We start from the raw sequence: 57,542 nt of genomic DNA on the forward strand, positions 1-57,542 counted from the left end.
GAACTTGTAGGCCACCGAGGCGTCGGCGATCATGTAGGAGTTGGTCTGATAGGCCACCGTGTTGGCGTCGTCGGAATAATAGCCGTCCACGAAGCGCAGCTTGCCGGCCACGCTGAGCCGCTCGATGGGCTCCCAGACGGCGCCGAAGTCCACCGTATAGCCCGGCGACTTCTGGAATTCGTTGCCCACATAGGCGGGGTTCGAGCCCATGGAGGTGATCTCGGACTGGGTCACGCCCCAGCCGGCGGTCACGAGCAGGTTGCTGAGCACCTTGTAGGAGGCGCTCAGCTCGAAGCCGAAGGCATTGGCCGCGTCCGCATTCACCGTATAGGTCTGCGTGAGGCCGCTGGAGAGCAGCACGTTCACGTAGCGCTGGGCATCCTGATAATCCATGTAGAAGAGGTTGCCGGTGATGAACAGGCGACCATCCAGGAAGTTCATGCGGGTGAACAGCTCGTAGTCCCACACGGATTCCGCCTCGAAGGGAATCCACTGCCCGGTGCTGACATTGAGCGACACGCCGCCGGGATTGTAGCCCTTGCTGATGAGGCCGCCGACGGTGATCTCCTCGGTCAGCGCGTAGGCGAGCGTGATCTTGGGCAGCCAGGCGTCGAACGTCTCGTCATAATTGATCGGCACGCGGGCAAGCGAGGAGGTGCCGGTGCGCTGCACGTGATCCTGCTGGTAGCGCAGGCTGCCGGTCACGGTCCAGCGATCGGTCAGCCGGTAGGACAGCTCGCCGAAGATGCCGAGATTGTCCTTGGTGTCGTCGAAGGAGGAGATGCCGCGATAATAAAGCACCTCGTCCGAGGTGGTGTTGGCATAATAGAGGCCGGCAAGGCCGCTGATCTTGTTGCTGGCTTCGCCGAACAGCAGGCGGGTCTCGTTCGAGATGTTCGTCTGGTTGATGGAGGCGCCGGCGTCCGTCATGGGATCGTTGATGCGGGCGATGTCGGAATCCGAATACTGGGCCTGATTGACCAGCTTGATGCCGTTGCCGAAATCATAGCTCACATCGAGGATGCCGGTGTTGGTGGTCTGGTCCCAGCTCGGCATGGTCAGTGAGCGGCTGTTCAGGTCCGCATAGGACGGGAAGGCGGCCTCGTCCGTGGGGCGGTTGGTGTCGAGATAGGAATAGGTGAGCTTGGCCTCGAGACCGGGAATGGTGGTGGGCCGCCACAGCAGCTTGCCGCGCACCATCAGCGAGGCATAGTCCTGATCGGACTCGCCGGGATGGAAGGCGGGATTGATATAGTTGATGAAGGTGTCGCGGCCGTAATAATCCACCGCGATGCGGCCGGCCAGCTGGTCATTGAACGGGCCACTGAGCGCGATGGAGGCGCGGTTGGTATTATAGCTGCCGTATTCCGCCTGATAGAGCATTTCCGGCGTGAAGGTGGGATCCTTCGTATTGACGATGATCGTGCCGGCGATGGCGTTGGCGCCCTGGCTGGTGGTCTGCGGGCCGCGGAACACCTCGATGCTCTTCACATCCCAGGAGGGGACGCCGCCGAAGACATATTCGTACCAGTTCTGGTAGTGGCCATCCACATTGATGGTGGCGCGCGGCACGGTGCCGGACAGGAAGGCGATGGAGCCGGTGTTCGGGCCGATGGTGTCCTGGCCACGGATGATGGGCGCGCTGACCGGGCCGGGGAAGACCACGTTGGGCGTGCCCTCGATCACGTCACGCACGGTGGGGTCGCCGAAGCTGTTGGCGATGTCGTTGGCGGTGAAGACCGACACGGACGAGGCGGTCTGCGTGAGCGTGCGCTCGACTTTTTCGCCGGTCACGATGACATCGGACAGTTCGATGACTTCTTGTGCCAGGCCGGGTGTTGCCAGCATGCTCGCCACGGCAACAACGCTCACTCCACGCATCAAGTCTTTGGCCAACCCCAGCGTCATGGCTTATCCTCATCCCCTGAAAACGCCGCGCCCGCCGGCAAAAGGCGGCGCGCCACGACAGTTCATCCCCCCGAAATAGCCTGATCGATCTCAAATTTAGATCGAATATAAAATGTATATTCCTCTCAGGCAGATTGCGTAGAAGGTGCGATCAACCGATGTTGCGTCGCATATAGAAGCTAATCAATAGAGTCTTGAAAACAGTTCGTATCCCGGCCGTCAAGGCGATATTGGCAGATATCGGGCCATTCTGTGTTGTTTTGAATGATTAAAGCCTGAGTCCGTCAGCGTTCAAAAGTGTTGGGAATGAAAGGCTGAGGGTCAACACATACGCCTTATAGGGTGCTCTGATGCGGCAATATGGAACGCAGCGAATGTAGGGCGCTCAATGCATGGCATGGTGTTGATCTGGATGGGACCGTCCGGATATTCCATGGCAGGCTAATGCATCGCTAGCTGTGTTTCATCTGATGTTATGAAGCTTGAATTTGCGCGCTCAGTCAGATGTTTGTGGAATTTTCGGTGGTAATATCTGGCTTCCCGTGGCGGGGTAGAAAGTAATAACACTTAAAAACTACACGGGCGCATCTTGCGCTCTGCGGCTTGAATCCCTCACCTTCGCGCCCTGATCAGGATGCGCCGCCGCCGGGAGCGGCGTGCCGAGCTGCGTGCCGGATGTCCCGCCGCATGCCCCGTTCAGACAGATGATCCGATGCGCATCAGCTGAGTCGGTGATGGTCCGGCGCAGGTGTGTCGGGCAGGGAGAGGAAGCCGGATGACCGACGATCTGAAGCACCCGACGACACCGCGCGCGCTGGACCAGATGGACAATGCGGCGCGGCCGGGGCGGGGCGTGGAGCCGTCGGCGCGGGAGGAACGCACCTGGCTGCGCCAGCAGCAGGATCCTGATGCCGTCCTCCGGCACGTGATGGCCTTTCGCCTGACCGGCGGGGCCGATGCGGGACGTCTGGCGGTGGCCGCCGCGCAGGCCATCGAAGGGCTCGATCTGCGATATCGCTTCGACGATGCCGAAGGGTTGCTGGTGGAAGCCGCCGGCCGTGCCGCCGATGCCGTCCGCATCGTCCGCGTGGAGGATCGCGCCGCGGCGCTCGCCGCCGTGCTGGCGGCACAGGCGGAACCGGCCGATTTGGAGCATGCGCCCGCGCTGCGCGCCCTGCTGCTGCTGGCGCCGGATGAGGTCATCCTCGCCATCGTTGCCCATCGCATCCTTGATGGCATCGTGGTCTGGCCGGCGGTGTTCGAGCGACTGTCGCGCATCCATAACGGCCATCCGCTGCCGGCCGGCGTGGCCGGCGCCCCGACCCTGCGGCGTGGGCCGGAGGGGCCGGACGATGGGGTAGAGCGGGAGGCGAGGGGGCCGCTGCTGTTCCCCTGGCTGAGGCGCGCGGTCCGCGCGGAGGCGGGGACGATCACCGATTTCGGACGGGCGCCGCTGTCAGATACGGACGCGCCGCTTGCGGCCCGGCACGGGCTGCGGCTGGTGGCGGGGGCGTTTGCCGGGCTGGGCCCGGTGCCGCCGACGCAAGACGAAAAATTCGCGCTGCTGGCGGCCCGTCTCAGTGCCTTCCTTGCGGGATATGCGGGTGCCGATGGTGTCCGTCTGGCGCTGGCGCCGCCCTCGGCGCCGGATCTCGGCTGGCGTCAGGTGCGCCTTGCGCGGGATGCGGCCGATGCCGCCGGCACGATCCTCGCCGCCCTCTCCGCGCCACCCGCGCGGGATGGACGTAGCCTGCCCGATGCCTATGTGAGCTGGATCGCCGATCCGGCCGAGCATCTGCGCCTCGATGGCGTGACTGTCGCGCGTCTGCCTCTGCCGAGCCGCGAGGCGTGCCCCGATCTGGCATTCGCGGCCGGCTGGGCCGAGGACGGCACCATCACGCTGGAGCTTGTAACCGGCCAGCGGCTCTCCCCGGCTGCCGGTGCGCTGCTGCTGGAAGCCTTCGTGGATGCGCTGGGCGGGGTGGCGATTGCCGGGCCGGCGATGGTGCCGGTCGAGGCGGGCAAGCCGGAAGCGCCGACACCGGCTGCCGGCGCCGGCGAGGTGGCGCGGATCATTCTGGAGGAGTTCCGCACCGCGCTCGCCGCGCCGGAGCTGGGCGAGGACGATGATTTCTTCGACCATGGCGGCCATTCGCTGATCGCGACGCGCATCATCGGCCGCCTGCTCGGTGTGCACGGCATCGAAGTGCGCTTCAACGATCTGTTCAGCCACCCCACCGCGCGCGGCCTGTCCGAATTCGCGGTCCGCACGGGTGCGGGGGCGACCTCGGCTTCCGCCGATGCGGCGGCGGATGCGGCGCCGGTCGCGCCGCTGTCGCTGGCGCAGGCCTCGCTGTGGAAGGCCTATGAGGCGTTCGGCTGCGGTGAGGTGTTCAACCTGCCCTTCGCCTTGCGCTTCCTCGATCCCGTGGACGAGACGGTGTTCGCGCAGGCCTTCCTCGACATTCTCGAGCGCCATCCCGGCCTGCGCTGCCTGTTCCGCAAGGAGGGCGATGAGGTGCGCCAGCACGTGGTGCCGGTCAGCGAACTGGCGCGCTACAAATGGTTCTGGACCTCGCAGGAGAGCGAGGGCGTGGAGCGGCACAGCGAGGCCGTGCACCATTTCGATCTCGCGGCCGAGCTGCCCTTGCGCCTGCGCTTCCTGAGCGAACCGGAAACGGGGCGGCAGGTGCTTTCCTTCCTGTTCCATCACGTGGTGCTGGACGAGTGGTCCGTGAACCTGATGATGGATGAACTGGCCTTCGCTTATGGCCAGCGCGCGGCGGGCGTGGCGCCGGTCTGGGAGATGGAGCCGGCGCCCTTCCACGCCTTCGCCATCGGCCAGCACACCGCCGGCTTCAACGACGCCCATCTGGCCTTCTGGACCGACGCCCTGCGCGGCGCGCCCAAGGGGCGGCCGGTGTTCGCGGGCTCAACGCCCGCCGCCGGGGCGGCGCCGGAAGGTGAGGCTCCGGATGGCGAGGAGGGGCATGGCTCGGCTGCCGGCGGCTGGGTGGAATTCCGGCTGGAGCCGCAGGTGGCGGACGGGCTCTATGCGCTGGCGCGGGAGAAGGGCGCCTCGCTGTTCAATGTGGTCTATGCCGCCATTGCATCGTCGGTGCATGTGCTGGGGGGCATCGAGGATCTGGTCATCGGCACCTCTGCCTCGGGGCGCAACGACACCCGCTTCTTCGATACGGTGGGCTATTTCACCACCGTGGTCGCCCATCGCGTGCGCTTCTCCGGCGGCATGGCGCTGGGCGATCTGGTGACGCAGGTGCGCAACAACATCAACGACTCTCTGCCCTATGCCGACATCCCCATCGATCTCGTGGAGGGTGCGCTGGGCACGGGCGGGGAGCGCGATCATCTGTTCGAGATCTTCATCCAGCTCCACGCCAAGAACAAGCTGAACGGCGCCCTGCCGGTGCCCGGCGGCGGCGAGGTGCAGTTCCGGCAGGTGGACCCCGAGCGGCACGAATCCCTGCTCGGCCTGCATTTCGAGGTGATGGAGGATGGCGACGCCAGTGAGCGGCTGATCCGCGTGCTGATGAGCTATCGCTCGGATCACTACAGCCCTGAACAGGTGGAACGCCTTCGCGTCACCACGCAGGCCATGTTCAACCTGTTCGCGCAAGGAGGCAGTGCGCAGGCGGGGGTAGAGGCGCTTTGCGCGCAGGCAGTGGCGGGCTGAGCCGGTGGTGGGCTGATCGGTCAAGGCTGAGCGGTAGGTCCACTCAATAAAGGGACGTCATGCCCGGACTTGATCCGGGCATCCACGTCGGGCCGATAGTGGCCCGCCTCCATGTAAGCGAACGGTGGCCGCTCGACAGTGCCTCTCCCCTCCACCCAGCGGTGGGACGTGGATGCCCGGAAGTCGGCTTTTGCCGACTTCCGCACCTTGCAACCGAAGTCGGAAATATCCGACTTCGGGGTCAAGCCCGGGCATGACGATGCTTTGCTAGATCGGTGTCGTGTTCAGATGACGATTGAGCCCGCCCTCACATCTCCACCTGCGTGAAATCCACGTACCAGCTCTGCGGCTGCACCATCTTCTTCACCTTCGGGCCGAGGCCGCGCGGGGCCACGTCGTGGCCGATCCACACCACGAGGCTGTCGTCCACCACCTTGCTGTGCAACTCGCCCAGCAGCTTGTCCTGCGCGGCGGGCTCGAAGGTGGTGAGCATTTTCGCGATCAGCGCATCATAGGCCGGATCCTTGAACCCGCCCCAGTTGAAGCCGTTCGGCGCCGCATAGCGGCTGTCGAAGAAGCGGATGAAGGCGTTGAAGGGATCGAACGTGCCGCTGCTCATATAGAGCGCGGAGAGGCCCTTGTTGGCCGGCCCCTGCGCGCCCGCCCGCCAGCGGCCGAGCAGAGCGCCCCATTCCATCACGTCGAACTCCAGCTTCACGCCCACCTCGGCGAGGTTCTGCTGGATGAACTCGTTCATGGGCAGCGGCTGCATCTGGCCGGAGCCGCTGGTGGAGATGCCCACCTTGAGAGCGAGCGGCTTGTCCGGCCCGTAGCCCACCTCCTTGAGCAGGCGCTTGGCCTCCGCGGGGTCGTAGCGGATCTTGAAGCCGGGATTGCCGAACCACGGATGGCCCGGCGGCACGCTGCCCACGGCGGGGATCATCATGCCGCCCAGCAGTTCCTTCATGCCCTCGCGATCGATGGCGAGGTTGACGGCCTTGCGCACCTTCACGTCGGCGAAGGGCGAGTCCGGCTGGAAGCTCAGCATGTAGGAGATGTAGTGCGGATAGATGTTGCTGGCGATGGTGTTGCCGGCCGCCTTCAGCGCCGGGATCTGATCCGGCGCCGGGGCCTCGATCCAGTCCACCTGTCCGGAGAGCAAGGCGGCGGTGCGGGCGGAGGGCTCGGGGATGGGCAGCAGCACGAGGCTGTCGATCTTCGGCTTGCGGGTCTTGTCCCAATAGTCCGTATTGGCCACCAGCTCGGCCCGCTCGCGCGGCACGAAGGATGTGAGCCTGAACGGGCCGGTGCCGGAGGGGGCGGCGGCGAACTTGTCCCAGTTGCTGCCGAGCTTTTCGAACTGGGCGGGGCTGGAGATCAGCAGGAAGGTGAGCTGATAGGGGAAGAAGGAATCCACCTCCTTGGTGGTGATCTCCACGGTGAGATCGTCCACCTTGCGCCATGAGGCGGCGGAGGACAGGCGGCTTCTCACCTGCGCCGCCTGCTTGGCGTCATACTGCGGCGCCTTGTCATTGAGCAGCTTCTCAAGATTCCAGATCACCGCGTCGGCGGTGAAGGCGGAGCCGTCGTGGAACTTCACGCCGGGCCGCAGCTTCAGCACCCATTTCTTCGGATCCTTGGGGTCCACGCTCCAGCTCTCGGCGAGGCCGGGCACCAGCTTGGCGGGGGCCTTCTCCTGCGTCAGATCCCAGGCCACCAGCGGGTCATAAATGGTGTAGCCGGTGGCGCGGAAACCCTCGAAGCCGTTGTCCGGGCCGCCGGTGGTGAGTGGAATGTCAGCAGCCGTCATGGCCACCCGCAGCACCTTCTTCTCGTCCGCCGCGAAGGCCGGCCCCGAGAGGCCGGAAGACAATGCGAGCATGCCGGCGCCTACCATGACCTGCCGCCGTGTAATCCCCGTCATGCGCCTGCTCCGTCCGTCTGAATGGTGGTGAAGAGGTGGTGTGTTTTAGAGTTCTGTATCCAGTGTTCAGTCAAAGCATGCATCGTGCCAACTGCGTCGGTAGCCGCGTCCGGCGTCAAAAACTCAAACGTTCTGAACGGGTTCGCGCCAGAAGACGATGGCAATGAGGCCGGCGGCCACCTGAATGGTGATGGCGAGGAGCGCGCAGGCGGTCCAGCCGCCCGCCGCATAGGCATAGCCGGTCAGAAAAGCGCCAGCGCCGCCGCCGGCATAATAACAGGCGAGATAGAGGCCCGCGGCGGTGGAGCGGTTGCTGCCGGCCTTGAGCCCCACATAGCTGGTGGAGGTGGACTGGCAGAGGAACATGGCGAGGCACAGCAGGGTGAGGCCCACGCCCATCACCCAGAGCTGCGGCATCAGGGTGAGCGCGATGCCCAGCGCCGCCACTACGGTGGCTCCCGCCAGCGTGCGGCGCTGGCCGAAGCGGTCGATGGCCCGGCCCGAGAAGGGGGTGGCCGCAGCGCCGATCACATAGGAGATGAACAGCCCGCCCAGCGCTGCCGGCGTGAGCAGATAGGGGGGAGCTGCGAGCCGGAACGGCAGATAGGTGAAGACCGCCACTTGCGAGAACAGGATGCCGAAGCCGATGACGAAGCAGGAGACGAGGCGCGGGTTTTTCAGATGCGCCGCCATGCCCCGCACGGACTGCGACAGCCGCGTCGCCGCCACGAATTTTTGCGAGGGCGGCATGAGGAAGAACACGCCCATGGCCGCGAGCAGATTGACCGCGCCCAGCGCCAGAAAGGCCGAGTGCCAGTCGCCATATTCGGCGGTCAGCGAGCCGATCATGCGCCCGCAGAAGCCGCCGGTGACATTGGCGGTGACATAGAGCGCCGTCACCCGCCCGCGCTCGGAGGGGGCGGTTTCCTCGGCGATATAGGCGAGCGTGGCGGCGAACACCGCCGGCATGAACAGGCCCTGCAGGAAGCGCAGCAGCAGCAGCGCATCGAGGCTGCGCGCCAGCGTGGAGAGCAAAGTGGGAAGCGCGATGCCCAGCATGGATCCGAGGATGGCGCCGCGCCGGCCGAAGCGATCGGACACCGCGCCCGCGAACGGCGCCGCCAGCCCCACCGCCACGGCGGTGACGGTGAGCAGCAATGCCGCGCGGGTGGGCGAGATGTTCAGCTCGGTGCTGATCAGCGGCAGGATGGCCTGCGGGGCATAGAGGTTCAGCATGGAGCCGAACCCCGCGATCATGATGGCGAGATTGCGCTGCCCGCGCAGGGCATCCGCGCCCTCAGAGCGCGACAAGGTTGAGTTCACCGATGGCCCCGCGCGTCAGCCGCCAGCCGGGCGGCAGGAAGGTGGTGGAGGACATCTCCTCGATGATGGCCGGGCCGGTGATCTTGGTCTCCGCGCGCAGGTCGTCGCGGTTCCACACCGGGCAGGCGATCTCCGACCCGCCGTGCACCACTGTGCGGGTGCCTGCCGCCGTGCCGCTGCCGTCAGCTGAGGAGGCCCAGGCGGGCGTCTCGATGGGGATGCGGCCGACGAGGCGGATGTTCACCAGCTGGGTGGCCCGGTCGCGGTCGCGCCGGCCGTATTCACGCTCGAAGGCGGTTTCGAACAGCTCGATCACCTCCGCCGCCGATGCGCCCTCCGGCACGATGATCGTCAGCTCATGAGCCTGCCCCTGATAGCGCAGGTCGAACTGGCGCTCGAAGGCAAGCCGCTCCACCGCCGCGCCCTCGGCGGAAAATTCCGTGCGGATGGCGGCGGCGAGGCGCTGGAAGCGCGCCTCCACGCCTGCCAGCAGGTCCGCATCGAGCAGGCCGAGCACGGTCTCGCCCTTGTCCTTGGCGAGCGTGGAGCAGAGCGCGCCGAAGGCCGAGAAGGCGCCCGGCGCGGGCGGCACGATCACATGGGCGATGCCTGCCGCCGCCGCCACTTCGCAGGCATGCAGCGGGCCGGCGCCGCCATAGCAGAGCAGCGCGAAGTCGCGCGGATCGAAGCCGCGCGCCACCGAGATTTCATGCACGGCGGAGGCCATCCGGGCGATGCCCAGCGCCAGCACCGCTTCCGCCATGGCGGGGGCGGCGAGCGCGGCGGGCACCGCGATGGTGTTCATGGCCTCAACGGCCAGTTCTTTGTCGATGCGCAGCGAGCGGCCGAGTTCCTGCCCCGAGCCGAGGCGGCCCAGCACCACATTGGCGTCGGTGACGGTGGGGCGCGTGCCGCCGCGCCCATAAGCGGCGGGGCCGGGAACCGCGCCCGCGCTCTCGGGGCCGAGCTGGAGGCTGCCGCCGGCATCGAGCGCGGCGATGCTGCCGCCGCCAGCACCGACGGTGTGGATCTCCAACTGCGGCAGGCGCACCACGAGGCCGTCCAGCAGCGTCTCGCGTTTCAGCGGGAACTGGGCGTCGGCGATCAGCGCCACGTCGGTGCTGGTGCCGCCCATGTCATAGGTGATGAGGTTGGGCTGGCTGACCGCCTGCGCCAGATGCACGGCGGCGGCGACGCCCGCCGCAGGGCCGGAGAGCACGGTGCGCACGGGCTCGCTCATCACCGCCGTGGTGGAGAGCAGGCCGCCGTGGGAGGCCACCGTGTAGAAGCCGGTATCGGGATTGCGGGCTTTCACCGCCTGCGTCAGGCGCTCCACATAAGCGGCCATCACCGGCTGCACATAGCCATTGATGGCGGCAGCGGAGAAGCGCTCGAACTCGCGGATCTCGTTCAGCACCTGCGTGGAGGTGGTGACATGGGCAAAATGGCGGCGGAAGACGCGGGCCGCGGCCTCCTCGTTCGCCGGATTGCGGAAAGCGTTGATGAAGCCGATGGACACCGCCTCGATGTCGCCGCGCACGGCCAACGCCTGCGCCAGCTGTTCGATGGCGGCTTCGTCCAGCGGCAGGCTCACACTGCCGTCGGCCTCGGTGCGCTCCGGCACGGTGAGGCGATGTCGCCGCTCCACCAGCGGAGCGGAGCGCTTGAAATAGGGGTCGTAGAGCGTGCGCGGCACGAGGCGCGTGGTGCGTCCCAGCTCCAGCACATCGCGAAACCCCTCGGTGGTGATGAAGGCGATCTTCGATCCCCGCCGCTCCAGCAGGGCATTGGTGGCGACCGTGGTGCCGTGCACCAGCACGGCCACCTGTTCGGGCGCCAGTTCCGCCTTGTCGAGGGCGCCGATGACGGCCACGTCCGGCGCCGCCCGGTTGGACGGCACCTTCACCGCGAAGGTGGCGCCGTTCTCGGCATCATAGACCGCAAGGTCGGTGAAGGTGCCGCCGACATCGATGCCGACGAGAAAGCGGGAGGGCTTCACGGATGACTGCCCGCTCAGTTCTTGAAGGTGCGGCAGGCGCGGTCCGCCGCCGCGAAGGTCTGCTCCAGCTCCGCATCGGTGTGCGTGATGGAGATGAAGCGCCGGTTGTTGGGCAGCAGGAAGATGCCGTTGCGGAACATCTCGCACTCGAAGGCGGCGAGCTTCTTCAGATCGGTGGCGGCGGTGTCGCGATAGTTCTGCGGCACCTTGTCGGAGAAGAGGGCGTGCCACATGGGGCCTTCGCCGAAGACGGTGATGCCCATGTCATGGCGGTCGAACACCTCCTGCAGGCCGGCGCGCAGCTTGTCGGCCATGGCGAAGACGTTGGTGTAGACGCCCGGCTGCTCCAGCACGTCCAGCGTGGCAAGGCCGGCGGCGCTGCCCAGCATGTGCCCCTGCAGGGTGCCGTTCTGATAGACGTAGGCTGGCGTGCCCTTCTTGCCGGGATCGGCCTGATCCATGATGTCGGCCCGGCCCGCGACCGCGCCCACGGGCAGGCCGCCGCCAATGATCTTGCCATAGGTGGCAAGGTCCGGCGTGATGCCGAAATATTCCTGCGCGCCGCCCAGCGCATAGCGGAAGCCGGTCACCACCTCGTCGAGGATCATCACCACGCCGTGCTTGGCGGTGAGCTCGCGCACGGCTTCGAGGAAGCCGGGCACCGGCGAGATGATGCGCTGGATCGGCTCCACGATCACCGCCGCCAGTTCGTGCGCATGCTCGGCGATGAGAGAGGCGAAGGTGTCGATGTCGTTATAGGGCGCCACCAGCATGAGGTCCTGCACCTCGCGCGGGATGCCGGCGGTGTCGGGCACGGGGGAGGGGAAGTTGGCCAGCGTCTTGGGGGAGGTGGAGAGCTGGGCATAATCATGGGTGCCGTGATAGGCGCCCTCGAACTTCAGGATCTTGGACTTGCCGGTGAAGCCGCGGGCAAGGCGGATGGCGTGGAAGGTGGATTCCGAGCCCGAAGTGGTGAAGCGGATGCGCTCGGCGCAGGGCAGCAGCGGCTGCAGGCGCCGCGCCAGCACCACCGCCGGCTCATTGAGATAGGCGAAGAAATGCAGGCCGCGCGCGGCCTGATCCGCCACCGCCTTGGCGATCGCCTGCGGCGCATGGCCGAGGAACAGCGTGCCAGAGCCGAGCACGTAATCAATATATTCGTTGCCCGAGGCATCCCAGAAGCGCGGGCCGGCGCCATGGCTGTAGACGAAGCGCAGATCCTCGGGCAGCGCATTGCCGCCGAGCACGCCGCCGGGCAGCAGGGCCTTGGCATCGGCGATCTCGTCGCGCTCGACGGGCGCCATGTTGCCGCCGCGCCCGAGCGCCGTGGCCGAAGTTGCAGCGAGGGAAGCGGTGGACGCGGTCATGACGGGCTCCGTGCGGAGGGTTCGGCCATAGGGGCGAAGGTGGAGAGGCGGCGGATGCGCAGGGCGCCCTCCGCCGCGAAGCGTGCGGGCACGGCGATGGTGCCGGCGGGCAGATCGGCGGAAACCGCGCGCACCCAGAGGCGGATGGCGGGGCCGAGATCGGCGGCAAGCTCGATCAGGTTTCCGGGCGCGGCGTCGAGCGCCGTCGCGAGGTCCGGTGCGAGCCGGCAGGCGGCGTCATCTAGCGCCGGATCAACGCTGAGGCGGGCGCGGGGCGGCGCGCTGCGATAGGGGGCGGCGCCGGCCTCGCTCACATAGCCGTCGGCGAGATCGGCGGCGAGGGGGCCTTTTGCGCGCGCCAGCGGATCGCCGCAGCCGCCGCCGCCGGAACTCTCCATCACCACCACGTCGCCGGGGAGAAGCGGGAAGTTGGCGATCTTGCCGGGGAAGGCGCTGGGCAGGAAGGTCTCGCCCGCGCGGCGCACGGTGTAGCGGTTGGGCGCGCCGGAGGCGCCGCCATTCACGCCCGCCGGCGGCACGATGTTGCGGTCGGAAAGCACGGAGAGGCGAGCATCGTCGGCCAGCACCTCCACCTCGCGCACGAGGCCGCAGCCGCCGCGATGGCGGCCGGGGCCGCCGCTGTCGGGGCGGATCTCGTTCTTCAGGATGCGCAGCGGATAGACCGTCTCCAGCACTTCGGTGGATTGGATGGAGACGTTCTCGCCCTCGTTGAAGGCGCGCACGGCGGCATTGCCGTCGCTGTCGCCCCAGGCGCCGGTGCCGCCGGAGGGATACTCATAGAAGATGAAGTCGCGGCTGCCGATATAGGTGTGGTTGGAGGTGCCGCGCACGTCGCCGGTCATGCGCTCCGGCACCACCTTGCCCAGTGCGCCCATGACGGCGGCATCGCAGGCAAAGCGCACCTCATTGAGCCCGCCGCAGGGGGCAGGCGCACGGGCATTGACGATGGAGCCGTCCGGCAGCTTCACGGTGATGGCGCGCAGCGTGCCGGAGGTGATAGGGCCGGACGGATCGAGGAAGGATTTCACCACGGTCAGCACCGAGGTGGGGGCGATGGCGGGGCCGGCGTTCAGCGGCGCGGAGACCATGGCGGAGGAGCCGGAAAAGTCCGCCTCCAGATGGCCGTCGCGCACGGTGAGCGCCACATCGACACGCAGCGGATGGGGCGTTGAGCCGTTGCCGTCCAGATAGCCCACATGGCGATAGGTGCCCTCGGGCAAGGCCGCGATGGCGGCGGACATGCGGCGGTGGGCGGCATCCAGAATGTCCTCGCCCGCATCCTCCACGGTTTCCAGGCCGTATTTGGCGGCAAGGTCGCGCAGGCGGCGTTCCGCCACCCGGCAGATGCCGAGCACGGAGTGGAAATCGGAGATGGCCTCGCGGGTTGCGCGCACATTGTCGAAGATCATGCGCATGACTTCGCAGTCACCCGAGCGCGCGACCTTCAGATAATTGAGCCGCAGCCCTTCCTGCAGGATGTCGGTGGCCGCGCCGTTGAGCGAGCCCGGCGACATGCCGCCCACATCGCCCCAGTGCGAGCGCACCACCACATAGAAAACAGGCCGGCCCTGCGCATGGACCGGCCAGATGACCGCGATGTCGTTGAGATGGGTGCCGCCCGTATAGGGATCGTTGTGCAGCAGCAGGTCTTCGGGGTCGATGCTGCCATGGACCTTGAGCGCCCGCTCGATGGCGCCGGCCACCGGGATGATGTGGAAGGGATGATCCTCGCCGGATTCGGCAATCAGCCGTCCCTTGCCGTCGATGAGGACACACGAAAAATCGTATCCCTCATAGATGATGGAGCTGTAGGACGAGCGCACCATGGAGCGGCGCATCTCGCTGACGATGGAGGACAACGCCTCGCGGATCACCGCTGCGGTTGCCAGCGAAACCCGCCGCTGGGGCGCTGCGCGCTCAAGCATCGATCAGGTTCCGGATGGTCTTCCAGGAGCGCTCGATCAGCTTCTCCGTCACCTTTTTCGCGCCGGTCTGGTTACGGTCCGAGATCATATCCACGATCTCGCGCGAGCCTTCCACGGAGGCGGTCACGAGGTCCGGCGCGGTGGAATAGGCGAAATAGCGATAGCGCAGCGCGCGCTTGCCGATGCCTTCCAGCAGGCTCGCCAGCGTGCTGTTCGCGGCGGCATTGTGCACGAGGTCGGTGAAGGCCACGTTGGCGATGAAATAGCCCTTGATGTCGCCGCTCTTGAAGCAGCGCTCAAGATCATTCAGGCAGACGTTGAGGCGCGGGATCACGTCCGGATTGTGCATGGCGGCTGCCTGCGCAGCGGCGAGGCCCTCCAGCGGGATGCGGCACATATAGATCTCGTCGAGGTCGCGCGCCGAGATGGGGGCGACCCGCACGCCGCGCCGCTCGTCGCGCACCAGCATGCCGTCGCGCTCCAGCCGGCGCAGCGCCTCGCGCACCGGCGAGCGGCTGACGCGGTAGCGCTCCGCCACCTCCTCTTCCACCACATGGGTTCCGGCCGGAAGCTCGCCGAAGACGATGGCGGATTCGAGCGCCTGCACGAGCTGGTCGGGCATGGCCCGGACCTGAATGTCGATGAGGGAGTCACGTAGCATGTTTTTTGGGTACTGGATCCAAAAACCGAAGTCAACGGACTCTTTGCCGCCATGTAGGGCGTGGCGCGAAATTAGGCATATGCATGCATGAGGGCTTGCGCGCGCAGGGCTTTCGCGACGCGGCCCGGCGGACAGCCGGGCGGGACAGGGCGGGAGAGGGGTGTGTGCGCCCCTACACTGTCAGCAGGAGCGTGATCAGTTCGGAGGTGTGCGCGACGTTGTATTTGCGCAGCAGGCGGGTGCGGTAGATGTCCACGGTGCGGGGGCTGATGCCGAGCGCCTTGGCCACTTCCTTGCCGGTCTTGCCCTCGATGAGCAGGGTTGCAATATCGCGCTCGCGGCCGGTGAGGGAGGAGCGCAGGGACTGCCCCTCGACACCGGGCTTCGACAGTTCGCTGAAGGCCCACAGCGTGTGGGCGTGCGCATCCTGCGGCGTGTAGGTGAAGCCGCTCACCTTCACCCAGAACAGATCGCCATTCATGCGGCGCATCACGCGGTCATCGCTGTAGCTCAGCGTCTCCGACAGCCGGCTGCCGACCCGGCGCCCGGTCTTCTCGTAGTCGGTCTGGGTCGGATAAAGCTGCACGAAGGTCTGTCCCACCATCTCGGCGATGGTGGAGCGGAAGATGGTGGCGAACATGCGGTTGCAGGCGATGATCACCCGATCACGACCGATGGCCTGACCCACGGGTGAATTCTCGAACGCCTGCTGGTAGTCCACCTCCATGGTCCCCTCCATGTTGCACTGCAATTGTGCAACTGCCGCAAAATGGCGCCGACACTTAAGTGTTCAACACCTATAGCCTTAAGTGTTTAGGTGTCATAGCGTCAATGCCATGACCTCCCGGACCCGCGCTCCATGGTGCGGTCCGCTCCGATAAGAAGCCGGCAAATAGCTGGCCTTTCAGGGGAAAGACGTATTTGACGGCCATGGCAGAAGCTCAGCTGGCGATATCCGATCTCGCCATTCACTTCGGCGGCGTGCGGGCGCTGGATGGCGCCTCGTTCGACATCCGGCCCGGCATCACCACGGGCCTGATCGGCCCGAACGGCGCCGGCAAGACGACGCTCTTCAACTGCATCTCGGGCCTCATTCCGGGTGCGAGCGGGCAGGTTCGGTTTGAAGGCCGCGACATTTCCCGCGCCCGTCCCGAGGCCATTTCGCGGGCCGGCCTCGTGCGCTCCTTCCAGCTGGCAAGGGGCTGCGAGAATCTCACCGTGTTCGAGCATCTGATGCTCTATGGGCCGCGCCAGCAGGGCGAGAACCTGCTGAAAGCCTTCATCGGTGGTCGTGCCGTGCGCGAACAGGAAGAGAAGCTGCGGGACGAGGCGCTGGACATGGCCGGGCGCCTGCGCCTCACCCATGTGCTGGATAACCTCGTCACCCGGCTTTCCGGCGGCCAGAAGAAGTTGCTGGAGATCGGCCGCGTGCTGCTCGCCAAGCCGAAGATGATCCTGCTCGACGAGCCCATGGCGGGCGTCAACCCGACGCTGGTGCAGGAAATCGCCGACCATCTGGAGGTGATCCGCAGGAGCGGCATCGCCATCGTCCTGATCGAGCACGAAATGGAGCTGATCGACCGGCTGTGCGACGAGGTGATCGTCATGGCGGCAGGCAAGTTCCTGGCGCGGGGGAGCTTCTCCGACATCCAGTCGAACCGCGACGTGCAGGAAAGCTATCTGGGGCTGAGGCGCCAATGACCGATCTCGCCATCAAGGGAATTCGCGGCGGATATCCCAACGCCGAGGAGATCGTGAAGGGCATCGATCTCGATGTGCGCGCCAGCGATCTCACCGTCATCATCGGCCCCAACGGCGCCGGCAAATCCACCTTCCTGAAGCTGGTGGCCGGCCTGCTGAAGCCCACCGAAGGCGACATCCGCCTGCAGGGCGAGGCGCTGCCACCGGGCAAGGCGCAGGTGGCCTGCATCAAGGGCATGAGCTTCGTGCCGCAGGAGCGCAACGTCTTCGGCAATCTCACCGTGCGTGAGAATCTGGAGATGGGCGGCTATCTGCTGCGCCATGGCCTCAAAGACCGCATCGAGGAGCAGCTCACCCGCTTTCCGCTGCTGAAGGGCCGTTTGCGCGACAAGGCCGGCAATCTCTCCGGCGGCCAGCGGCAGGTGCTGGCCATGGCCATCGCGCTGATGACCAATCCCAGCGTGCTGCTGCTGGATGAGCCCACCGCAGGCCTCTCGCCTGCCGCGGCGGACGAGATTTTCGATCTGGTGCGCGATCTGGCCAAAGCGGGCCTCGCCATCCTGATGGTGGAGCAGAACGCGCTGCTGGCGCTGGAATACGGCACCAGGGGCCTCGTGCTGGTGGCCGGCCGGAAGGTGCAGGAAAGCACCGCCGCCGCGCTGCTGGCGGATGACGAGGTGCGCCACCTCTTCCTCGGCCGGCGCGAAGGCGCGCATGCGGCCGTGGGGCACTGAAGCAGGACACGGAAAGCTGGCCCGGACAAACGGGTCACTGAACAACAAGCAAACCAGAGCAGGGGACCAACATGCGGATGAACAGACGTCATTTCCTTGCCGGCGTCGCCGGTGCCGGCACGCTGGCGGGCACGCTGACCCTCGGTGGCGCGGGCCGCGCCTTTGCGCAGGCTGGTCAGCCGATCAAGATCGGCATCGTCATTCCGCTCACCGGCGCCACCAGCCAGTTCGGCACCACCATGAGCGCCGCCGCCAAGGCTGCCGCCAAGGACATCAACGATGCCGGCGGCGTCAACGGCCGCATGGTGGAAGTCCTCATCGAGGATGACCAGAGCAATCCGGAAGCGGCCGTGCGCGCCGCGCGCAAGCTGATCGACGTGGACAAGGTGGTGTCCATCGGCGGCTCCTATGCTTCGGCCGTGACGTCGGCCATTGCGCCGCTCTGCTATGAGAGCAAGACGGTGCTGTTCACCTCCTCGGGCGCCGACAGCATCACCAAGACCCCGCACAACGGCTACATCTTCCGCACCTCGCCCACCGTGACCCTGCAGGGCACCCGCGTCGGCCAGTATGCGCTGGAGCTGGGCGCCAAGAAGATGTTCTTCCTCGGCCCCCAGACGCCGTTCGCGCAGAACTACATCGATATCATCTCCGGCCTGTTCAAGGATGCCGGCGGCACCGGGCAGGGCCTCATCTATGAGGACAAGCGCGCCAGCTACCGCACCGAAGTGGACCAGGCGCTGCGCACCAAGCCGGACGTGATCGTGCTCGGCGGCTATGTGCCCGACACCTCCGTGGTGCTGAAGGATCTCTACCGCGCCGGCTTCACCGGCAAGAAGATCGGCTTCTCCTTCGGCGTGAACCCGGTGCTGGCGGATGGCGTGCCGGCGGAGGTGTCGGAAGGCACCGCCTCGCTGGTGCCCTCGGCGGCGGAGGATTCGCCCGCCTACAAGACGCTGATCGGCAAGCTCGGCAAGCCCGCGCTCGACAGCTATTCCTGCCAGGTCTACGACCATGTGGTGCTGACCGCGCTGGCGCTGGCCTCCGATCCGGCCACGGCCGCCTCGGGCGTCGTGGTGCATGACAAGGTGCGCGCCATCTCGCAGGACGCGGCCGGCACCAAGGTGACGGACGTTGGTCAGGCGCTCAAGCTGCTCGCCGACAAGAAGGCGATCAATTATGACGGCCCGAGCGGCCCGCTTGCCTTCGCCGCCAATGGCGACGTGGAAGGGGTCTTCTTCCGCTACGAGGAAGTTCAGAAGGGCAAGTTGACCCTCCTGAAGGTGGCCTGATCTCTTCTCTGGTGGTGATCCCGTGTTCATTGAGCTCGCACAATATGTGCTGAACGGTCTGGTGCTGGGGGCGCTCATCGCGCTCCCGGCGCTTGGGCTGACGCTGATCTTCTCGGTCCAGGGCTTCGTCAACTTCTCCGTTGCGGCCCAGATGACGGTCGGCGCCTATGCGGCGTGGCTCGCGGGTGCCTATGTGGGATGGTCGCCCGTCCTCATGCTGGCGCTGGCCTTCGTGGTGCCGGGCATCCTCGGCATCGTCACCGACCGGCTCGCGCTGGCGCCCATCCGGCGCCAGTCCAGCGGGCACACGGCGCTGATGCTGGCGGTGGTCTCCATCGCCCTCAATCTTGCCATCGAGAATGCGCTGCGCTTCATCTTCGGCAGCGATCTCAACAGCTTCGATACGCCCATCGAGCGCAACGTGCAGCTCTGGGGCCTCTCCTTCGGCCCGCAGCAGATGCGCAACCTCGCAACCGCGCTGGTGATCGCGCTGGCGCTCGCCGCCTTCTTCTCGCTCACCCGCTGGGGCAAGGCCATGCGGGCGGTGGCGGATAATGCGGACCTTGCCCGGCTGAAGGGCATCGACCCCAAGAGCCTCTCCAATCTCGCCACCTTCATCGGCATGGGGCTGGCGGGCGTGGGCGGTTCGCTGCTCGCCATCGACACCAGCGTCGATCCTTCCACGGGCTCGCGTTTGCTGCTGGTGATCTTCGCGGCCAGCGTGCTCGGCGGCCTCACCAGCCTTTATGGCGCGGTGCTCGGGGCGCTGCTGATCGGCGTGATCGGCGAAGTGGCGCTCATCGCGCTGCCGCCGGTCTACCAGTCGCTGACCGCCTTCCTTGCCATCCTGATCGTCCTTCTGGTCAAGCCGACCGGCCTGTTCGCGGGCGCAGCTGGAGTGCGGAAATGATCTCCTATCTGCTCTTCATCGGCACGCTGACCGCCATCTACGCGCTGCTCTCGCTCGGCCTCGTGGCGAGCTGGGGGCAGGCGGGCATGGTCAATCTCGGCCTTGTCGGCTTCTTCGGCCTCGGCGCCTATTGCTCCACGCTGCTCACCCTGCTGGGCCTGCCCATCGGCCTTGCGTGGGTGGCGGGCGGGCTGCTCTCCGCCGTCATGGGCATCGCCTTCTGCCTGCTGACGCGCACGCTGCGCGGCGACTATCTCGCCATCGTCACATTGGGCTTCGGCGAGGGCCTGCGCCTCGTGGAGCTGAACGAGCGCTGGCTCACCGGCGGCAGCGACGGCATCTCGGGCATTCCGGCGCCCTTCAAGGCGGCGGCCGGGGAGCTGTTCCCGTGGCTCTATTTCGCGATCGCGTGGGGCATCGTGCTCCTCGCGGCATGGGGGCTGAACCGCGTGCTCGGCAGTCCGTTCGGCCGTGCGCTCAGAGCCGTGCGCGACGATGAGAATGTCGCCGCAGTAGCGGGCAAGAGTGTGCTGCTGCTGAAATGTCAGGCGTTCGGCATGGGGGCGGCGCTGTTCGGCCTCGCGGGTGCGCTCTACGCCCATTTCACCAGCTACATCTCGCCCGACAATTTCGTGGTGCAGCTCACTATATACATCTTCCTCGCGGTGACGCTGGGCGGCTACAGCCGGCTGGTGGGCGCCATCCTCGGCGCGGTGGCGGTGATGTCGATCCTCGAATCCTCGCGCTTCGCGGCGGAGTTCGTGCCCGGCCTCAATGCGGTGCAGATCGCCTCGCTGCGCGAGTTCGCCATTGCTGTGGCGCTGATCATCATCATGCAGGTCCGCCCGCAGGGCATCTTCGGCCTGAAGAACGAGAAGGCCCGCGCCCCCGCGCAGCCTGACACCGCTCCCGCATCGGTCGTGTCCAGCCATGTCAAATGAGATCAGCAAGACCGGCTCCGCCCCGAAGGCCGGTGATGAGTTCGTCAAGATGTTCGCGGAGGCCGGCCTGCCCGGCCTCGCAGCGGCTACCGAGCGCACGCGCGGCAAGGGGCCCTATCGCTGCATCAGGCTGACCGGCGCCCGCATCATCGACGGCACCGGCGCCCCGCCATGGGGGCCGGCGGACCTGATCGTGCTCGACGGGCGGATCGTGGCGCTGGCGAAATCCGGCAAGGCCAAGTTGCCGCCGGAAGCTGCCGGCGAAACGGTGCTGGAGATCGACTGCACAGGAAAATTCCTGACCCCCGGCTTCGTGGACTGCCACGCCCATATCGGCGCGCCCTTCCACGCCAAGAACGGGCCGCAGCCCTCCGCCGATTACATCTACAAGCTCTGGCTCGCCCATGGCGTGACCACGGTGCGCGAGGCCGGCAGCTTCAATGGCCTGTCGTGGACGCTGCAACAGAAGGCGGCTTCCGAGGCGGAGAGCATCGACGCCCCGCGCATCATGGCTTATGCGCCGTTCCCGGCGACCACCGATTACGTGAAGAGCGTCCACACGCCGGAGGAGGCCGCCGCCTGGGTGCGCGCGGTGCGTGCCAATGGCGCGGACGGCGTGAAATTCTTCGGTGCCCCGCCGGCGCTGATGAAGGCGGCGCTGGAGGAGTGCGTGGCGCAGGGCATGCGCAGCTGCTGCCACCATGCCCAGCTCGCGGTCGGCCGCATGAACCCGTTGCAGACGGCAAGCTGGGGCCTCAGCAGCACCGAGCATTCCTACGGCATTCCCGAGACCCTGCTGGAAGACGCCACGTTGCAGGCCTTCCCGCCGGATTATGATTATGGCGACGAGTATCTGCGCTTCGCCGCCGCCGGCCAGACCTTCATGCAGGCGGCCCAGCCCGGCTCGGAGAAGTGGAATACGGTGCTCGCGCAGTTCCGCGCTGCCGGCCATACTTTCGTGCCCACCTTCAACGTCTATGACGCCAATCGCGACGTGATGCGTACCCGCCGGGCCGACTGGCACGAGCGCTTCACCGATCCCACGCTCTGGTCCTATTTCCAGCCGCAGCGCGGCGGGCATGGCGCCTATTGGTATCGCTGGTCCACCACCAACGAGATCGAGTGGCGCGAGACCTTCCGCCTCTGGATGCGGTTCGTGAACGACTACAAGAACCGGGGCGGGCGCATCGCGGTGGGCAGCGATTCCGGCTTCATGTACCAGACCTACGGCTTCGGCTATGTGCGCGAGCTGGAGCTGTTGCAGGAGGCGGGCTTCACGCCGTTGGAAGTGCTGCGCTCGGCCACCATCTGGGGCGCGGACCTGCTCGGCATCGCCGACGACACCGGCTCGCTGGAGATCGGCAAGCGGGCGGACATCCTGATCCACCGCTCAAATCCGCTCAACGACTTCAAGCTGCTCTACGGCACCGGCGCCGTCCGTCTCAATGACGAGACCCAGGCGGTGCAGTGGGAGCGCAGCCTCGAAACCATCGTGAAGGGCGGCCTGATCTACGATCCCGCCGAGCTGCTCGCGGATGTGGAGGCCATGGTCTCCGCCGCCCGGCAGGAGGGCTGAATGACTGCGCCCGCGCCGATGCCGCGACCGGAGTTCATCCTCCTCACCGGGCCGCTCGGCTCGGGCAAGACCACGCTGCTGACGGATTTCCTGCAATCCGGCGACATGAGCGAGACCGGCGTCATCGTGAACGACGCGGGCGAGGTGAATGTGGACGGCGCGGTGCTTAGCGCCGATACGCGCGACCTCGCCATGGCGACGCTGAGCGACGGCTGCATCTGCTGCTCCATGGGCAACAGCCTTCAGGAAGGCATCGACGCGGTGCTGGAGGCGCGCGCCGTGCGCGGCCTCGGTCCGCCGCGCCGGATCATCCTGGAGACCAGCGGCCTTGCCGAGCCGGCGCCCATCGTGCGCTCGCTGCGGGCCGTGCGGCAGATGGCGTTCGACCTGCGCATCATCAGCACGTTTGATGCCGGCCAGCCGCGCGTGGGCGATGATTTCCTGCCCCATTACGCCTGCCAGCTCGCCGCCGCGCAGGTGGTGGTGCTCACCAAGCTGGACGTGATGCCGGAAGCGGACTGGAACCCGCGCGCGGAGGAGGCACGCGCCTTCAATCCGCTGGCGGCGCAGATCCTCGAGGCGGATCCCCGCGCCCGCGCGCTCGCCGCCTTCTCCCGCGCTTATGCGGAGCCGGAGCCGCGCGCGGCGCACTTTTCCGCGCTGCCGGTGGGTTCGGCCCGCATCACGGTGGCCAATGCGCGCTGGCAGCCCAATGCCACCTGGGCGGACATCTCCGAGTGGATCGACAATCTCACCGGCTTCCTCGGTGCGCGACTGCTGCGGCTGAAGGGGCTGGTGCAGCCCATGGGCCATGCGGACCCGGTGCTGATCAACGGCATCGGCGATGCCTTCTCCCCGCCGCGCTCCGTGCGCATGGCCGACGATCGCAAGCTGGGCCTGACCCTGATCCTGCGCGACGTGGCGCAGGACGAGCTGGCCCGCTGGACGGGACACCTTTCGCAGCCCAAGCTGGATTTTCAATGACCGACGACACAGCCTTTGACGGTTTCGCCGCAGCTCTTGCGCGCGCACCCGACGCGGACGCGGCCTTCGCTCTGCTGGAGCAGCGCTCGGCCGCCATGGCGGGGCACATCCTGTTCACCTGCCTGCGCTTCGACCGCAAGGATGGCGTGATGTCGCGGCTTTATTCCAACCGCGAGGATGTGAGCCCCACCGGCGGCAGCAAGCCCATTCCGCATAGCGCCTGGGCCGACCGCCTGCTGCGCGACGGCAATGCCTATATCGGCTATGACAAGGCCGACCTGAAGGACGTGTTCTTCGACCACGAGCAGCTCTGGGCCATCGGCTGCGAGAGCGTGATGAACGTGCCCGTGCTGTGGCAGGGCGTGGTGGTCGGCTCCTACAACATCCTCGGTGGCCCCGGCCAGTATAGCGAGGAGACCGCGCGGGCCTTCGCGCCCTATGCGCAGCTCGCCGTGCCGCTGCTGTTGCAGCCGAAGGATCTGGAAGCCGCCTGAGGGGTGCCCGGTGGGGCAGGGGCACGCGGCAGATTGCAGCGATTGGCCCCCCGCCTTCGGCAGAGGCTGCGGTTTGGCGGGCCGGTTCGCGCGCCATCGGCGGGTGTGCACAGTCCAGAATAACGGCCAAGCGGGGGTGTTCCCTCCGCCGACCCGTGGTATCGCCGGGGCACGGAACACCCGGGCCGGCCTGAAACAGCTCAGACAGCAGGACCAAGACCCATGAAGCTCACCGATTTCAAGGCACTGACCTTCGACTGCTACGGCACGCTGATCGACTGGGAGTCGGGCATGTTCGAGGGCCTGAAGCCCCTCACCAGCCGCGTCAGCCCTGCGCCGACCCGCAATCAGGTGCTGGAGGCCCATGCCCGGCATGAAAGCGCCCAGCAGCTCCAGACGCCCTACATGCGCTATTCGGACCTGCTCGCCATCGTCTACAAGCGCCTCGGCGAAGAGTGGGGCGTGCCGGCTTCGTGGGAAGAGTGCATGACCTATGGCCAGTCGGTGAAGAACTGGCCGGCGTTCACGGATTCGGCGGGTGCGCTCCAGTATCTGAAGCGGCACTACAAGCTGGTGATCCTGTCCAACGTGGACAATGTGAGCTTCGCCGCTTCCAACAAGCGCCTGGAAGTGGAGTTCGACGCCATCTACGCCGCCGAGGACATCGGCGCCTACAAGCCGGCGGACAAGAATTTCGATTACATGATCGAGAAGCTGGCCAAGCTCGGCATCCAGAAGCACGAGATCCTGCACACCGCCGAGAGCATGTTCCACGACCATGCCCCGGCCAACAAGCATGGCCTCGCCTCCTGCTGGATCTACCGCCGCTACGATCAGGAAGGCTTCGGCGCCACCATGCATCCGGGCGACATGCCGAAGTATGACTTCCGCTTCAACAGCATGGCCGATCTGGCCAAAGCCCATCAGGAAGCCCTTCGCGCCGGCTGAGGCGCGCGCTTTCCGAGATTGGCGTGTAAGAGATTGATCCGGCCGGGTGTGAGAACCCGGCCGGATCGGGCTTTTGAAACCAGAGTGCGGGAACGATGGCTGGAGCACCAAGGCTCGATAGGATCGACATCAACATCCTGTCGCAGCTTCAGCAGAATGGCCGGTTGACCAATGTGGACCTCGCCGAGGCGGTGGGCCTGTCCGCGAGCCCCTGCCTTGCGCGCCTGCGCCGGCTGGAGGAGGCCGGCTATATCGTCAGCTACAATGCGCGCATCCAGCTTTCCAAGCTGGTGGAGCACATCACCGTCTTCACCGAGGTGACGCTGAAGGACCACCGCCGCGAGGACTTCATCCGCTTCGAGGCGGAGATCCGGCGCTATGACGCCTTGCAGGAGTGCCACCTCGTCAGCGGTGGCTACGACTATCTGCTGAAGTTCGTGATCCGGAGCGTGGCGAAGTATCAGGAGCTGATGGAGACCATGCTCGACCGCAACATCGGCGTCGAGAAGTACTTCAGCTACATCGTCATCAAGACCATCTACGATCGCGGCGCGGTGCCGGTGAAATCGCTGATGGACGAGTGAGGCGGGCGGGGGTGGGCGCGCGCCGTATGAGGTGCGGCCAGACCTGTTATTGCTCTTCTGCTTATCACTAACAGGTCGTCATGCCCGGACTTGATCCGGGCATCCACGTCCCTCCGCCGGGAAGCCGGCTGTCGTTCGCGCGAATGGTCATCGTTCGCATTCGTTTTGCACCGTCCACTGTCGGCCCGACGTGGATGCCCGGATCAAGTCCGGGCATGACGATGCTCTGTGGGAATGGCGGCGGTCTGTTGTGACGGCCGTGGCCGCTTGTCCCGGTGGGCCGCGCCTCGACAGCGTACCGCACGTAACGAAAAGGCCCCGGCGGGTGAACCGCCGGGGCCTTTCCTTTGACGTCATGCCGCGCGGGCGGTCTTGTCGGCGCTGAGCGCATCCGCGAGGATGTCCATGGCCGCCTTCAGGTCGGCATCGGACAGCACGAGGGGCGCGAGGAAGCGCACGATGTTGCGGTGGACGCCGCACTTGATCACCAGCAGCCCGCGCTCGCGCGCCCGCTCCATCACCTGATGGGCGCGGTCCGCATCCGGCGTCCTGCTCTCCGGGTCGGTGACGAACTCCAGCGCGCGCATGAAGCCGGTGCCGCGCACGGTGCCGATGTCCTTGTGCTGCGCGGCCAACTTGTTGAGCGCCGCGCCCAACTGCTCGCCCAGCGCGGCGGCGCGCTCAACGAGGCCATCCTTTTCGAAGGCATCGAGCACGGCGAGGGCCGCCACGCAGGCCACCGCATTGCCGCCATAGGTGCCGCCGAGACCGCCGGGGGCGGGCGCGTCCATGATCTCCGCCTTGCCCACCACGCCGGAGAGCGGGAAGCCGCCGGCCAGGCTCTTCGCCACCGTCACCAGATCGGGCTGGATGCCGGAATGCTCGAAGCCGAACAGCTTGCCGGTGCGGCCGAAGCCGGTCTGGATTTCATCCGCGATCAGCACGATGCCGTGGCGCGTGGTGATCTCGCGCAGGGCGCGCAGGAAGTCGGCGGGGGCCTCCATGAAGCCGCCGTCGCCCTGCACCGGCTCGATGATGATGGCGGCCACGCGATCCGGCGAAATCTCCGTGGCGAACACCTCTTCCAGCGCGGCGATGGCGTCGGCGGAGGAGATGCCGCGATAGGCATCCGGGAAGGCGGTATGGAACACCTCGCCCGCGAACGGGCCGAAATTCTGCTTGTAGGGCGCGGCAAATCCCGTGAGCGTCACGCCCAGCAGGGTGCGGCCGTGGAAGCCGCCACGGAAGGAGATGATGCCCGGCCGGTTGGTGTAGCCGCGCGCGATCTTCACTGCATTTTCAACGGCTTCGGCGCCGGTGGTGAGGAACAGGCTCTTGTAGGCTTCGCCCTTGCCCACCAGCGCGTTGAGCCGTTCGGCCAGCGTGATGTAGGGCTCATAGGCTGCCACCTGAAAGGCGGTGTGGGTGATCTTCTTCAGCTGCGCCTCGACGGCGGCGATCACGCGCGGATGGTTATGGCCCACGTTGATGACGCCGATGCCGCCGACGAAATCCAGATAGCGCTTGCCCGTGGCGTCCCACAGATAGGCGCCCTCGGCACGGTCGATGACGAGGGGATGGGCGGTGAGCACGCCGCGCGGAATGGCGTTCGTGCGCGCGGCGAGAAGCTGCTCGGGAGTCCGCTGGGATGAGGGCATGGGGTGTCCTTTCAGGGGGGTAGTATTGGTCATATGATCAGTTAATGAGCGTGCGCGCGTGTGCTGCGCAGGCACTCGGAGGTGGGTTCTGGAGGAGCCGCCGCGTCCTTCCCCCGCCCCAGCCCTCCCCCGCAAGCGGGAGAGGGGGCCTGCCGCGCCATCCGCTGCGTCACGCCTGCAAGCCGGGCGGGGAGAGCCCTCTCCCGCCCGAAACCGGCCATGGCCGGTTTCGGCAACAACATGCCGAAGTCGGAAACATCCGACTTCGGTGCGGGGGAGGGTTGGGAGGGGGCAGGCGAGGCATCGTCCGGGTGTGCCCGGAAGACATCTCGTCGCCACGCAGCCGGTGGCCGAAAGCAGCGCCCTCAGAACACCTCGCCGCCGATCTCCACATCTTGGGTCGGCGAGAGCACCTTCACCTCTCCGGCCGCATTGCGGGCGCCGAGAATGAGGATTTCCGACTGGAAGCCGGCGATGTTGCGCGGCGGCATGTTGATGACGCAGGAAACGAGCCGCCCCACCAGTTCGTCGGCGGCATAGCTGGTGATCTGCGCACTCGACCATTTGCGGCCGAAGGTGCCGAAATCCACTTCCACCTTGTAGGACGGATTGCGCGCCCGCTCGAACGGCAGCACGCTCACGACCCGGCCGATGCGGATCTCGATCTTCGCGAAGTCGTCGTAGACGATCTGGTCCTTGCTCACTGCTCTCTCCTCAAGCTGCCAGGAAGGGTGGCACGGCGCCCGAAGCGTCAGTGCGCAGATCGGCGGGGCAAATCGCGCAATGCTGTCGTGCTTGGTGCGGCCAACGGCAGATCATGCTGCGGCCCAGGTGAGATGATGGTTCCCGAAATGGAGACCGTCATGACCCTCGCCGCATCCGTCGCCGCACAGCTGAAAGACCCGTCCCTGTTCACCGAGCGCTGCTATGTGGATGGCGCGTGGACGGGCGCAGAGGGTGGCGCGACCTTCGCCGTGGACAATCCCGCCACCGGCGCGATCATCGGCCATGTGCCCGATTGCGGGGCGCAGGAGACGGACGCCGCCATCGCCGCCGCCGGCCGCGCCTTCCAGTCCTGGCGCAAGACCACCGCCGGCGAGCGCGCGGCGCTGCTGGAGCGCTGGTACGCGCTGATGATGGAGCACGCGGACGACCTCGCCCGCATCATGACGCTGGAGCAGGGCAAGCCGCTCGCTGAAGCGAAGGGCGAGATCGCCTATGGCGCCTCCTTCGTGAAGTGGTTCGCCGAGGAAGCCCGCCGCGTCTATGGCGAGACCATTCCTGCCGCCACTGCTGACGGCCGGATCATCGTGCAGAAGCAGCCGGTGGGCGTGGTGGCGGCCATCACGCCGTGGAATTTTCCCAACGCCATGATCACCCGCAAGGCCGCCCCGGCACTGGCGGCGGGCTGCACCATCGTGATCAAGCCGGCGGAGGCGACCCCCTTCTCCGCGCTGGCGCTGGCCGTGCTGGCGGAGCGGGCGGGCATTCCCAAGGGCGTCATCAACATCCTTACCGGTCGTCCGGCGGAGATCGGCGGCGCGCTCACCAAGAGCCCCACGGTGCGCAAGCTTACCTTCACCGGCTCCACCCGCGTGGGCAAGATCCTGATGGCGCAGTGCGCCGAGACGGTGAAGAAGGTCGGCCTGGAGCTGGGCGGCAACGCGCCGTTCCTGATCTTCGACGATGCCGATCTCGATGCGGCAGTGGCCGGCGTGATGGCGAGCAAGTTCCGCAATGGCGGCCAGACCTGCGTGTGCGCCAACCGCATCTTCGTGCAGGACGGCATCTATGATGCTTTCGCGGATCGGCTGGCGGCAGCGGTGGGCAAGCTGAAGGTGGGCGACGGCCTCACCGAGGGCACCACCATCGGTCCCATGATCAACAAGGCGGCCATCGACAAGATCCAGAGCCATGTGGACGATGCCACCGCGCGCGGCGCCTCCGTCGTGTCCGGCGGCAAGGTGGGCGAGGGGCTGTTCTATCCGCCCACCGTGCTGACCGGCACCACCACCGACATGCGCATCGCCCATGAGGAGACGTTCGGCCCCGTGGCGCCGCTGTTCCGCTTCACGGAAGAGGCGGAGGTGATCGCCAAGGCCAATGACACGCCCTTCGGCCTCGCCTCCTATCTTTTCACGCGGGATATCTCGCGCGCCTTCCGGGTGGCGGAGGCGCTGGAGTTCGGCATGGTCGGCGTCAATTCCGGCTCGGTCTCCACCACCACGGCGCCGTTCGGCGGCATCAAGGAATCCGGTCTCGGCCGCGAGGGCTCGCACCACGGCATCGAGGAATTCCTGGAGATGAAGACGCTGCACCTCGGCGGCATCTGACGCCAGGCGCCTGAAACGAAACCGCCCGGCGCTCCCTCACGGGAGGCCGGGCGGTTCTCATGCGGGATAGGCGCGGGTTCAGAAGTCTGCGGGCAGCGGCTGCTTCAGCCAGTGCTCGGACATCTTCTGCAGCGTGCCGTCGGCCTTCAGTTCGGCGATGGCGGCGTCCACCTCGGCCAGAAGGCGGGTCTCGCCCTTCAGCACGGCGGAGCGCACCGGCGAATTGATGAGCAGGATCTTCTGCTCCGGCATGCGGGCCGGCTTCTGCGCCGCCACGCTCGCCGCCACCACATTGCCGAGCGCGATCAGGTCGGTCTGGCCGGAGATGAAGGCGGCGATGGTGCCGGCATTGTCGTCATAGCGCTTGATCTGCGTGCCCTCGGGCGCATTCTTGGAGAGGATCTGCTCCTCGAACGAGCTTTTCGTTGTCGCCACCGACTTGCCCTTCATGTCGTCCAGGCTCTTCACCGCGATATTCGCCGGGCCGAACAGGCCGATGAAGTAGGGCGCATAGGGGGCGGAGAAGTCCACCACCTTGGCGCGCTCATCGGTACGGCCGATGTTGAACAGCAGATCCGCCTTCTTGGTCTGCATGTAGGGGATCTTGTTGGGGCTGGTGACGGGAACCAGCTCCGCCTTCACGCCCAGCTTCTTGGCGACGAGGTGGGCCAGCTCCACGTCATAGCCGTCCGGCGACATGTCCGGGCGCACCACGCCGAAGGGCGGGTAATCCAGCGTCAGCGCCACGCGCAGCTTGCCGGACGCCTTCACGTCGTCCAGCGCATCGGCATGGGCCGGCGCGGCGAGGCCGGCGGCCAGCAGCGCGGAGAGGAAGAGGGAACGGAACGCTCTCATGACAAGCTCCTGTCTCAGGCTGCGGTGGTGGCGATGGGCTTCAGGAAGGCGTGCAACGCGGTGTCGAACACCTCCGGCGTCTCGGCCATGGGGGTGTGGCCGCTGTCGGCCATCGTCACCATGCGGGCATTGGGAATGCCGTTGGTGAGCGTCTGCGCGAAATCGATGGTGCGGCCGGCATCATGGGCGCCGAACACCACCAGTGTCGGGGCCTTGATGGTGCCGAGGCGCGGGCGCATGTCGGTGTCGATGAGCGAAGCCTGCACGTCCACCATGGGCTGGAGCGGGGCGGTCTCGGCCAGTGCCACATACTTCTCGAAGAAGGCCTCGGGCGCGCTGCGGAACCAGTTGGCGGAGATGTCGCGGATGGTGCCGGGCTCGGCGCCGTGATCGGCGAGCTGCTTCAGCCACTGGCGGGCGAGGTCATGGTTGGCCATGCTGGCACCGGTGCACACCAGCACGAGGCCACCCGGTAGGTCCGGGTAGGTGGCGCCGACGAGCTGCGTCACCACGCCGCCCATGGAATGGCCGCCCACCACCGGGCGCTTGAGGCCCAGCGCCTCGCAGAAACCCTTCACCCGGCGGGCGAAGGCGGTGACGCTGTAGCCGTCCGGCGGAGCGTCGGAGCGGATGAAATTGTCGATGGCATAGCCCGTCCATTCCGGCGGCAGGGCCGCCATGGTGTCTTCCCACAGCTCCGAGGTCGAGCCGAAGCCGCCGTGCAGGAAGATGATGGGATTGGGGCCACCGGGCCGGTGCGCATAATGCACCTTGGCGCCATCGACCGTCACATAAGGCATAAAGCTCTCCTTCCGGGCGGCTCCGGCCTTCGGCCTGCGGGAGCGCCCCTTCAGGGAACAGGTAGCCAGCGAAGCACCGGCGTTTCGAGACTTAATTTGGATGGTGTTCTCCTTTAGGAGATGACATTCTCAAAAATGAGATGCTGTGACGCGCGATTGGGCGCGTGGCTGGAGAGGTTTGCCCAGGCGATGGTCAGTCTGGTGGAAGTGGGGCGGCGGCTGAAGGCTCACCGCCAGACCAGCGGCCTCACCGTGGAGGCGGCGGCGGAGGCCGTGCACGTGTCCCGCGCGCTGCTCTACCGTTATGAGGCGGGCGAGATCGTGAAGCTGGATACGCTGGAGCGTCTGGCGCGGCTCTACGGCACCTCGCTTCCGACGCTGCTGGGCATGAGCCAGGACTATGTGCCGAACGCCGTGACCTTCTTCGAGCGCATCGAGAAGCTGGAGCAGGAGGCGGACCACATCATCACCGTGTTCGGCCCCATGGCTTATGTGCTGACCACGCCGGCCTATGAGGCGGCGCTGTTCCGCGCGCTGGCCGCCGGCTCGGATGCCAACGGCCTCAACAAGTCCGATGCCCAGCAGTTGCGCGCCATCCTCCGGCGGCGGCGGGCGATCCATGCGCGGGGGCAGTCCAGTTTCGTCAACATCATCCCCATGGCCGAGATCGCCGCCTATGTGCAGGAGGTTCCCCCGGCGCGCGGCGGTCTTGAAGACCAGCGCACGGTAGCGTCGGCGGAGATCAGCCACCTCTGCACGCTGATCGAGAAGCCCCCCATGGGGGTGCAGGTGGCGGTGACGAGCCAGCCTCTGCCCACGTCCGGCTTCCAGATCATCCGCAAGGGGGCGCAGAGCCTGCTGGTGACGAGCCCGTTCCGCCTCGGCTTTCCGCTGAACCTGCGCTATGGCGTTGCGGTCATTTCCTCCGACGAGCAGGCCGTGCGCCTGCACGAGACGCTGGCGGCGCGCCTTTGGGACAGCGCCCTGCCGGCGGGCGAGGCGGTGGCGGCCATCCGCACCCTGATCCGCACCGGCGCTGCCCGGGTTTCCGAGCGATAGAGCCGGACGGGCCCCGCACCGCGCACCTTTGGAAATGTCTGACGCGGCGGAATGCCGCTGCGCTGGGCATGGCCTGCACAAGTCTAGAGCAAGTCCAGACTGTCCTGCCGCCCCGCATGAGTTGCGACGATTTTCTTCATGGCCTCAATGAGTTGCCTTCTCTCGCGGGGGGAGAGCATGGCCACCGTCGCGGCATGGGCCTCCCGCGCCGGGGCCTCCATCTCGGCCAGCATGCGGCGGCCCTCGTCGGTCAGCGAGCAGTTCAGCGAGCGCCGGTCGGCGGGGGCGGGGGAGCGGCGCACAAGGCCCCGCGATTCCAGGCGCTTGAGCGCCCCCGTGGTGGTGGTGCGATCCAGCGCCACGCTGCGGGCAAGCGTGGTCTGATCGGCCGCGCCCACATCTGCCAATGCCGACAGCAGGCTGTATTGCACCGGCGTCACCGCATATTGCGCGCAAAGCTCGGAAAATAGGCTGACATGGATCTGGTGGACCCGCCGGGCGAGAAAGCCCGGACGGTCGAACAGGGGCCAGTCCTGCGCGGATGGCGGTGCCGCGTCTGCGGCGTCCGCCTTTGATTTCGCTGCGTTTCTCATGCCTCTCCTTCGGCGCGTCGGACCCCTAGCGAACCCTTTTCATTGATCAAAATCAATTCTGGCACGCCTTCTGCATTAGGGAAAATACGAAGCATGCTTCGCGTTTTTCGGCGCGAGGTACCCTTCATGACCCCTTTCAGTGCGAGCCCCTTCTGGGGGCGTGCCGCGCATGCAGCAACGGAGATCACGATGGTTGACCCCGCGGGCTACGATATCCTCCTCAAGGGCGGACGTGTCATCTGCCCTGCCTCCGGCATCGACGGCATCCGCGACGTGGCCGTGCGCGACGGGCGCATCGCCGCCGTCGAAGAAACGATCCTGCCGTCCAGCGCCGCCGAGACCATCGACGTCTCCGGCAAGCTGGTGCTGCCGGGCATGATCGATACCCACGGCCACATCTACCAGTATGTGACCGGCCGCTTCGGGCTGGAGCCGGACATGGTGGGCGTGCGCTCCGCCGTCACCACCGTCATCGATCAGGGCGGCCCGTCCTGCATGACGCTGCCGGGTTTCCGCAAGTTCATCGCCGAGAAGGCGGACACCCGCGTCTATGCCTTCCTCTCCGCCTATCTGGTGGGCGGGCTGGAAGGCCATTTCTACCCCAATCTCTACAGCCCCGACTGCGTGGACATCGAGGCGACCGTGCGCTCGGCGGTGGCCAATCGCGACATCGTGCGCGGCATCAAGGGCCATGCGGAGATCGGCGGCTTCGCCCGCTGGGGCATCCGCGTGATGGAGATGGCGGCCGAGATCGCCCGGCAGGCGGAAATCCCGCTCTATGTGCATTTCGGCACCCTGTGGGGCCTGCCGGAAAGCGGCGCCAATGGCGAGGATGCGGACACCATTCTGGAGCGTGTCATTCCGTTGCTCAAGGAGGGCGACGTCCTCGCCCATCCCTTCACCCGGCATCCGGGCGGCTTCGTGAACCGCGAGGGAGAGGTGCACCACATCATTCAGGCGGCGCTGGATCGCGGCCTCAAGGTGGATGTGGGCCACGGCAGCCACTTCTCCTATCGCCTCGCCAAGCAGGCCATCGCTGCCGGCGTGGTGCCGCACACTTTGGGCGCCGACATGCACGGCTACAATACCGAGGTGCCCGCGCCCGCCGGCACCCCGCCGGAGCACTATGATGACGAGAACCACCCCTTCAAGGGCCAGGCCCGCTTCAGCCTGACCCAGGCCATGAGCTCCATGATGGCGCTCGGCCTGCCGCTGGAGCAGGTGGTGCCCATGGTGACGACCGGCCCGGCAAAGATGATCGGCCTCAGCGACCGGCTCGGCGCGCTGAAGGTGGGTTATGCGGCTGATGTCTCGGTGCTGCATGACCATCGCGGCCGCTTCCTGCTGCGCGACAATGAGGACACCAAGGTGGTGGCCGAGCGCCTGCTCCAGCCGGCGTTCTGCCTGCGCGCCGGCAAGCGCTTCGATGCCGACTCGCCGATCCTGCCGCAGGCGGTGGCGGCGTGAGCGCCATCGACCACGCGCCGGCTCCACAGGAGGTCTGGGAGACGCTCTCCCAGACCGAGCGGGATGCCGCCTACAACAACAACGCCGCGGTGCCCAACAGCGCGGCGTGGGTGGAGGCGCGCGACCTTGCCGCCAGCGCCTTCCGCGCGGCGACGCCCGGCCATCTGGACGTCGCCTATGGCGCGGGCGCGCGGCAGAAGCTGGACATCTTTCCCGGCCGGGAAGGCGCGCCCTGCCTCGTCTTCATCCATGGCGGCTACTGGCAGCGCAATTCGCGCGAGGTGTTCGCGCACTATGCCGAAGGGCTTCGCGCCCACGGCTGGACGGTGGCGCTGCCCAGCCACACGCTGGCCCCCGAAGCGAGCCTTGCTTCCATCGTGGATGAAATCCGCGCCATGCTGGATTTCATCGCCGCTTCCGGTGGTGACTATGGGATCAGCGGGCCGGTGGTGCTCTCCGGCTGGTCGGCGGGCGGGCATCTGGCCGCGCTGTGCCTCGACCATCCCGTGGTGGCGGCCGGGCTCGCCATCTCCGGCGTGTATGAGCTTGCCCCCATCCGCGACACCTTCCTCAATGCGGCCCTGAAGCTCTCCGACATGGAGATTGCGGGACTCTCTCCGCTGCTGCTGATCCCGACGCCGAAACCGCTGACCATCGCCTATGGCACCGCCGAGGTGCCGGCGCTGGTCTATGACTCCCGCGCGCTCGCCGCCTTGCGGTCCGCGGCTGAGGTGCGGGGTACGCTGCTGCCCATCGCAGGGGCCGACCACTTCTCCATCCTCGACGAACTGCGCCGGCCCGACGGCGCGCTGGTGCGCGCCGCGCGCGATCTGGTGGAGGGCGCCTGATGGCTGGGGGCGCGCAGCAGCAGGCAGGCTTCGAGGGCGTCGGCGCCCGCCTGCCGCGCAAGGAGGACGAGCGGCTGATGCGGGGGCTTGGCACCTACATCGCCGACATTCGCCTTGCCGGCTTGCAGGACGTGGCCTTCGTGCGCAGCCCGCTCGCCCATGCGCGCATCCGCGCCATCCATGTGCCGGAGGATCTGAAGGGGCGCGTGTTCACCGCCGCCGATCTCGACGGGGTGAAGCCCATCCGTGCCGTATCGGGTCTTCCGGGCTTCAAGGTGTCGGAGCAGCCCGTGCTCGCCACCGACAAGGTGCGGCAGGTGGGGGAGCTGATCGCCATGTGCGTCGCCCCCACCCGCGCCGAGGCCGAGGACATGGCGGCCCGCGTGGAGCTGGATCTGGAGGAGTTGCCCGCGCTGCACGACATGCTGGCCGCCCGTCTGCCCGGCGCGGCGCTGGTGCATGAGCACTGGGGCGACAATGTCTTTCTTGAATCCCTGGTCAATATCGGCATCGAGGCGGCCTTCGATGCGCCGGTGAAGGTGTCGCGCACCCTCTCCACCGCCCGCCAGTGCATGGCGCCCATCGAGGGGCGCGGCGCCGTCATCCATTTCGACCACCGGCTGGATCAGCTCGTGGTGCACACCGCCAGCCAGATGCCGCACATCGTGCGCACGGGCCTGTCCGAATGTCTCGGGCTGGAAGAGGGGCAGGTGCGCATCGTCTCGCCCGATGTGGGCGGGGGCTTCGGCTACAAGGCCATCCTGCTTGCCGAGGAAGTGTGCCTCGGCTGGCTCACGCGCAGGCTCGGCCATCCGGTGCGCTGGCTGGAGGATCGGCGGGAGCATCTGACCGCCAATGCCAATTGCCGCGAGCACCATTACGAGATCACCCTCTATGCCGAGCGCGACGGCACGCTGCGCGGCATAGATTGCGAGGCCACCGTCGATAGCGGGGCCTATTCCGCTTATCCTTTCTCCGCCTGCCTCGAAGCGGCGCAGGTGGCGAGCATCCTGCCGGGGCCTTACGATTTTCCGGCCTATCGCTGCCGCACCTGGTCGGTGGCCACCAACAAATGCCCGATCCTGCCCTATCGCGGGGTGGCGCGCACGGGCGTGTGTTTCGCGCTGGAAGTGGCGCTGGATGCGCTGGCGGCGGAACTCGGCCTGCCGCCGGAGGTGGTGCGCCTGCGCAATCTGGTGCGGCCGGAGCAGATGCCGTTCGACAACATCACCAACAAGCATTTCGACAGCGGCGACTATCCGCAGGCGCTCACCCGCGCGCTGGCCGCCATCGGCGCGGACACCGTGCGCGAGCGCCAGCAGGCGGGGGAGGCGGACGGGCGGCGCATCGGGCTCGGTTTGTCCATCTATTGCGAGCAGGCGGCGCACGGCACTTCGGTCTATTCCGGCTGGGGCATTCCCATGGTGCCCGGCCACGAGCAGGCCGGCGCGCGCCTCACTCCGGATGGCGGGCTGGAGCTGCGGGTGGGCGCCCATTCCCACGGGCAGGGGCTGGAGACCACGCTGGCGCAGGTGGCCTGCGAGATCCTCGGCATCCCGGTCTCCCGCACCCGTCTCGTGCATGGCGATACGGCCATGACGCCCTATTCCACCGGAAGCTGGGGCTCGCGGGTGATGGTGATGGCCGGCGGTGCGGTGGCCACCGCCTGCACCGAGCTTGGCGAGCGCATCCGCGCCATCGGCGCCCACATGCTGCAGGCGTCTCTGGATGAGGTGCGGCTGGAAGGCGGGCGCGTGGTGGGGCCGGGCGGCGATGTGGCCATCCGCGACATCGCGCACACCTGGTATCGCCGGCCGCAGGATCTGCCGGCGGGGGTGGACCCGCACGGGCTGGAAGTGACCGCCGGCTACAAGCCGGTGCGCGACAGCGGCACCTTCAGCTATGCCGCCCATGCCGTGGTGGTGGCGGTGGATACCGGCCTCGGCGAGGTGGAGATCCTCGACTATGCCATCGTGGAGGATGGCGGCACGCTGGTGAACCCCATGGTGGTGGACGGCCAGATTATCGGCGGGCTGGCGCAGGGCATCGGCACCGCGCTCTATGAGGAGATGGCCTTCGACAGCGCCGGCCAGCCGCTGGCCTCCACGCTGGCCGATTATCTGCTGCCCGGCGCGCCGGAAGTGCCGTCGCCGCTCATCGAGCACATGCTGACCCCCTCGCCTTATACGCGTTTCGGCGTGAAGGGCATCGGCGAGGGCGGGGCCATCGCGCCGCCCGCCGCCATCGCCAATGCCATCAACGATGCGCTGCGCCCGCTGGGTGCGGAGATGCTGCGCTCGCCGGTGACGCCCCATCGCATCATGGCGCAACTGCTGGCCGCTCGCGCCGGCGAAAGGAGCGCCGCATGAAGCCCGCGCCCTTCCGCCTTGAACGCCCGCGCACCATCGCGGATGCCTGCTCGCTGCTGATGCAGGACGGCGCCAAGGCCATGGCCGGGGGCCAGTCCCTCGGCCCCATGCTGAATTTGCGCCTCGCCGCGCCCGATCTAGTGGTGGACCTCGGCGGCATCGCGGAGCTGCGCCGCGCCTGGAGCGAGCCGGGTTGTGAAGTCTATGGCGCCCTCGTCACCCATGCCGATGTGGAGGATGGCCGCGTGCCCGATGTGGGAGAGAACATCCTGCGCCGGGTGGCAGGCGGCATCGCCTATCGGGCGGTGCGCAATCGCGGCACCATGGGTGGCAGCCTCTTCCACGCCGACCCCGCCGCCGACTGGGTGAACGCTTTGTCTGCTCTCAGTGCCGAGGTGGAGATTGCCGGTCCCGAGGGCCGTCGGCGGCTGGCGCTGGCGGATTTCCTCACCGGCGCGCTCTCCACCGCGCTCGGGTGTGGGGAGATCCTCGTCGCCATCCGCGTGCCGCATGTGCAGGCGGGGGCGCGCTTCGGCTATGTGAAGCACTGCCGCAAGGTGGGCGAGTTCGCCCATGCGGTGGGGGCCGTGCTGGCGGATCCGGCGGCCGGCACCTGCCGGGCCGTGATGGGCGCCATCGACGCGCCGCCGCTGGTGTTCGCGGATGCCGCCCCGCTGTTCGGCGGCGCGATCACCGAGGGCTTCGCCGCCCGCTTCGATGCGGCGGCAGCCGCTGCGGCGCTGGCGGCGGCGGGGGTGGAAGACCCCGTGCGGCGCCACATGCATGCCGAGGTGCTGCGCCGGGCGGCGTTGCAGGCCTCTGCGCTCCTGCCAGAGAAGGCCGCCGCATGAACGCGCCCTTGCGCCATGCCGGGCCGACCGGCCTCGTCACCCTCACCATCAACGGCCGCTCCGTGGCAGCGGAGGCGGAGCCGCGCACGCATCTGGCCGATTTCCTGCGCGATACGCTGAACCTCACCGGCACCCACACCGGCTGCGAGCACGGCGTGTGCGGCGCCTGCACCGTTGAGCTGGATGGGGAGCCGGCCCGCGCCTGCCTCACCTTCGCCGCCGCCTGTCAGGGTGCGCAGGTGCGCACCATCGAGGGGCTGGCGGACGATGCGGTGATGGCCGAGCTGCGCGCCGCCTTCAACCGCGAACACGCCCTCCAGTGCGGCTTCTGCACGCCGGGCATGCTGGTGTCCGCGCGCGATCTGGTGCTGCGCCTGCCGGAAGCCGACGAGCGGCGCATCCGCCTCGGCCTTGCCGGAAACCTCTGCCGATGCACGGGCTATGCGGGCATCGTCGCCGCCATCGCCTCCGTGATCACCGAGCGTCGGGCGCGCGGCATCCCGGCCGCCACGGCCGAGCGCCGATTGGGGCCGGTGGGGGCGCATGCGGGCGTGGATGCGATCCCGTCCGCGCTGGTGGCAACAGCCTCCGCTGCCGTGCCGCTGGTGGCGCAGACAGTCGTCGATCTGGCGGACGATTTCGTGCCGGCGCATCGCTTTGCGCAGGCTTTCGCGCTGGCGTTCCCGCCTGAGCAGGTGGCCGCGCTGTTCGCGGATGTGGAAGCCGTCGCCGCCTGCCTGCCGGGGGCCATCATCGACAGCATGCCGGAGCCGGGCTTCGTGCGCGGCGGCATGCGGGTGACGCTCGGCCCCATCTCCACCACCTTCCGGGGCACCGCGCGGGTGACGCAGGAAGGCGCTTCCGGCCGCATCCGGGGGGCGGGTGGCGATGGGCGCTCCAGCACGCAGGGCGAGATCGCCTATCGCATCCTGCCCGGCGCGGCGCCCGGCACCAGCCGGGTGGAGCTGGAGGTGGGGTACACGCTGAAGGGTCCGCTCGCCCAGTTCAGCCGCCCCGGCCTCGTGCGTGAAGTGGCGGGCCGGCTGATCGCCGCTTTCGCCAGGAACCTGGAGGCGCGCCTCTCCGGGCGCGCCGTCAACCCCGATGATGCGCGGGGGCTCAGCCCGCTGCGCCTCGTCCTCTCTCTCATTGCCGACCGCCTGCGCCGCCTCTTCGCGCCGCGCGCCTGACCTTTGATCCTGTTTTTCCGGCCTCTGAAAACCCCAGTAAGGAGACCACGCATGCCTTTGACCCGCCGCACCACCCTCGCAGCCATGGCGTTTGCCTTCATGGCGTCCAGCGCCATGGCGGCCGATCCGATCAAGATCGGCGTCAATCAGCCGCTCACCGGGGCGTTTGCCGCCTCCGGCACCTATGTGGTCAACGGCGCGAAGATCGCCGCCGACGAGATCAACGCCAAGGGCGGCGTGCTCGGCCGCAAGATCGAGCTGGTCATCGAGGACAACAAGAGCAACCCCACCGAGGCCGCCGCCGTGGCCGAGAAGCTGATCACCTCCGACAAGGTGCCGGTGCTGCTGGGTGCGTGGGGCTCCAGCCTGACGCTCGCCACCATGCCGAAGCTGGAGGAATATTCCGTGCCGATGGTGGTGGAGACCTCCTCCTCCGGCAAGATCACCACCTCCGGAAACCCCTTCGTGTTCCGCATCTCGCCGCCCTCCGCCGTGGAAGCGGAAGCGTTCGAGCCCATCGCCAAGAAGCTCGGGCTCAAGAAGGTGGATTTCCTCGTCATCAACAATGACTGGGGCCGGGGCGCGGCGGACGATTTCTCCAAGATGCTGAAGGCCAACGGCGTGCAGGTCGGCCTCGTGGAGACCATGGACCAGACCTCGCAGGACATGAGCGCGCAGCTCGCCAAGCTGAAGGCGTCGGATGCCGACACCATCATGGTGACGGCCGCCGTGGACCAGCTCACCCTGCTGTTCAAGCAGATGGCGGCGCTGGGCCTGAAAAAGCGGGTGATCACCACCGGCGGCTCGCAGAATCCGGACCAGATCATCGCGCAGGCGGGCAGCGCCGCCAACGACACGCTGCATCTGACCACCTTCCTGCCCTGGTGGCCGGAGAAGACCCCGAATGCGGAAGCCACCTCCTATTTCCTCGGCGAGTGGAAGAAGCGCGGCTTCGAGTTCGCGGGCGTCACGGAAAGCTTCCGCGGCTATGACGGCATCCGCACCATCGCGGCGGGCATTGCCGCCGGGGGCGCGGCCGATCCGGCTTCGATCCAGAAGGGGCTGTGGGCGGTGAATCTGTCCGGCCTCAACGGCCCGATCAAGTTCGAGAAGAGCGGCCCCAAGGGCAAGGAAAGCGGCCAGTCGAAGCCGCAGGTCTATCTCATCGAGATCAAGGACCAGAAGATCGGCCACGTTCAGCTGTGACCGCGCAGCTGTGACGTTTCCCGCCGCGCCCGACAGGCGCGGCGGACCCTGCCGGGAGGCGGACGCCAGACTTTTCCAGGAACACGAAGGACGGGCAGGCCGGATGGACCAATTGCTGCAACATTGCGTCAATGCGCTGGTGCTGGGCGGCACCTACGCGCTGCTGGGCATCGGCCTGACGCTCATCTTCGGCATCATGAACGTGGTGAACTTCACCCACGGTGCGCTCTACACCTTCGGCGCCTACGCCATGTATCTGGCGGCTGTCGGGCTCGGCATCAATTTCTATCTTGCGCTGCCGGTGGCGGTGGTGGCGGGCCTCGTGCTCGGCGCGGCCATCGAGTTCACGCTGCTGCGCCCGCTGCGCCGCTCGGACATCGACACCACCATGCTGGTGATGATCGGCGCCGGCATCATCCTGCAATCGGGCGCTTTGTGGATCTTCGGCGGCGTCGCCAAGGCCATTCCCAACCCCATGCCCGACCAGCCGCTCAATATCGGGCCGGTGTCGGTGGCCTGGGTGCGGCTGTTCGTGTTCGCCGCCGCGCTGGTGCTGATCGGGGTCACGTATCTCACCATCAACCGCACCCGCCTCGGCCGCGCCATGCGCGCCACCTTTCAGGATCACGACACGGCGGCGCTCATGGGGGTGAATGTCTCGCTCATCTACACCGCCACGTTTGCCATCGGCTCGGCGCTGGCGGCGGCGGCGGGCGCGCTGCTCGGCCCGGTGTATGTGGTGTTTCCGCAGATGGGCGATCTGGCGGCGGTCAAGGCGTTCGCCATCGTCATCCTCGGCGGGCTGGGCTCCATTCCCGGCGCCACCATCGGCGGCTTCATCCTCGCCTTCGCGGAGGAGATCGGCGCCGGCTACATCTCGTCCGGCTATCGCGATGCCATGGGCTTCATCATCATCATTGCCGTGCTGCTGGCCAAGCCCACCGGCCTGTTTGCCCGCGCGGAGCGCATCGGATGAGCCGCGTCATCGCCCCCCTCCTGCTGGTCGTCCTCGCCTTGCTGCCGCTCTGGCTGAAGGACCCCTATCTGCTCAATGCGCTGATCATCACCGGCATCTTCACGCTCTGCGCCATGAGCCTCAACCTGCTGCTGGGCTTCACCGGCCAGCTCAGCCTCGGGCATGTGGCCTTCTTCGGCATCGGCGCCTATGTGAGCGCGCTCACCGCGCTCGGCTTCGATGTGGAGCTGCCGTTCGGCCTCGTGCTGGTGGTGGAGCCGGGATCGCCGCTGCTCGGCTTCGTACTGGCGGTGCTGGTGACGGCGCTGTGCGGCTATCTCATCGGCCGGCTCGCCTTCCGGGTGCGCGGGGCCTATTTCGTCATCGTCACCATCTCGTTCGCGGAAGTGGTGCGGCTCGTGGCGCTGAACTGGGTGGACCTCACGCAGGGCCCGCTGGCGCTCACTTCCATTCCCAACATGGTGCTGCCGCTGCCCGGCCTCGGCGAGACGGTCCTGCGCACCAAGATGCAGAACTATTACCTCGTGCTGGGCATGGCGGTGGTGGGCTATCTGGTGGTGGCGCAGCTCGTTACCTCGCGCTTCGGCCGGGCCATGCGGGGCCTGCAGCAGAATGAATCCCTCGCGCTCTCGCTGGGCATCAACGCCACCCGCACGTTGACCGTCGCGGCCACCCTTTCGGCGGCCATGGCGGGGGCGGCGGGCAGCCTCTATGCCCATTATCTGCGGATCATCGATCCCGATGTGTTCCTGTTCTCCTACACCGTCACCATGGTGATCATGGTGGTGGCGGGCGGCAAGGGCACGCTGGCGGGGCCGCTGGTGGGCGGGCTCATCTTCGGCCTGCTGCCGGTGGCGCTGCGCCCGGTGATGGCGCCCGAGGCGCAGTGGATCGTCTATGGCGGTGTGCTGATCGCCATCCTGTTCCTGATGCCGCAGGGCATCGTCCCGGCGCTGGATGCGCTCACACGGCGCCTGCGCCGCGCGCGCCCCGCCAAAAGCGCGCCGGGCGCGGTGGAAGCGGGAGCGAACCCATGAGCATGGGCACGACAGAAGCGGTCCTGTCCGTTGAGCATGTGAGCATGCGCTTCGGCGGCCTCACCGCCATCGCCGATCTGCATTTCGATGTGCGCGCGGGCGAAATCCTCAGCCTCATCGGCCCCAACGGCGCGGGCAAGACGACCGCCTTCAACATCATGACCGGCTTCCTGAAGCCTACGCAGGGCCGGGTGCTGTTCCGGGGGCGCGATCTGGCGAAGCTCCGGCCCAACGACATCGCCATGCTGGGCCTCGCCCGCACCTTCCAGCGCACCAGCGTGTTCGCGGAAGACAGTGTGCTGGACAATGTGCTGATCGGCCTCAACCGCCATGGCGAGGCCTCGCTGCTGGACCGCCTGCTGCCCACCCCCGGTGCCCGGCGGCGGGACAGGGCGACGCTGGCGCGGGCGGAAGCCATCCTCGACCTCGTGGGCCTCTCCGGCCGTGCGCAGGAGAAGGCGGGCTCGCTCTCCTATGGCGAGCAGCGGCTGGTGGGCTTCGCGCTGGCGCTGGCCATCGAGCCGAGCATGCTGCTGCTGGACGAGCCGGTGTCCGGCATGAACGCCTCCGAGACGCAGGCCTTCGTGCGCCTCATCCGCACCGTGCGGGACAGCGGCATCACCATCCTGCTGGTGGAGCACGACATGCCCATGGTGATGGAGGTGTCCGACCGCATCGTGTGCCTCAGCTACGGCCGGCTCATCGCGGAAGGGACGCCGGACGAAATCCGCCGCGATCCCAAGGTGATCGAGGCCTATCTCGGCAAGAGCGCCGCGAAACTGGAACGCAGGGAGGCGGCCCATGCTTGAGATTTCCGATCTATTTTGCGGCTATGGGCAGGTGTCCGCCCTCAAGGGCATCTCGCTGAAGGTGGGCAAGGGCGAACTGGTGGCGCTGGTGGGGGCGAACGGCGCCGGCAAGTCCACCACGCTGCGCACCATCTCCGGCCTCGTGAACGCTCGCTCAGGGACCATCCGCCTCGATGGGGTGGATGTCACCCGCGCCGGGCCGCAGCGCATGTTGCAGATGGGCGTGGCGCACTGTCCGGAAGGGCGGCGGGTGTTCCCGCACATGAGCGTGGCGGACAATCTGGCCATGGGCGCCTATCTGCGCCCGACCGATGCCGCGCTGAAAGCCGATTACGCGCGCATCTATGATGATTTTCCGCGCCTTGCGGAGCGGCGGCACCAGATGGCGGGCACGCTGTCCGGAGGCGAGCAGCAGATGCTCGCCATCGGCCGGGCGCTCATGTCGCGGCCCCGGCTGGTGCTGTTCGACGAACCCTCGCTGGGGCTGGCGCCCAACATCGTGGAGCAGATGTTCGCCATCATCGGCGCCATCCGCGACGCCGGCACCACCGTGCTGCTGGTGGAGCAGAATGCCTTCGCGGCGCTGGAGCTGTGCGACCACGCCTACTTGCTGGAGACCGGCCGCGTCATCAAGGCGGGCCGGGGCGCGGAACTGATCGACGACCCTCATGTGCGGGCCGCCTATCTGGGCGGCTGAGGGGCGTTCCGCGCCACGTCTGCCGGCTCAATAACCGGCGTCGCGGGAGACGAGGCCCAGCGGCGGGCGCTTCTCCTCGACGGCGGCCAGATTGTCGAGGAACACCTCCACCGCGCGGCCATCGGCCTCCGACCCCTGCCAGGAAATGTGCGGGGTAAGGCGCACGCGGCGCTGGTAGAGCAAGGGATGGTCCGCGGGCAGGGGCTCCGGCTCGGTCACATCCAGCGTGGCCGAGGCGCCGGCATCGCCCGCCAGCCATGCCATGAGCGCGTCATGGTCCACCAGTTCGCCCCGTGCCACATTGATCAGGTGCAGACCGGGCTGCGCCGCCTTGAGCAGGTCGGTGGAGACCATGTGCCGGGTGGCGGGCGTGAGCGGCAGGGCGAGCACCAGATGCTGGCTGGCAGCCACTACCTCCTGCGCGCTGGCGCTGAAGCGCACGCCGTCCTCCGGCGCACCCGCAGAGCGCCGGAAGGCGACGACATTCATGCCGAAAGCCCGCGCCCGCACGGCGACCGCCCGGCCGATGGTGCCGAAGCCGAGCAGGCCGACGGTCCTGCCGTCGAGCCCGCCGAAGGGGAAGGCCTCCATGGGGCGGATGCCGGGGCGGGCGAAGGCCTGCGCCAGCTTGCGTTCGGCTTCCAGAATGGCGGCGAGCACATATTCGGCGATGGCGCCGGAATTGGTGCCCCGGCCGCATGTCACCAGCGGGCAGTCGAATACCCAGGCGGGATAGACATCCATGCCGGTGGAGATGGAATGGAAGTGGCGCACGCGGCCGGGCCAGCCGGCGGGCGGGCTTTTGGGCGCATCGCGCCAGCCCACGCCGGGCCGGGTGAGGATGGTATCCACGCCCTTCGGGACCACCCACGGCGATGCGCCGTCCTTCAGGTCGAGCACGCTGCCCACGTAGGGCGTGCCGGCCAGTTTCCGGCCGGCGGCGCCGACATGGCTCCAGACCCTGCGCCTGCCGTCGGCGGGCGTTGCCGGTTTCGCCGAAGCCTTGCGGGTGGGGGATTTGGGAGCTGCTGTTTTGGGCGCGGCGGGTTTTGCGGGTGCGGGTTTGGCCGGGGTTGGTTTGGCTGGGGTTGGTTTGGCCGGGGCGGGCTTGCCTTCCGCCATCGCATCGGTTGCCGCCCTGGGCGTGCTCTTCCGTCCCTTGGCGCTGGTCTCGCCGGCCTTGGTCCCGCTCGCCCTCGTCATCGCCTGCGCATCCGCTCATCCTGCCGCCCGGTGCGGCTCGGGGAGGGATCATAATGGGAAAGATGGCATCCGTAGAGCACCCGCGCGGAAAGGCTGCGGCGCCCGCCCTGCGCAGGGTGCATACGCGGGGCGGGCGCTTTCCCTATTGAGCGCCCCCCGCGCCGGAGGGCATGTGCCTCAGCTGGCCGAGGCCAGCACGGTCAGGCTGTCCCGCATGAAGGCGGACGAGGTGACGTCGAAGAACAGGTCGAAGCCCGGCCCGCCCGCACGGTCGGAGCGCACCACGATGCAGTCCATCTGCGCCACGCGGGTCTGCGCCACCCGGCCGGGCAGGAAGCGCTCCAGCCCCAGATCCACCGGGCAGGTCATGGACATGAGATGGAAGACATCGGGCCCGCCGATGTGAAACCAGGCCCATGTCTCCTCCCGCAGGGCATCGAAGCCCTTCCGTACGTCGGTGGCCACCTGCCAGTCGGCGCGCAGCTGCTGAATGCCCTCGGGGTGTTCGGGGCTGCGCGGCAGGAGCAGGATATCCTCGCTCCCGAGGCGGACGGCATCGACGTGCGCGCTGACGGCCGCCCGGCAGTTGGATTGGGGCAGCGCCAGCCCGCGTGCGGAAAGCCAGCCGCTCGCGCCCCGTCCCTTGAGGCCGAGCCTGTCGCAGGCGGTGAGATCCCGAAGGGTCACATCCAGCCCACCGGAGGTGGCCGGGACGAGGCGCGCGGGGGAGGGCACGTTGGGGGGCGCGTAGCTCAGCCCGAGCGGTGTGCGCCGTTTCGCCATGGCCTGCACGTCAGATCTCCTGCCGCTTGTTTTCGGGATCATAGAAATGGGGCGGCACGATCCGGGCATCGATGGACGTGCCGCTGCGCGCCTTGATGATGATCGCGGGATCATGTTCGGCGACGGTGGCCGGCACGAAGGCGAGGCCGATCCATTTGCCCACGGTGGGCGAGAAGACGGTGGAGGTCACATGCCCCACAGCCTCGCCGTCCTTCAGGATCAGGCAGGATTCGTCGGGGTGCGTGCCGGCGTGTTCGCCCACCGTTTCCGGCAGTTCGAACCCCACCAGACGCCGCCGCGCGGGCTGGCGCCGCAGCAGCTCGGTGGAGCGCTTGCCGATGAAGAAGGGCTTCTTCATGGACAGCGCCCAGCCCATGCCCAGCTCATCGGCCGTGCTCACCGCATCGGTGTCCTGCCCGATGATGATGTGGCCCTTCTCAAGCCGCAGGATGCGCGAGGCTTCGAGGCCATAAGGCTTGAGGCCGAAGGGCTGTCCGGCCTCCATCAGCGCATCCCAGAGCGCTTCGCCGCAGGATTGCGGCGTGTGCAGCTCGAAGCTCAGCTCGCCGGAATAGCCGATGCGCATCACCCGCACCGGACAACCCGCGAGGGTTCCGGTGACGCCGCCCAGGAAGGCGATGGCCTGGGGCGAGACGTCGAGGCCCCCCATGGCTTCGAGCGCCTTGCGGGCCAGCGGGCCGGTGACGTTGAAAGCGGAATAGGCCGAGGTGACATTGTGGATGTCGACGTCGAGGCCCCATTCCACATTGTGCCAGCACATGTCGGCATAGATGCGGTCCACGCCGCCGGTGGTGGCGGTGACGTAATAGAGATCCTCCGCCATCCGGAAGGCCACGCCGTCGTCGATCACCGTGCCCATCTCGTTGAGGGTCAGGCAATAGCGCACCCGGCCCACGGGCTGCTTGGCATAGCTCATGGAGCAGAAGCGATCGAGGAAGCGCCCGGCATCGGGGCCGTGCAGCTCGATCTTGCCGAGGGTGGAGACGTCGAGCACGCCCACCTGCTCCCGCACCAGCTTCACTTCCGCCGCGATGGCCGCAGCGCGGGTGGACGTGTCGCCATAATAGAGCGGCCGCCACCAGGCACCGGCGGTGGTCATCTGCGCGCCGGCCGCCAGATGGCGATGGTGCAGGGATGTGTGGCGGTAGCGGCTTTTCTGGATGCCGGCCAGCACGCCGAGCCGTTCCGGCCCGAAGGGCGGGCGGGAGGTGGTGACGCCGATGGCCGCCACCGTGCGGTTCGTGGTCTCGGCGACGATGCGCGCGGTGGCCAGCGCCGAGTGGCGGCCCTGAGAAGGCCCCATGCCCACCGTGGAGAAGCGCTTGACCAGCTCCAGCTCGCTATAGCCGGCCGCTACCGCGCCCTTGATGTCCTTGATCTGAAGGTCTTCGTCGAAATCGACGAAGTCGCGGCCCTTGGGGTGGGGCAGAAGGGGCAGGGCGATGCTGCTGAGTGCCTGCTCGTCATCCGCCGGCACGTCCACCGGCCGGCTGCTCAGGCCCAGCGCCTCGGCCGCAGCGGCGCCTGCCCGCCGTCCACCGGCCAGCACCGTGGGCAGCGCGAAGGCACCCGCGACCGAACCGGCAAGCGTCATGTGCGCCGGCAGGTTGGCGATGGTGAACTGCGCGGAGGTGTCGTCATAATTCAGACGGGCGCCGGCCTGCAGCGCCAGCTGATAGGCCGGCGTATAGGCGCAGGACACGGTGAGCAGGTCGCAGGCGATGCGCTCCGCCTTGCCGCCGGAGGCGCCGATGCGCACTGCGCGCAGGTGCTTGTTGCCGGATGTACCCTCGGCCTCAAGGATGGTTCCGCCGAGGATGATGCGCACGCCCTTCGCCGCCAGAGCAGCGGCCAATGCGCCGTGGCGCTGCGTCGGGCGCGGATCCACCAGTGCGGCCAGTTCAACACCGGCCTCCACCAGATCCAGCGCGACCCGATAGCCGTCCCGGTTGCCGGCGAACACCACGGCGCGCTGTCCGGGGCGCACCGCATAATGGCGCATCATCCGCTGCGCGGCGGAGCCCATGACGATGCCCGGCAGGTCATTGTTGCGGAACGGATGCGGCTGATCGAACGAGCCGGTACCCAGGATCACTTCCCGCGCCCGCACCTTGTAGAGGCGGGTGGCGGTGACGACGGGGATCCAGTTGTCCGCGTACCAGCCGTTGGCCACCGCGTCGGTCAGCACGTCGATATTGGATGCGGCCCTCACCTGCGCGATGAGGTCGCGCAGCAGAGCGGCGGTGGCCTCCGGCCCGTCATCGAAGCGGGCATAGGTGAGCGAGCCGCCAAGCTCCGGATTGTCGTCCACGATGAGCACGCGCGCACCGGCTTGCGCCGCCTCCAGCGCGGCGGACAGGCCGGCGGGGCCGGCGCCCACCACCAGCACGTCATAGAACAGGTTCACCTTCTCGTAGCGCTGCTCGGGCAGCGCCACATCCACCTTGCCGAGGCCGGCCTTGCCACGGATGAGCGGCTCCCACACCTTCAGCCAGGCATTCCTGCCGGGGCCGAAGAAGGTCCGGTAATAGAAGCCCACTGGCATGAAGCGGCCGAGACGGTCGAGGATGGCGTCGAAGTCCCAGTCGAGTGAGCCGTTGACGTTCTGGGCGCTTGCCTCGAGGCCGTCGCGCAGCCGGAACACGTCGGCAGGCACGTTGGGATCGCTGCCCACCTGCACCAGCGTATTGGCTTCCTGCGCCGCCATGGTCATGGCCGCGCGGGGGCGGTGATATTTGAACGAGCGGGAGAGCACCCAGGCACCCGAAGCCATGAGCGCGCTGGCGATGGTGTCGCCGGCAAGGCCCGTGAAGCTCTTGTTCTCGAAGCGGAAATTGAGACTCTTGCTGCGGTCGATCCGTGTGCCGTAAGGCGCGGGCAGGCGCATGCTCATGGCATGATCTCCTTCGGCGTGATCTCCTTGGGCGTGATCGCCTTGCCGTGGAGAGCGGCCGGCTCATAGGTCGCCACGATCTCGTCGGTCACGGTGTTCCGCTCGGCGATGAAGAAGTAATTGGACGGCGTGTGACGCCACCATTCCCGGATCACGCCCGGCGTGTTGTCGAGCTGGAACATGTGGCGCGACCATGCGGCGTCATCGGCCGTGTCGGGGTCGATGGGCGGGCGCACCGGGCCGAAACAGGTGAATTCGCTGCTGTTGCGTGGCCCGTTGAAGGGGCAGTTCATGATCTTCATGTGAGGCGCCCTAGTGGCTGGCCGCCGTCGCGCCCATCTCGTTGATGAGCGAGATGGTCTCGAAGCGCTTGAGGCTGAACGGCTGGAGGATGTCGGCCACGCGCTCGCGTGCCACCGTCTCCGCCATGTACTTGCCGGCGACGGGGGTGGCCTTGAAGCCCCAGGTGCCCCAGCCGCAATCCAGCCAGTAATTCTTCAGCGGGCTGGCGCCCATGATGGGGGTATAGTCCGGCGTCATGTCGGTGATGCCGGCCCATTGCCGCAGCAGCTTCACATTGTGCAGGAAGGGGAAGAGCTGCACCGCGCCATGGGCGAGCTGCTCCTTCAGATCCAGCGTCGAGCGGGTGGCGGCCAGCTGATAGGGATCCGAGCCGCCGCCGATGACGATCTCCCCGCGCGAGGACTGAACCAGATAGGTGTGCAGGTTGGCGGACGACACCAGCGTGTTGAGGAAGGGCTTCAGCGGCTGCGTCACCATGGCCTGAAGCGGGAAGCAGCGGATCGGCAGCTCAATACCGGCCATGCGCGCCACCTGCTCGTTGAGGCCGCCCGCCGCCTGTATGACCTGGCCGACCCTGATGGTGCCGCGATTGGTGCGGATGGCGGCCACCCGGTCGCCGGCGATGTCGAAGCCCTGAACCTCGGTGCGCTGGTGGATCTCGACCCCGCGCCCGGAGGCCTGCGCGGCATAGCCCCAGGCCACCGCATCATGACGGGCGGTGCCGCCATCCTCATGCCACAGGCCGCCCACCACCTCGTGCTGGCCGCCCATGTCCATGTTGAGGTGGGGGCACAGCTCGCGCACCTGCTGCTGGTCCACCACGGAAATGCGGGTGCCGTTGTGGCGGCCCATCTCGGCGCGCAGATGGAAGGAGCGCAGCGTCGAGTCCGAATGCGCGAGCGTGAGCTGGCCGCGCTGGGAGAACATGACGTTGAAGTTCAACTCATGCGACATGCTCTCATAGAGCGAGACGGCTTCCTTGTAGAAGCGGATGGACTGGTTGGTGATGTAGTTGGAGCGGATGGTGGTGGTGTTGCGCGCGGTGTTGCCGCCCGCCAGATAGCCCTTCTCCAGCACCGCCACGTTGCGGATGCCATGGTATTTGGACAGATAATGCGCCGCCGCCAGCCCGTGCCCGCCGCCGCCGATGATGGCCACGTCATAGCTGCGCTTGAGATCGGGCGTGGGTGGGATGTCGCGGGTGGGGACGTGATCGCCCGGCAGCCCATATTTCAGCAAAGTCAGAGGCATGGACCGTGCCGCCCTTCTCGCGTGTCCAGAAACATGGCGGCGATGGTCATCCGCGGCGCGGGCGGCGGCAAACGACTTATTCGGGTGCGGTGACGTCGATTATTTTATGCGCCCCGTCGTCGCGGGCACGTGCGGGGCGCGCCTCCCCGGAGGGCATCTGGCCCTCTCCGGCGTCGGAAGCCGTGCTTTGAAATACGGGAACGCTCTATCAAAGAGTTGGAGTGTTTCTGTGTTTCCATGAAACACTGAAACGCTCTAGCCAGCCGTGGACAGGGTGGCCCGGTTGATGGCGGTCGCGGTGCGGAACAGGGCCGTCTGGAGCCGCGACTTCGCCAGCTCCTCGTGCATCACCGCGAGCCGATCGGACTCCTCGATGTCGCGGGCATGGATCGCCTCGTACATGAGCTTGTGCTGGCGGGCGGTTTCCGCCATGTGCGCGGCGATGTCCTCGTCCGGATGCGCCGGGGTGAACTCGCTGCGCTCCACCGTCGAGAAGCAGGCCCGCGCGAGCCGGATCGTCACCAGCAGCATCTTCTCGTAAAACGCCTCGAAATAGATGTTGTGGGCGGCCTCGGAGATGCGCAGGTGGAACTCCACATTCAGTTCCGAGCGCTGGAGGCCATCGGCGGTCTCGATGCCCTCCTCGAAGGCGATCATGGCGGCCCGGATGCGCTTCAGGTCCGCCGGCGTCCGGTTCTGGGCCGCGAGGCGATGGACCATGCGGCTGGAGATGAGCAGGGCATCGTAGATCTTGGGCATCTCGTCGAAATCGAGCGGCGCCACGCGGGCGCTGCGCCCATCCCGGATCACGAGGTCATCCGCGATGAGCTGGATGATCGCCTCGCGGATGGGCGTGCGGGAGACGTTGATCTGCTCCGCCAGATCCGCTTCGTCGATGACCGAGCCCGGACGCAGTTCCAGCCGCAGGATCGCCTCGCGGATGGTGTCGTAGATCTTGCTGCCGCCACGGACTTGCTTGGCCACTGAAACGCTCCTCATCGCAGGACATCCGGTGTCGCATCCTGCGGCAGGGGACACCAGGGGTACCGATCAGGGTGGTTATCCGGCGTTGGCGACCGGCAACCACCCTGAGGCCGGATGTATCATGCCTCCGCAGTAGCCCGGAACATGCAAGGCCACCACGCTAGCGCACGAGGATGGCCTCGACCTCGACGCTGAAATCCGTGAAGGACGATTGCACCACGGACCGGGCGGGCGGCGGGTTGCCGATGTATTCGGCATAGACCCGGTCGAAGACCGCCTTGTTGCTGAGATCGGTGAGATAGGCGAGCACCTTCACGCAGTCGGTCTTGAGATTGTAGCCGGCGGCCTCGGCGACCGCTGTCAGGTTGCGCATCACCTGATGGATGTCCTCCTCGAACGGCCGGTCCTTCAGGCGGGTGCCGTCGGGGAGGCGCGGTGTCTGGCCGGAAAGGAACAGGAAGGTGCCGCTGGCCTCCATGGCCTGGCTGTAGGTGCCGGCCGGCGGCGGGGCGGAGGGGGTGACGATTGGCCTGATCATGCGGTCTTCTCCCGGCTGTCGGTGCCGAAACGGTTGCGGAAGGCGGCAACGTCCATGTTGCCGCCTGATAGCACAACCACGGCGGTGCGCCCGTCGAGCGTGAGACGGCCAGAATTCAGAGCCGCAAAGCCCACCGAGCCGCCCGGCTCGACCACCAGCTTGGTCGCTTCGAACAGAACGTCCACAGCCGCTATCACATCCGCATCGGTGACGCTGAGCCCGCCGGCCAGATTGGCGAGATTGACCGGGAAGGTGATCTCGCCGGGCATCTGGGTGACGATGGCGTCGCAGATGGACCTCGCATCCGGCTTGTTCGCGGTGCGGGTGCCGCGTTCGAGCGAGATCCTCGTGTCGTCGAAACCCTCCGGTTCGACGCAATAGACGGCGGTATCGGGCATGAGCGCCCTGATGGCGGTGGAGATGCCGGCGATGAGCCCGCCGCCGCCGACGGGGCAGAGCAGGACATCCGCCTTCACGCCGAGCGTCGAAAGCTGCTCGGCCACTTCCAGGCCGATGGTGCCCTGGCCGGCCATGATCATCTCGTCATCATAGGGCGGCACCATCACGGCGCCGGTTTCCCGCTCGATCTGCTCGGCAATGGCCTTGCGGTCGCCGGTGTGGCGATCGTAGAGGACGACCTTGCCCCCGAGGGCGCGGGTGTTCTCGCGCTTGAGCGCAGGCGCATCCTCCGGCATCACGATGGTCGCGGGAACGCCGAACGCCTTCGCGGCCGCCGCGACGCCCTGCGCATGGTTGCCGGACGAGAACGTCACCACACCGCGCCGCCTTACGCTCTCGTCCAGCGAGGCGATCTTGTTGAACGCGCCACGGAACTTGAAGGAGCCGGTGCGCTGGAGATTCTCCGGCTTGAACAGGATGCGGCCGCCCAGACGCTGGTTGAGCTGCTCATATTCCAGCAGGGGCGTGACCACGTGGTGGCCCTTCAGGCGGCTGGCGGCTTCGGTGATGGTGTCGAGCGTGATCATCGCGGAGCAAAAATCCCGGTGCAGTCGAAATGGGGGAGAGGCGAGGCTATTTCGCCACCGTTCGGCGCAGGCCCATGGCCCGCTCCATGATAAGGACGATCAGCAGCGTGCCCAGCACCATGATGGCGGAGACCGCAGCCACCAGCGGATCGGTCCGGCTTTCCACATAATGATAGAGCGAGACCGGGAGCAGCTTCAGCTGGGTGCCGGCGATGAACAGCGAGATCACCACCTCATCGAAGGACACGATGAAGGACAGGGCGCCGGTGGCCACGAGAGCCGGCGTCATGAGCGGCAGGGTGATCCGGCGGAACACCGTCAGCGGGTGCGCGCCGAGCGTGCCGGCGGCATCCTCGACGAACATGGGCAGCGTGCCCAGACCCGTCAGCAGGACGCGTAGCGCATAGGGCAAAGTGATGACCAGATGGCCGAGGATCATGCCCGGCCATGTGCCCACGAGGCCCTGACCCACGAAGATGATGAGAATGGCGAGGCCGAGCACGATGCTGGGCAGCAGCAGCGGCGCGGTGAAGATCGAGATCAGCGTGTCGCGCCCCACGAAGGTCGAGCGTGCCAGCGCGACCGCCGCCGGGGTGGCGATCAGCAGGGTGAGCACCGTCACGTAGAGGGCGAGCAGGAAGCTGTTGCGAAACGCCTCCAGCATCTCGTCATTCTCCAGCAGCGCGACATACCACTTGGTGCTCCAGCCGGATGGCGGCCAGGAGACGTAGGCATCGGCCGAGAAGGAGATGGGAAACACCAGCAGGACCGGCGCCAGCAGGAAGGCGAGGATCGCGGCGATGGCCAGCAGCTGGAACGTTCGGATCAGACCCTGAAGCATCATGGACCCCCGGATCATTCGACGATCTTGGACAGGCGGCCGTACAGCACCAGAGCGGCGCCGAACACCACCAGGATGAGCACGGAGAGGCAGGCGGCGAGCGGCCAGTTCAGCGTCACGATGGCCTGGTCGTAGATCTCCGTGGCCAGCAGCGATACGCGGCCGCCGGCCAGCATCTTGGGCGTGATGAAGCTGCTCACCGCCAGCACGAAGCACAGCAGGCAGCCGAGCAGGATGCCCGGCAGGCTGAGGGGCAGGACCACGCGGCGGAACACCGTGAACGGACGGGCGCCGAGCGTGCCGGCCGCCTGCTCCAGCGTGGCGTCCAGCTTGCCGAAGCCGGACAGCAGAGACAGGATCATGTAGGGCATCAGGATCTCCACCATCCCGATGATCACGCCGGTCTCGTTGTTGATCAGCCGGGGCGGGGTGAAGCCCGAGGCGCGGATCAGCGACGGCAGCACGCCCTGATCGCCGAGGATGACCATCCAGCCATAAGTGCGCACCACCGCCGAGATGAGCAGCGGCGAAATGCAGACCACCACCAGAAAGGCCTTGAGACTGCCCTCGCGCCGGCTGACGAACAGGGCGAGCGGATAGGACAGCAGCAAGGTGATGATGGTGATCAGGATGCCGAACCACACCGTGCGTCCGACCATCGACCAGTAATAGCCGTCGCCGAACAGGCCGAGCCACGTCGAGACGGTGATCCCCTCTTCCAGCGATCCGGTCGATGAGGCCGCCCGGAAGGACATGGCGGCAAGGTTCAGAACCGGCACCATGAAGGCGACGATGTTCACCAGCAGGATGGGCAGCAGGCAGGCCAGAACCAGCTTCCTGCCGAACGGGTTCTCGTTGACGCTGACCGTATTCATCGTTCGCCGTCCGCCGCGAAGGTGAGCGTATCCTGCTCGCTCCAGTGCAGCAGCACTTCCGCGCCGGACTGGAACGGGTCGCCGGCCGATGTGGTCGCCTTCTCCACCAGAATGCGGGCGCCGGCCGCCTCCACGGAATATTGGAGGGTGTCGCCGATATAGGTCACTTGGCGGATGGTGCCGGCGAGGACGTTCTCGTGCTCTGCCGAGGGAATGGCGCTGCCGCTCGCCACGAGGCCGATGCGGTGTGGGCGGACCATGACCAGAACAGGGGCGCCCCGCGCGCCCGGCCGGGAGGCGCGGATGGTCATGGAGCCGTTGATGTCGATGGCACCGTCGCTGCGCCACGTGCCCTTGAGCCGGTTGATGCGGCCCACGAAGTCCGCAACCATGGGGGTTGCGGGCGTCTCGTAGATTTCGTGCGGTGTGCCGATCTGTTCGAGCCGCCCCTTGTTCATCACCACGATGCGGTCGCAGATGGCCATGGCCTCGGTCTGGTCATGGGTCACGAAGATCGTGGTCATGCGCAGGCGCTGCTGGATTTCGCGGATCTCGTTGCGCATGTCGTCGCGCAGCTTGGCGTCGAGGTTCGACAGCGGCTCGTCGAGCAGCAGGATGTCCGGCTCGAACACCAGCGCGCGGGCCAGAGCGACGCGCTGCTGCTGGCCGCCGGACAACTGGCGGGGCTTGCGGTCCCCGACGCCGTTGAGGCGCACCATCGCCAGCGCGCTTTCCACGCGCTTGGCGATCTCATGCTTGCTGTGCTTGCGCATCTCCAGCCCGAACGCGACGTTCTCCGCCACCGTCATGTGCGGGAACAGGGCATAGGACTGGAACATCACGCCCATGTTGCGCCGGTAGGTGGGCAGGCCCGTGACGTCATGCCCGCCCACCAGAATGCGGCCCGAGGTGGCCGCCACCATGCCGCTGATCATGCGCAGCGTCGTGGTCTTGCCGCAGCCGGAGGGGCCGAGCAGCCCGAGCAGCTCGCCCTGGGCAAGGGAGAACGAGAGGTTCGACACCGATGGGTCGAATGCACCGTAACGCTTCTCCAGGGAGTCGACTTTCAGATACAATCTCGCTTCGCCGCCGATGCGACGCCCCTAGCCAGAACGAATGATCGGGATGCTGCCGCCTCAGCTCCGGGTCAGCACGTTCCTGCGCCACTGCTCAGTGATGGCATCGCGGAACTTGGCCACTTCCAGCCAGTCGATGTTGATCATCTTGGACATGCGTTCCGGCGTCACCGCCGTGCGCGCGAGCGCCTCGGGGGAGAGGGGGGCGTCGCGATTGGTGGGGGCGTAGGGCAGGGCCTCGGTGAAGGTCGCCTGCGTCTGGGCGCTGAGCGCATACGCCATGAATTCCAGCGCTGCATCCTGCTGGGGCGCGTTGTTGACGAGGTTGATGGTGTTGATCTGGAACACAGAGCCCTCGTCCGGAATGGATGCGGCGATGCGATCGGGCGTCTGTCGGGAGAAGGTCTGGATGCGCGCGTTATAGCCCACGCTCAGGTCCGCATTGCCGCTCGTGACCGAGGCATAGCAGTCCGGCTTCGGCTCCCAGGACTGCACCAGCGGCGCCATCTCGCCGAGCAGCTTGATGCCCTTGGAATAGTCGCGATAGTCGGTGCCGCCGGCCAGCTTGTTGGCGACGAAGGTGAAGCCCATGCCGACGGCGTTGGGCGGGGCATCGAGGGTGATGCGGCCCGCGTGCGCCTTGTTCCAGAGCTCCTTCCAGGAGGTCGGCGCGCTGGCGAATTTCTTCGGCGAATAGATCATCGCCACATTGTCGAAGGTCACGGCCGGACCGGGCATCCCTTCGATCAAAGCGGTGGGCACGAGCTGCTTCATGACCGGCAGCACGTCCGGCGTAACGGCCTTGTAGAGGTTCTCGTTGGCACCGGCCTTGGCCACCACCATGTCGAGGATGCAGACGTCGAGCTGGGGCGCGGCCTTCTGCGCGCGCAGCGTGCCGAGGTTCTGGGCGGAGGTGGGGAAGCCGACGTAATTGACCCGGATGGACGGGTTCGCCTTCATGAAGGGCTCGATCACCGTCTTCTTGTAGATGTCCTCGAAGATGCCGCTGTAGGCGGCGACCGTGATCCGGCGCTCCTGCGCATGGGCCCGGCTGACCCACGGCATGGCGAGGCCCGCCGCACCCGCCGCACCGAGAACAAGAACCTGTCGCCTGCTGTGCTTCGCCATCGTGCTTCTCCGAATGCTCTAGGAAGGATTTTTTGAGCGCTGAGGCTTATGGCCTCCCGGGCCGAGGGTCCGGGAGGGAGAGGCAATCGGTCAGACGTTGCCGGCGAAATCGGGATAGTTGGCCTGCACATAGGCAGGGCTGAACTTGCCCGACTTCAAATCTTCCGCGATGGCCGCGTCGCTGCGTTCGGTGGGCGCGCCGTAGCCGCCCGCGCCGGGCGTCTCGAGCACGGCCACCGCGTCTTCCTTGAGGACGATGCAGGACGCCTTGGGGGCGAGCATGGTCTGATCGCCTTTGTCGGCGGCCAGATAGAAGCGGCCGCTCGCGCCATCCGAGCCGCCGAACAGGCCCCACGGCTTGTGCCGGAAACGCTCGCCCACGCCGTTGAACTCGCAGGTATGGCCCACCGGCCGGATGCGGCGGCGGATGCCGAGGCCGCCGCGATAGCGGCCGGCGCCGCCGGTGTCCTCGATGAGCGCATACTCCTCGACGCGCAGCGGATATTCCAGCTCGATGGCTTCCACGGGCAGGTTGGAGGTGTTGGTGATGTTCACCTGAACACCATCCTTGCCGTCGAAGGTCGCCCGTGCGCCCATGCCGCCGCCGAGCGTCTCCAGATAGACGTAGAGCTGACCGGTGCGCGGATCGATGCCGGTGAACACCGCGCTGGTGTTCGCGCCGTTGGCGGCGGCGATCACCCGCTCCGGAATCTGCGGGGCCAATGCACCGAAGACGCAATCGACGATGCGTTGGCAGGAGTTGGCACGCAGCGCGACGGCGGCGGGGGCCACGCAATTGGCGAACGAGCCGAGCGGTGCGCGGATCTCGATGGCGTCGAAGATGCCCTGATTGTTGGGCACGTTGGGATCGAGCAGAGCCTTCAGCGAGAAGCAGACCGCCGAACGGGTGATGTTCAGCGTCATGT

49 protein-coding genes (2 of these 49 running past the window's edge) are annotated in these 57,542 nt (G+C 67.2%); 23 read left to right on the forward strand and 26 right to left on the reverse strand.

The window, feature by feature from the left end; all coding sequences use genetic code 11:
• Positions 1 to 1,881, reverse strand: partial view of a TonB-dependent receptor gene (locus tag IEW24_RS03405; RefSeq protein ID WP_244644231.1) — the 5' portion only. It extends 150 nt beyond the left edge of the window; only the first 1,881 of its 2,031 coding nucleotides appear in the window; the start codon lies at positions 1,879 to 1,881; the stop codon falls past the left edge of the window.
• Positions 1,882 to 2,683: 802 nt separating this feature from the next.
• On the opposite strand from IEW24_RS03405, the gene IEW24_RS03410 reads away from it, so the two are divergent.
• Positions 2,684 to 5,602 (forward strand): condensation domain-containing protein, encoded by a 2,919-nt coding sequence (locus tag IEW24_RS03410; RefSeq protein WP_188575413.1) that lies wholly within the window; start codon positions 2,684 to 2,686, stop codon positions 5,600 to 5,602.
• 307 nt (positions 5,603 to 5,909) lie between these two features.
• On the opposite strand, the gene IEW24_RS03415 is transcribed toward IEW24_RS03410, so the two are convergent.
• From IEW24_RS03415 to IEW24_RS03445, 7 genes are all read right to left on the reverse strand, one after another.
• A complete protein-coding gene (locus IEW24_RS03415; RefSeq protein ID WP_244644123.1) occupies positions 5,910 to 7,526 on the reverse strand; it encodes an ABC transporter substrate-binding protein in 1,617 nt (538 codons plus the stop codon).
• Positions 7,527 to 7,649: 123 nt separating this feature from the next.
• A complete protein-coding gene (locus IEW24_RS03420) occupies positions 7,650 to 8,837 on the reverse strand; it encodes an MFS transporter (protein WP_188575415.1) in 1,188 nt (395 codons plus the stop codon).
• The gene (locus tag IEW24_RS03425) at positions 8,824 to 10,848 is read right to left on the reverse strand and encodes a hydantoinase/oxoprolinase family protein (RefSeq protein WP_188575417.1); all 2,025 of its coding nucleotides are present in this window, start codon (positions 10,846 to 10,848) and stop codon (positions 8,824 to 8,826) included. The genes IEW24_RS03420 and IEW24_RS03425 overlap by 14 nt, the downstream gene beginning before the upstream one ends.
• Before the next feature lie 14 nt (positions 10,849 to 10,862).
• Positions 10,863 to 12,215 carry an aspartate aminotransferase family protein gene (locus IEW24_RS03430; RefSeq protein WP_188575419.1) on the reverse strand — a complete coding sequence of 451 codons (1,353 nt, stop codon included), beginning with the start codon at positions 12,213 to 12,215 and terminating at the stop codon, positions 10,863 to 10,865.
• Entirely contained in the window at positions 12,212 to 14,161 is a 1,950-nt protein-coding gene (locus IEW24_RS03435; RefSeq protein ID WP_188575421.1) for a hydantoinase B/oxoprolinase family protein, read from the reverse strand. The genes IEW24_RS03430 and IEW24_RS03435 overlap by 4 nt, the downstream gene beginning before the upstream one ends.
• Positions 14,154 to 14,822, reverse strand: coding sequence for a GntR family transcriptional regulator (locus IEW24_RS03440; protein WP_188575423.1), 669 nt, complete (start codon positions 14,820 to 14,822; stop codon positions 14,154 to 14,156). Before IEW24_RS03440 ends, IEW24_RS03435 begins: the two co-directional genes overlap by 8 nt.
• Positions 14,823 to 14,994: 172 nt before the next feature.
• Entirely contained in the window at positions 14,995 to 15,561 is a 567-nt protein-coding gene (locus IEW24_RS03445; protein ID WP_188575425.1) for a LuxR family transcriptional regulator, read from the reverse strand.
• A 191-nt stretch (positions 15,562 to 15,752) separates the two neighbouring features.
• Here IEW24_RS03445 and IEW24_RS03450 point away from each other — a divergent pair, with 191 nt between their 5' ends.
• The 10 genes from IEW24_RS03450 to IEW24_RS03495 all read left to right on the forward strand — a co-directional run bounded on the left by IEW24_RS03450 (position 15,753) and on the right by IEW24_RS03495 (position 24,986).
• A complete protein-coding gene (locus IEW24_RS03450; protein ID WP_188575427.1) occupies positions 15,753 to 16,523 on the forward strand; it encodes an ABC transporter ATP-binding protein in 771 nt (256 codons plus the stop codon).
• Positions 16,520 to 17,257, forward strand: a complete 738-nt coding sequence (locus IEW24_RS03455; protein WP_188575429.1) for an ABC transporter ATP-binding protein — start codon at positions 16,520 to 16,522, stop codon at positions 17,255 to 17,257. The genes IEW24_RS03450 and IEW24_RS03455 overlap by 4 nt, the downstream gene beginning before the upstream one ends.
• Before the next feature lie 77 nt (positions 17,258 to 17,334).
• The gene (locus IEW24_RS03460) at positions 17,335 to 18,549 is read left to right on the forward strand and encodes an ABC transporter substrate-binding protein (protein WP_244644125.1); all 1,215 of its coding nucleotides are present in this window, start codon (positions 17,335 to 17,337) and stop codon (positions 18,547 to 18,549) included.
• Between the two features lie 22 nt (positions 18,550 to 18,571).
• A complete protein-coding gene (locus tag IEW24_RS03465) occupies positions 18,572 to 19,459 on the forward strand; it encodes a branched-chain amino acid ABC transporter permease (RefSeq protein ID WP_188575433.1) in 888 nt (295 codons plus the stop codon).
• Positions 19,456 to 20,400 (forward strand): branched-chain amino acid ABC transporter permease, encoded by a 945-nt coding sequence (locus tag IEW24_RS03470; RefSeq protein ID WP_188575435.1) that lies wholly within the window; start codon positions 19,456 to 19,458, stop codon positions 20,398 to 20,400. The genes IEW24_RS03465 and IEW24_RS03470 overlap by 4 nt, the downstream gene beginning before the upstream one ends.
• On the forward strand, positions 20,390 to 21,976 hold the full coding sequence (locus tag IEW24_RS03475) for an amidohydrolase family protein (protein ID WP_188575437.1): 1,587 nt from the start codon (positions 20,390 to 20,392) through the stop codon (positions 21,974 to 21,976). Before IEW24_RS03470 ends, IEW24_RS03475 begins: the two co-directional genes overlap by 11 nt.
• Entirely contained in the window at positions 21,977 to 22,960 is a 984-nt protein-coding gene (locus IEW24_RS03480; RefSeq protein WP_188575438.1) for a CobW family GTP-binding protein, read from the forward strand.
• A complete protein-coding gene (locus IEW24_RS03485) occupies positions 22,957 to 23,454 on the forward strand; it encodes a GAF domain-containing protein (protein ID WP_188575440.1) in 498 nt (165 codons plus the stop codon). Before IEW24_RS03480 ends, IEW24_RS03485 begins: the two co-directional genes overlap by 4 nt.
• Positions 23,455 to 23,676: 222 nt before the next feature.
• Positions 23,677 to 24,402: a haloacid dehalogenase type II gene (locus IEW24_RS03490; RefSeq protein WP_188575441.1), complete on the forward strand. Its 726-nt coding sequence runs from the start codon at positions 23,677 to 23,679 to the stop codon at positions 24,400 to 24,402.
• A 95-nt stretch (positions 24,403 to 24,497) separates the two neighbouring features.
• Positions 24,498 to 24,986, forward strand: a complete 489-nt coding sequence (locus IEW24_RS03495; RefSeq protein ID WP_188575443.1) for an Lrp/AsnC family transcriptional regulator — start codon at positions 24,498 to 24,500, stop codon at positions 24,984 to 24,986.
• Between the two features lie 353 nt (positions 24,987 to 25,339).
• Here the strand turns inward: IEW24_RS03495 and gabT are convergent, their stop codons facing one another.
• Both gabT and IEW24_RS03505 read right to left on the reverse strand, forming a co-directional pair.
• Complete coding sequence (gene gabT / locus IEW24_RS03500) at positions 25,340 to 26,644, reverse strand: 4-aminobutyrate--2-oxoglutarate transaminase (RefSeq protein ID WP_188575445.1); 1,305 nt, start codon at positions 26,642 to 26,644, stop codon at positions 25,340 to 25,342.
• 365 nt (positions 26,645 to 27,009) lie between these two features.
• Positions 27,010 to 27,348: a tRNA-binding protein gene (locus tag IEW24_RS03505; RefSeq protein ID WP_188575446.1), complete on the reverse strand. Its 339-nt coding sequence runs from the start codon at positions 27,346 to 27,348 to the stop codon at positions 27,010 to 27,012.
• Between the two features lie 159 nt (positions 27,349 to 27,507).
• Between IEW24_RS03505 and IEW24_RS03510 the strand changes: the two genes are divergently transcribed.
• Positions 27,508 to 28,977, forward strand: coding sequence for an NAD-dependent succinate-semialdehyde dehydrogenase (locus IEW24_RS03510; protein WP_188575448.1), 1,470 nt, complete (start codon positions 27,508 to 27,510; stop codon positions 28,975 to 28,977).
• A 78-nt stretch (positions 28,978 to 29,055) separates the two neighbouring features.
• Here IEW24_RS03510 and IEW24_RS03515 read toward each other — a convergent pair whose 3' ends face one another.
• Positions 29,056 to 29,832 (reverse strand): transporter substrate-binding domain-containing protein, encoded by a 777-nt coding sequence (locus tag IEW24_RS03515; RefSeq protein WP_188575451.1) that lies wholly within the window; start codon positions 29,830 to 29,832, stop codon positions 29,056 to 29,058.
• A gap of 14 nt (positions 29,833 to 29,846) precedes the next feature.
• Positions 29,847 to 30,632, reverse strand: coding sequence for an alpha/beta fold hydrolase (locus IEW24_RS03520; protein WP_188575453.1), 786 nt, complete (start codon positions 30,630 to 30,632; stop codon positions 29,847 to 29,849).
• A gap of 189 nt (positions 30,633 to 30,821) precedes the next feature.
• On the opposite strand from IEW24_RS03520, the gene IEW24_RS03525 reads away from it, so the two are divergent.
• On the forward strand, positions 30,822 to 31,691 hold the full coding sequence (locus IEW24_RS03525) for a helix-turn-helix domain-containing protein (protein WP_188575455.1): 870 nt from the start codon (positions 30,822 to 30,824) through the stop codon (positions 31,689 to 31,691).
• An 83-nt stretch (positions 31,692 to 31,774) separates the two neighbouring features.
• On the opposite strand, the gene IEW24_RS03530 is transcribed toward IEW24_RS03525, so the two are convergent.
• A complete protein-coding gene (locus IEW24_RS03530) occupies positions 31,775 to 32,284 on the reverse strand; it encodes a MarR family winged helix-turn-helix transcriptional regulator (protein WP_188575456.1) in 510 nt (169 codons plus the stop codon).
• A gap of 189 nt (positions 32,285 to 32,473) precedes the next feature.
• Here IEW24_RS03530 and IEW24_RS03535 point away from each other — a divergent pair, with 189 nt between their 5' ends.
• From IEW24_RS03535 to IEW24_RS03580, 10 genes are all read left to right on the forward strand, one after another.
• Positions 32,474 to 33,751, forward strand: coding sequence for an amidohydrolase/deacetylase family metallohydrolase (locus IEW24_RS03535; RefSeq protein ID WP_188575458.1), 1,278 nt, complete (start codon positions 32,474 to 32,476; stop codon positions 33,749 to 33,751).
• Positions 33,748 to 34,599 (forward strand): alpha/beta hydrolase, encoded by an 852-nt coding sequence (locus IEW24_RS03540; RefSeq protein ID WP_188575460.1) that lies wholly within the window; start codon positions 33,748 to 33,750, stop codon positions 34,597 to 34,599. Before IEW24_RS03535 ends, IEW24_RS03540 begins: the two co-directional genes overlap by 4 nt.
• A complete protein-coding gene (locus tag IEW24_RS03545) occupies positions 34,599 to 36,968 on the forward strand; it encodes a xanthine dehydrogenase family protein molybdopterin-binding subunit (RefSeq protein WP_188575462.1) in 2,370 nt (789 codons plus the stop codon). The genes IEW24_RS03540 and IEW24_RS03545 overlap by 1 nt, the downstream gene beginning before the upstream one ends.
• Positions 36,965 to 37,819: an FAD binding domain-containing protein gene (locus IEW24_RS03550; protein WP_188575464.1), complete on the forward strand. Its 855-nt coding sequence runs from the start codon at positions 36,965 to 36,967 to the stop codon at positions 37,817 to 37,819. Before IEW24_RS03545 ends, IEW24_RS03550 begins: the two co-directional genes overlap by 4 nt.
• A complete protein-coding gene (locus IEW24_RS03555; RefSeq protein ID WP_188575466.1) occupies positions 37,816 to 39,009 on the forward strand; it encodes a xanthine dehydrogenase family Fe-S subunit in 1,194 nt (397 codons plus the stop codon). The genes IEW24_RS03550 and IEW24_RS03555 overlap by 4 nt, the downstream gene beginning before the upstream one ends.
• 57 nt (positions 39,010 to 39,066) lie before the next feature.
• Positions 39,067 to 40,215 (forward strand): ABC transporter substrate-binding protein, encoded by a 1,149-nt coding sequence (locus IEW24_RS03560; RefSeq protein ID WP_373870027.1) that lies wholly within the window; start codon positions 39,067 to 39,069, stop codon positions 40,213 to 40,215.
• A gap of 103 nt (positions 40,216 to 40,318) precedes the next feature.
• Positions 40,319 to 41,191 carry a branched-chain amino acid ABC transporter permease gene (locus tag IEW24_RS03565; RefSeq protein WP_188575470.1) on the forward strand — a complete coding sequence of 291 codons (873 nt, stop codon included), beginning with the start codon at positions 40,319 to 40,321 and terminating at the stop codon, positions 41,189 to 41,191.
• Positions 41,188 to 42,228, forward strand: coding sequence for a branched-chain amino acid ABC transporter permease (locus tag IEW24_RS03570; RefSeq protein ID WP_188575472.1), 1,041 nt, complete (start codon positions 41,188 to 41,190; stop codon positions 42,226 to 42,228). The genes IEW24_RS03565 and IEW24_RS03570 overlap by 4 nt, the downstream gene beginning before the upstream one ends.
• 2 nt (positions 42,229 to 42,230) lie before the next feature.
• Positions 42,231 to 43,037 carry an ABC transporter ATP-binding protein gene (locus IEW24_RS03575; RefSeq protein WP_188577320.1) on the forward strand — a complete coding sequence of 269 codons (807 nt, stop codon included), beginning with the start codon at positions 42,231 to 42,233 and terminating at the stop codon, positions 43,035 to 43,037.
• The gene (locus IEW24_RS03580; protein WP_188575474.1) at positions 43,030 to 43,734 is read left to right on the forward strand and encodes an ABC transporter ATP-binding protein; all 705 of its coding nucleotides are present in this window, start codon (positions 43,030 to 43,032) and stop codon (positions 43,732 to 43,734) included. The genes IEW24_RS03575 and IEW24_RS03580 overlap by 8 nt, the downstream gene beginning before the upstream one ends.
• Positions 43,735 to 43,761: 27 nt before the next feature.
• Here the strand turns inward: IEW24_RS03580 and IEW24_RS03585 are convergent, their stop codons facing one another.
• The 13 genes from IEW24_RS03585 to IEW24_RS03645 all read right to left on the reverse strand — a co-directional run.
• On the reverse strand, positions 43,762 to 44,937 hold the full coding sequence (locus tag IEW24_RS03585; protein ID WP_188575476.1) for an NAD(P)-dependent oxidoreductase: 1,176 nt from the start codon (positions 44,935 to 44,937) through the stop codon (positions 43,762 to 43,764).
• Positions 44,938 to 45,114: 177 nt separating this feature from the next.
• Complete coding sequence (locus tag IEW24_RS03590) at positions 45,115 to 45,720, reverse strand: hypothetical protein (RefSeq protein WP_188575478.1); 606 nt, start codon at positions 45,718 to 45,720, stop codon at positions 45,115 to 45,117.
• A 10-nt stretch (positions 45,721 to 45,730) separates the two neighbouring features.
• Complete coding sequence (locus IEW24_RS28970) at positions 45,731 to 48,634, reverse strand: FAD-dependent oxidoreductase (protein ID WP_188575480.1); 2,904 nt, start codon at positions 48,632 to 48,634, stop codon at positions 45,731 to 45,733.
• The gene (locus IEW24_RS03600) at positions 48,631 to 48,936 is read right to left on the reverse strand and encodes a sarcosine oxidase subunit delta (protein ID WP_188575482.1); all 306 of its coding nucleotides are present in this window, start codon (positions 48,934 to 48,936) and stop codon (positions 48,631 to 48,633) included. The genes IEW24_RS28970 and IEW24_RS03600 overlap by 4 nt, the downstream gene beginning before the upstream one ends.
• 10 nt (positions 48,937 to 48,946) lie before the next feature.
• Positions 48,947 to 50,188 (reverse strand): FAD-dependent oxidoreductase, encoded by a 1,242-nt coding sequence (locus IEW24_RS03605; protein ID WP_188575484.1) that lies wholly within the window; start codon positions 50,186 to 50,188, stop codon positions 48,947 to 48,949.
• Positions 50,189 to 50,443: 255 nt separating this feature from the next.
• On the reverse strand, positions 50,444 to 51,172 hold the full coding sequence (locus IEW24_RS03610; RefSeq protein ID WP_188575486.1) for a GntR family transcriptional regulator: 729 nt from the start codon (positions 51,170 to 51,172) through the stop codon (positions 50,444 to 50,446).
• Between the two features lie 160 nt (positions 51,173 to 51,332).
• Entirely contained in the window at positions 51,333 to 51,710 is a 378-nt protein-coding gene (locus tag IEW24_RS03615) for a RidA family protein (protein WP_188575487.1), read from the reverse strand.
• The gene (locus tag IEW24_RS03620; RefSeq protein WP_188575489.1) at positions 51,707 to 52,696 is read right to left on the reverse strand and encodes a threonine ammonia-lyase; all 990 of its coding nucleotides are present in this window, start codon (positions 52,694 to 52,696) and stop codon (positions 51,707 to 51,709) included. The genes IEW24_RS03615 and IEW24_RS03620 overlap by 4 nt, the downstream gene beginning before the upstream one ends.
• A 46-nt stretch (positions 52,697 to 52,742) precedes the next feature.
• Entirely contained in the window at positions 52,743 to 53,540 is a 798-nt protein-coding gene (locus IEW24_RS03625) for an ABC transporter permease (RefSeq protein WP_244644129.1), read from the reverse strand.
• 11 nt (positions 53,541 to 53,551) lie between these two features.
• On the reverse strand, positions 53,552 to 54,412 hold the full coding sequence (locus tag IEW24_RS03630) for an ABC transporter permease (RefSeq protein ID WP_188575491.1): 861 nt from the start codon (positions 54,410 to 54,412) through the stop codon (positions 53,552 to 53,554).
• Positions 54,409 to 55,434: an ABC transporter ATP-binding protein gene (locus IEW24_RS03635; RefSeq protein ID WP_244644131.1), complete on the reverse strand. Its 1,026-nt coding sequence runs from the start codon at positions 55,432 to 55,434 to the stop codon at positions 54,409 to 54,411. Before IEW24_RS03635 ends, IEW24_RS03630 begins: the two co-directional genes overlap by 4 nt.
• A 114-nt stretch (positions 55,435 to 55,548) precedes the next feature.
• Positions 55,549 to 56,616, reverse strand: coding sequence for an extracellular solute-binding protein (locus IEW24_RS03640; protein ID WP_188575493.1), 1,068 nt, complete (start codon positions 56,614 to 56,616; stop codon positions 55,549 to 55,551).
• A gap of 90 nt (positions 56,617 to 56,706) precedes the next feature.
• Positions 56,707 to 57,542: the final stretch of a hydantoinase B/oxoprolinase family protein gene (locus IEW24_RS03645; RefSeq protein ID WP_188575494.1), read on the reverse strand. The gene runs 853 nt beyond the window's last position; the window shows 836 of its 1,689 coding nt (coding positions 854–1,689); its start codon lies off the right edge, out of view — the gene reads right to left on this strand; its stop codon occupies positions 56,707 to 56,709.

It is taken from the genome of Azorhizobium oxalatiphilum, from assembly GCF_014635325.1.
GTDB lineage: Bacteria > Pseudomonadota > Alphaproteobacteria > Rhizobiales > Xanthobacteraceae > Azorhizobium > Azorhizobium oxalatiphilum.

Excerpts from the sequence above, each read along its gene's own strand:
- IEW24_RS03440 (WP_188575423.1), bottom strand. The coding sequence starts at position 14,822 with ATGCTACGTGACTCCCTCATCGACATTCAGGTCCGGGCCATGCCCGAC.
- IEW24_RS03470 (WP_188575435.1), top strand. The coding sequence starts at position 19,456 with ATGATCTCCTATCTGCTCTTCATCGGCACGCTGACCGCCATCTACGCG.
- IEW24_RS03570 (WP_188575472.1), top strand. The coding sequence starts at position 41,188 with ATGAGCCGCGTCATCGCCCCCCTCCTGCTGGTCGTCCTCGCCTTGCTG.
- IEW24_RS03565 (WP_188575470.1), top strand. The coding sequence starts at position 40,319 with ATGGACCAATTGCTGCAACATTGCGTCAATGCGCTGGTGCTGGGCGGC.
- IEW24_RS03445 (WP_188575425.1), bottom strand. The coding sequence starts at position 15,561 with ATGGAGGGGACCATGGAGGTGGACTACCAGCAGGCGTTCGAGAATTCA.
- IEW24_RS03410 (WP_188575413.1), top strand. The coding sequence starts at position 2,684 with ATGACCGACGATCTGAAGCACCCGACGACACCGCGCGCGCTGGACCAG.
- IEW24_RS03485 (WP_188575440.1), top strand. The coding sequence starts at position 22,957 with ATGACCGACGACACAGCCTTTGACGGTTTCGCCGCAGCTCTTGCGCGC.
- IEW24_RS03450 (WP_188575427.1), top strand. The coding sequence starts at position 15,753 with ATGGCAGAAGCTCAGCTGGCGATATCCGATCTCGCCATTCACTTCGGC.
- IEW24_RS03555 (WP_188575466.1), top strand. The coding sequence starts at position 37,816 with ATGAACGCGCCCTTGCGCCATGCCGGGCCGACCGGCCTCGTCACCCTC.
- IEW24_RS28970 (WP_188575480.1), bottom strand. The coding sequence starts at position 48,634 with ATGAGCATGCGCCTGCCCGCGCCTTACGGCACACGGATCGACCGCAGC.
- IEW24_RS03515 (WP_188575451.1), bottom strand. The coding sequence starts at position 29,832 with ATGAGAGCGTTCCGTTCCCTCTTCCTCTCCGCGCTGCTGGCCGCCGGC.
- IEW24_RS03620 (WP_188575489.1), bottom strand. The coding sequence starts at position 52,696 with ATGATCACGCTCGACACCATCACCGAAGCCGCCAGCCGCCTGAAGGGC.
- IEW24_RS03455 (WP_188575429.1), top strand. The coding sequence starts at position 16,520 with ATGACCGATCTCGCCATCAAGGGAATTCGCGGCGGATATCCCAACGCC.
- IEW24_RS03530 (WP_188575456.1), bottom strand. The coding sequence starts at position 32,284 with ATGAGAAACGCAGCGAAATCAAAGGCGGACGCCGCAGACGCGGCACCG.
- IEW24_RS03535 (WP_188575458.1), top strand. The coding sequence starts at position 32,474 with ATGGTTGACCCCGCGGGCTACGATATCCTCCTCAAGGGCGGACGTGTC.
- IEW24_RS03585 (WP_188575476.1), bottom strand. The coding sequence starts at position 44,937 with ATGACGAGGGCGAGCGGGACCAAGGCCGGCGAGACCAGCGCCAAGGGA.
- IEW24_RS03640 (WP_188575493.1), bottom strand. The coding sequence starts at position 56,616 with ATGGCGAAGCACAGCAGGCGACAGGTTCTTGTTCTCGGTGCGGCGGGT.
- IEW24_RS03415 (WP_244644123.1), bottom strand. The coding sequence starts at position 7,526 with ATGACGGGGATTACACGGCGGCAGGTCATGGTAGGCGCCGGCATGCTC.
- IEW24_RS03475 (WP_188575437.1), top strand. The coding sequence starts at position 20,390 with ATGTCAAATGAGATCAGCAAGACCGGCTCCGCCCCGAAGGCCGGTGAT.
- IEW24_RS03510 (WP_188575448.1), top strand. The coding sequence starts at position 27,508 with ATGACCCTCGCCGCATCCGTCGCCGCACAGCTGAAAGACCCGTCCCTG.
- IEW24_RS03625 (WP_244644129.1), bottom strand. The coding sequence starts at position 53,540 with ATGATGCTTCAGGGTCTGATCCGAACGTTCCAGCTGCTGGCCATCGCC.
- IEW24_RS03590 (WP_188575478.1), bottom strand. The coding sequence starts at position 45,720 with ATGGCGAAACGGCGCACACCGCTCGGGCTGAGCTACGCGCCCCCCAAC.
- IEW24_RS03430 (WP_188575419.1), bottom strand. The coding sequence starts at position 12,215 with ATGACCGCGTCCACCGCTTCCCTCGCTGCAACTTCGGCCACGGCGCTC.
- IEW24_RS03525 (WP_188575455.1), top strand. The coding sequence starts at position 30,822 with ATGGTCAGTCTGGTGGAAGTGGGGCGGCGGCTGAAGGCTCACCGCCAG.
- IEW24_RS03580 (WP_188575474.1), top strand. The coding sequence starts at position 43,030 with ATGCTTGAGATTTCCGATCTATTTTGCGGCTATGGGCAGGTGTCCGCC.
- IEW24_RS03460 (WP_244644125.1), top strand. The coding sequence starts at position 17,335 with ATGAACAGACGTCATTTCCTTGCCGGCGTCGCCGGTGCCGGCACGCTG.
- IEW24_RS03575 (WP_188577320.1), top strand. The coding sequence starts at position 42,231 with ATGGGCACGACAGAAGCGGTCCTGTCCGTTGAGCATGTGAGCATGCGC.
- gabT (WP_188575445.1), bottom strand. The coding sequence starts at position 26,644 with ATGCCCTCATCCCAGCGGACTCCCGAGCAGCTTCTCGCCGCGCGCACG.
- IEW24_RS03550 (WP_188575464.1), top strand. The coding sequence starts at position 36,965 with ATGAAGCCCGCGCCCTTCCGCCTTGAACGCCCGCGCACCATCGCGGAT.
- IEW24_RS03435 (WP_188575421.1), bottom strand. The coding sequence starts at position 14,161 with ATGCTTGAGCGCGCAGCGCCCCAGCGGCGGGTTTCGCTGGCAACCGCA.
- IEW24_RS03605 (WP_188575484.1), bottom strand. The coding sequence starts at position 50,188 with ATGCCTCTGACTTTGCTGAAATATGGGCTGCCGGGCGATCACGTCCCC.
- IEW24_RS03630 (WP_188575491.1), bottom strand. The coding sequence starts at position 54,412 with ATGAATACGGTCAGCGTCAACGAGAACCCGTTCGGCAGGAAGCTGGTT.
- IEW24_RS03615 (WP_188575487.1), bottom strand. The coding sequence starts at position 51,710 with ATGATCAGGCCAATCGTCACCCCCTCCGCCCCGCCGCCGGCCGGCACC.
- IEW24_RS03480 (WP_188575438.1), top strand. The coding sequence starts at position 21,977 with ATGACTGCGCCCGCGCCGATGCCGCGACCGGAGTTCATCCTCCTCACC.
- IEW24_RS03545 (WP_188575462.1), top strand. The coding sequence starts at position 34,599 with ATGGCTGGGGGCGCGCAGCAGCAGGCAGGCTTCGAGGGCGTCGGCGCC.
- IEW24_RS03490 (WP_188575441.1), top strand. The coding sequence starts at position 23,677 with ATGAAGCTCACCGATTTCAAGGCACTGACCTTCGACTGCTACGGCACG.
- IEW24_RS03600 (WP_188575482.1), bottom strand. The coding sequence starts at position 48,936 with ATGAAGATCATGAACTGCCCCTTCAACGGGCCACGCAACAGCAGCGAA.
- IEW24_RS03495 (WP_188575443.1), top strand. The coding sequence starts at position 24,498 with ATGGCTGGAGCACCAAGGCTCGATAGGATCGACATCAACATCCTGTCG.
- IEW24_RS03520 (WP_188575453.1), bottom strand. The coding sequence starts at position 30,632 with ATGCCTTATGTGACGGTCGATGGCGCCAAGGTGCATTATGCGCACCGG.